We start from the raw sequence: 57,671 nt of genomic DNA, 5'->3' as shown, positions 1-57,671 counted from the left end.
CGGTGCTTCCCGAGAAGTCCACGGCAGCCCCGCTTTGCCAGAAGTCCTCCCAATGGCGGCGGCTTCCGGCTTCAATATCGGCAACGGGGGCCAGGTCCGGCTTAACAGGGCCGAAGGCCGCGGACAGCTCCAGCATCTCCCCGTCCCCTTCCGGCAAAAGCGTCACCTCATGAATCCCGGTCTGCTCCAGCCGGCCTGCATTCCACTCCAGCCTGACCTCGTAGCTGTCCTCATCCATAATCCGGCCGATGCGGGCTTCCGCAGCCCCTTTTTCCAGCAGCAGCGTCGTATGTCTGTCGTCATGCTCCCAATCCAGGTCCACAGCCTTGGCCCAGGCGGTATGGGTCATGTCCGGAGCCGGGAAACGCAGGAAAATATGGAGCCGTCCGGCGGCGACCAACGGCGAGCGTACACGGACCCCGATGTTATCCAACCGGGGATGACAGGCCGTATCCACACTCACCGGAACTCCCTGCACCTTAAACTCGCTATGGAGAATTCCCGTCCACAGGTCCATCCGCTGGCGGATATCCGAGATATCCCCGGGGCAGGCCTCCTCACCGGATTCCAGAAGCAGGCGGAAGGACAAACGGCCCAACTGCAGCCTGTGGGGGTTCTGGCGGAGCCAGTGATACGCCTCCGGCTTATTCCCCGGCTTCATGGGATACCCCACCATCCGTCCGTGGGTATCGAACAGCTGCAGCTCCGCATCCTCTCCCGTAAACCTGCTGCGGCCGCCGGTAAAATGCCAGCCCCAGTTGGATTGGGTGCCCAGCGGCACCTCATAGCTTTCCGGGAAGGTCTGCAGCCCGGTAATATCGGCACTGAAGGCAAATTCCCCATTGCCTACTGTGAACGGGGACAGCGGGTCCCAATTTTTCAATTCCGGCTGATGCCGTTCTACGATCTTGCGTCTGTCCATGGCTCCTCCTTGTGGCCGAAGCCGGAAACGCCCGACCGGAGCTCTACTCCAGCAAGGCGTCCGTCCGGATTCGCATCATATCCCGGTATTTGCCGGGGGTGATGTCTTTGTATTTGCGAAAGCTGCGGATAAAGCTGTTTTCATGCTGGTAGCCCACCTGCTGGGCGATATCGGAAATTTTGCAGTCCGTCTTGAGCAGAAGCTCCGCCGCCCGGTCCATGCGCAATTGGGTCAAATAATTGTAGATGGTTTCGCCGGTTTCCTGCTTGAATATCTGGCTGGCCAGGCTGCCGCTGATCTCGATGGATTCGGCAATCTCGGGAATGCCGATAGGCTCTCCCAGATGCTGCTTCATGTAATCGATCATCCGGTGGCAGAGGATAAAATCCTTGCTGGCAATCAGCCTCTGGAAGCCCTCCGCCATCAGCACGGCCCGGTTGGCCAGTTCACTCTGGATATCCTCCAGCCGCAGCGTATCGAAGCGCTCCAAGCCATGGCCGCCGGACGGGGAATCCTGGGATGCGGGACGCAGTTCCTCAATCCGTTCCGCAGCCTCCTGCAAAAGGGCAGCGGCAGCCGTCGGATACCCGTAGCGGGAACGGATGGAATCCGCCAGCCGGTCCACAGCCGCCGCCGAAGCCTCCGTCTCCCCGGCCTGGATGGCGCGGATCAGCTCCCCCAGAGTCTCCCCGTCGCAGAGGGGCTCCATCACTTCATGCCCGGATACCTCCCGGAAGGGGATAACCTGGCCATAGCCCTGGTACAGCCGGTAGGTCAGGGCGTTTTCGGCCTCCAGCATTCCCTGGCGCAGCCGGGTGACATCCGTCTGGGGGGTGCTGATTCCGGCGGATACGCTGAACTTCAGCAGCCGGGAGGTAACTTCGACCGCCTCCGCCAGAATGCTTTCCGGTTTTGTTTCCGCCTCGGGATGTTTGGGCTGAAGAAGGATGGCGGTTTTGTCAGTGCCGAAGTCGGCGCAGACGATCCGCCACTGGGGTTCGGACAGCTCGGCGGCAATATTGGCCAGGGCGAATTTCAGCAGCGACCGGTCCTCGGCAGGAAAGGTCCGCTCGAATTCCTCATACCGGTCAATGGAGAGGATGGCAACCGTCACCGGAGCCTCCGACCAGTCCTCAAAATAGCGCCCCCATTTTTCCCGGATATCCCGTTTGCCGGTCAAATTGCCCATATAAATGTCGTACAGCAGCTTGGAGGAGGCCTCCGACATGGTTTCCCGGATCAGCTGGGCCAGGTGGGCATGATTGCTCAGGAGCTCCCCGGCCAGCTTTTCCAAATCGATTCCATCGGGATTGCCGTTCCTGCGGCCTTGGCCGCCGTAAGTATTGAATAGTTGCTTGAGCCTGCGCACGGGACGGTAGGCAGCGGCATTGATGCTAAAGATCGTGGCCAGCCCGATGACAATCGCCGCCAGAGAAACCAGGAGCACGGCGTCCCGGACCTTCTTGGACTTGGCCAGCAGACTGTCCTGCTCAATGATGGAGACGAAGCGCCAGCCGGTTTCCGGGGACTCCAGCTGGTTCACCAGAAGCTTGCGCCCCTGGTAGGGCATTTCGTAGGTGCCGTCCACAGATATCTCCCGGATGCCCTCGCGGATGGCCTCCTGGTCCACCTGGTAGTTGGAGGCGGAATACAGCACTTCATCCTGCTGGTTCATAATGTAGCGCATCCGGTTGAGATTGTTCAGGACCGGAGGGGTCAGCCGGGCAAAAAGCTCGTCGCTTTTCAGATTGACGGCGACAATCCCCCTGAACTGCCCCTGGATCATAATCTTGCGGAACAGGGTCATTTCCGAACCCTTGCTCCCGGCCCCTTCGGGCACCTGGCGCTTCTTGATGAGGGTCAGGCGGTCGCCGAATTCATGCTGGACGCTGACCCATTCCGAGTCCACGAAGGTCAGCCTGCTGGAGCTGTAGCCCTGGGGCAGGGCAATGAAGCTCTCCCTGTTCAAATCATATACATAGATGCTTTTCACATACCTGGAATTGCTGATCAGGGTGGACAAAAGCTGGTACAGCTCGGAAATGTTGGTGAACGAATTCTGCACCTCTGCGGTCAAAAACTCATAAATCCGGCTGTTCACCGCCACCTGGACAGCCACCTTGTCGCTCTCCTTGATGGATTCGTCGATCACATTCATATTCATCTGCAGCATCTGCCGCTGGGGCTCGCTGAGCTCCTCCTGGAGCACCGATTTGGAGGTATAGTAGGAGGTAAGGCTGACTGCCAGAATGATGATGAAAACGATTGCGGTCTGCACCAGCACGAGCCGTGCCTGGGAATGGGCGAAGTTGCTTTTCAGCCAATTCGTGAAGGATTGTGTCACGGTTAAGCCCACCTTATATTCAGGATGCTCTTCTCATTATAACGCGGCCGCGCACCCGTGAACACGCTCCTTGGCCTTCGGCCCCCGCAAGGGGAGGCCGGACCGCCCGGCTCACACTGGGCAATCGCATCGGCAAGGCTCTTGCCCCGCCCCAGCCTCACCGGCGGGGAGGCCGGAGGGTGCCAGGGAAGCCTTACCCCCGGCGGCAGGCCTTACTCCCGGCTGCTGCGCAGATGCTCTCTCATCCGCTCCGTCTCGATGCCGGCCAAGAGCACAATGCCGATGCCGTGGGTGTCGTTGAGATTCCAGCCCAGCTCATGCTTGTAGTAAGCATGGGAATGGGACCAGCTGGAGCCCTTGCAAACCCCGTACAGATTGCCTTGCCTGTCGATGGCCCGGCTGCACAAGCCCTGCCAGCCCTTCAGCACCGCCCGGGCATAAGCCTCCGGCTCTGTCAGCCAGCCATGCCGGACACCCAGGGCAAAGCCGTACATGAACATGGAGGTGCAGGAGGATTCCTCGTAGGATTCGTGATCCACAAGCACCTGATGCCACAGCCCGTGACGGCCTTGGAGCCGGAGATACCCTTCCGCCAGCTCCCGGTAGAAGGCCATCACTGCCGGATAATCCCGGTGCCCCGCAGGCAGTACCGCCAGGAGCACCGCCAGGGAGAAGAACACCCAGCCGTTGCCCCTGCCCCACGCCGTACCGGATTGGCGGCCCTCGGACACATTGAACACATGGCTCATGATCTGCCGCTCCGGCATATACAGGTACTTCTTGTACAGCAGAAGCTGTCTGGCGGCTTCATCCACATAGGCCGGGTCGCCGGAAAGCTCCGCATAACGGCACAGGAAGGGAACGCTCATGTACATGTCGTCGCACCACATGGTGTTGCGCATGCTGACGGATACGCCGGCCTTGCGGTACAGCGCTCCGTCCGGCAGCCGGTCCTGCTCCTCCATGATGTAGCGGGCGATATCGTCCGCCGCCTGCTCCACCCCCTTGATCGGCCGGACCCGGGAGGCCAGAATGGACAGAGCTCCGAAGGAGCCGCAATCGTCCAGACTATCCACATGGGAGAGCTGGTTGTTCAATCCGGCAGCCCCGAACCGCTCCCTGTCCCAAAGGGAATAGGCATAGGTGGAGGCGGCAAATTCCACATGCCGGACCGCGTAATCCGCCAGGTCCGGGCGGCGCAGCTGCCTGGATGCCTCCAGAAGGCCAAACAGGGTCACGCCAAGGGGATAATTCCAGCGGCCGAACAGCTCATTCTCCAGGAACGGCCGCACATGGGCGCCGGGTTCGCCGGCCAGCCAGAAGCAAGGGCCGTCCGCGCCGGGAGCCACCGTATCCAGGCCTAGGTACGGGCTAACTCCGCCGGGAACCGCCTCCTGGGCAAACGGGCCCAGATAAAGCCATTGGCCCGCATAGCCGTGAACCCGGCAGGGCTGCGTAAGCTCCGCCTCCGGTGTCAGGAGCCGGAGCGTAAAGCCCCAGCCCTGCTCCCCGCATGTGCTGCGGGCCACCAAGTCTCCGCTGCCGGGAGCCGCCTCCAGCTCCAGGGAAAACCGGCCCGCCTCCCGGGATGTATATACCGCAGCGCCATTCCACTCCAGCTCCAGGGGGCCGCCGGAGGTTCCCGCAAGGGCAATCCGGGCAGGCTGAATCCCCGGATTCACCAGCCTGGTCCAGGCATACGCCGCCAATCCCGGACGCCGCCCGTACAGAAAGTCAAGGGGACAGGGGCTTGCGTCCTGTCCACCGCCAGCCTCCGCCACCCCTGGGGAATCCCGGAGAGCAGGAGCGGCGGCGCGCTGCGGCAGCCACTTCAAACCCGCTTCCGGCCCGGCGGCAGCCGGGATGCGGCTCGGAGGCCGGTCCAGAGGCTCCGTATAGATCCAGCCCTCTTCTCCCTCCCGCTCAAGGGAAGGAGCGAGGAAATGCAGGGGTTTGTTCTTGCGGTTGCCGGTGCCGAATTCGGCTCCTGCGCCTCCGGCGCTGTTTTTGCCCAGCTCCAGCACAAAATGGTTCCAGCCCTTCACCAGGTTCACCTTCAGCTTGAGCGGCTGCAGGCCGGCGGATTCCTCCTCGGACGAGGAGCCGAAGCGCCGCTCTGCGTTGTGGTACAACCGCACCGGGCCAAAGGGACGAAGGTGGAGGATAAACTCCTCGGGCTCTCCGCACCACAGTTTGGCCCAGGCATACACAAGCTGGCCCTCCCGCATGGAAGGGAACATCTCCTCCAGCGGAAATCCGTACATGTGATTGGGCAGCTTGCGGATGGGGGATTTCCGCGTCACACGATAGACGGGACCATGGGGCGGATTGGCCCCGATATAACGCTGGGCCATGGTCTCCAGCACATGGGGGATGTCGGTGCCTGCGCTTTGCGCCGCCATACTCTCCCGGGCATCGAAGTATGGGTTCATTTTCCGGCCGCTCCTTCCCCCGCCGCGCTTAACGCCGGTTCTGGAGATGAGCTGCCGCCCAGCACCTCTTCAATGGTAATGGGGCGGTGCTCCTTTACGGAACGCCATACGGCCTCCCCGGTGGCAACGGAATAAGCGCCGTCCTCCGCCCCGGACAAAATGCGGTACGGGCGGTTCAGATCCTCGCCCAGGAACAAATCCTCGATCAGGAGCGGGTCGCCGCCGCCGTGGCCGCCTTCCCGGTGCACCACATGGATGGTTTCCTTGGAGCCGAACAGCGGGAAATAATCGATGGTCTGCACCGGCGTCGGAAACGGCGTCCTGGCAGGCATATGGTATTCCACCGTTTCCAGGCGGCCCTTGGTGCCGTTGATGGCCAGCCGGTAGCCCTCATACGGCAGGGAGAAGTTGACGGAATAGCTGAGCAGGGCGCCTCCGTTATAACGGATAGCGGCTGTATAGGTGTCTTCAATCTGGATGTCCGAATCGAAGATGCAGCGGTCGGGACGGTATTCGGAAAAGGGGAAGACGTTTTTGACCGCTTCCAGGGAGCCGAGATGGTCGTCCGGGACGCGGATATTCTTGCTGCGGGAATTCCAGCGGGAGTAATAACCGCACTGGTCGGTATAGTCGCAGATGCCGCAGAACCGCCCATCCTCCTTCTTGGGATTGGCCTCCCCCTCCGCGCCGTAGTAGTTCAGCGCCCCGTACGCGAACACCTCCACCGGCTTCTGGCCCAACCACCAGTTCACCAGGTCAAAATGGTGGGTGCTCTTGTGCACGGACAGTCCGCCGGACAGCTCCCGCTGCCGGTTCCAGCGCTTGAAGTAGCTGGAGCCGTGGAAGGTGTCCAGATACCAGTTGAGGTCCACGGAGGTGATCCGGCCCAGCCTGCCGCCGGCCACAATCTCTTTAATCTTCGTATGGACAGGCCCGTAGCGGTAGTTGAAGGTTACCGTCACCTTGCCCTTGCTGGCCTTCTCCGCCTCCATCACCCGGCGGCAATCCTCGCCGGTGGTCACCATGGGCTTCTCTGTAATCACATCCAGATCCCGCTCCAGCGCGGCAATGATGTACCGGGCATGGGTATCGTCCCGGCCTGCGACAATGATGCAATCCGGGCGGGTTTCGTCCACCATCCTGTCGAATTCCGCTTCCCCGTAGGTATTGATATCCGCATGTTCGGGAAACCGGCTTCGGTAGGTCTCAAACCGCATGGGGTCCACATCCAAAAGCCCCACAATTTCGCAGGTTCCGGCGAAGGTGCTCCAGATAGGCTTGGCGAACATGCCCAAAGCCCGGCCGCTGACGCCGCAGATGGCGTATCTTTTTTTCATGACATTGCCCATTCCTTTCCTCATATTGGAAAATATGTGTTATTTCTTTACTTTGGCATACCATTCCTGAACCCGCTTGGTGACGGTGTCGCCGCCGGCCTTCTTCCACCGGTCCACAAATTCATCGAATTTCTCCATGGGCCATTCCCCGATGACAATCTTGGTGAGATATTCCTGGAACAGCTTGTGGGACTGAATGTCCGGGAAGCCTTCGTATACGGTATTGGGCAGTCCGTCTCCGGCAATGCGGCGGGCATCCGCGGTGCTCACCACAAAAACATCGGACACCATCTTCTGCATGCTTTCCGGAATGGTCTCCTTGATCCGGATGTCCATATCCTCCTTGGTGGTCAGGTTGCGCATGCCCAGAGCCAAGGGACGGCTGTCCTCTGCCGGGAGCAATACCTTCTTGCCGTCCACAACCTGATGCTGCAAGCCCTCTATGCCAAAACGGGTAAATTCGGCGTTATTGGTGTCATAGAAGAAGTCCAGCAGCTTCAGCGATGCCTCTGCCTTGTCTTTGGCCGAGGTGGGGATGATCCATTCCGGCTCCCCCATGCTCTTCTGGGTTACATACCCCTGGAAGCCTTCCGCCTTGGGCAAAGGCATACCCACCACATAGGCGTTGGGGGCCCCCTTCTGCATGGCGGTGTAGCGGTCGCGGAGGTTGGCGGGAAGATGGTACCAGCTGCCTACCAGATTGTTGTTGATTTTGGCCTGCCACACATCCCCCTTGTTCAGGAAGGTCTCGTTGTCCAGCAGCTTCTCCGCATACAGCTCGCGGATAAATCCGATGGCGGCCTTCATGTTGGACGTAACGCCGGCATACTGGATTTGGCCATTGTACTCATCCCACTCCGGGTTTCCTTCCCACATGGCCACGCCGTACATGGCGAACAGATGATCCATCCACTTGCCGTATTCCCTGCCCGAGGTAGGCAGCTCATCCTGCTTCCCGTTGCCGTTGGGGTCCTTGTCCCGGAAGGCCTTCAGCACTTCCTTGTATTCCGCTGTCGTCTTCGGCAGCGGCAGACCTACCTTGTCCAGCCAGTCCTTGCGGATCATCGGCGCCCGTTCGGGCACCAGGAATACCTTGGGCACATAATAAATTTTGCCGTCCGATGAAGCGGAGCGGACAACATCCCACGCCTCCTTGGGGATGTTCTTCCATACGTTGGGCGCATATTTGGGCAAAAGCTCATCCAGCGCAAGGGCGCCACCCTGCTTGATCAGAGTCTGCTCGATGCCTCCAATGGGGCGCAGAATATCCGGCATGTCCGCGGAAGCGATCATCAGGTTCAGATATTCCGTAGGTTCGGAGCCCGGCGGGGTGGTCATCAGCTGGTACTGCACCCCTGTTTTCTCCTCCACATATTTCACATGGGGATTGTTGGCGTCGGGGATGGTGCCTACGCCCATGTGGCTCTTAAAGACCTTGACCTGCACGCTTTTGCCGCTTTGGGCCGCCGCGCCCGCATCCTCGGACGCCTTTTCCTTGCCTGCGCATCCGGCCAGCGCCGTTACTGCCAAGAGCGAAGCCAAGCCGGTCAGCTGCACGGTTTTGCCAAACCAACATTTTGTCATGTATAAATCCTCCCTTTTTCAAATGAACCTGCTTTGGGGAATGTATATCAAGCCGTATCCGGCCTAATATCGGTGCTGCGGGCCGCCGCCGGGCAAACCCTACTCCTTCAGGGAACCCAGCATGGTGCCTTTGACGAAATATTTTTGCAAATACGGATACACCAGAATAATCGGTACGGTGGCGAATAAAATCGTAGCCGCTTTCAAGGTAGTGGTGTTGAAATCATAGTCGCCCGCCAGCAGGTTGGCGGAAGCCAGCTCCTCCGGCGAGGTCAGATAAGCCCGGAGCTTCATCTGGAGCGGCCATTTGTCCGGGTCCCGGATAAACAGCACCGCCCGCTGGAAGGTGTTCCAGTACCCCACCGCATAGAACAGGCTGACCGTAGCCAGCACCGGTTTGGACAACGGCAGATAGATGCGGAACAGGATGCCGGCGTCGGTGCAGCCGTCCATCCGCGCGGAATCGTCCAGCTCGCCGGGAATGCCCATGAAGAAGGTGCGGATAATGATCATGTTGAAGGTGCTGATGAGCCCCGGCAGGAGCAGGGCCCACAGGGAGTTCATCAAGCCCATTTCGCGGATCACCAGGAAAAAAGGGATCATCGGCGCATTGAAAATCATGGTGATGATGATGCCGAACATAATGTGCTTGCGGACCAGAAACTCCTTGCGGGAGAGAGGATACGCCATAATGACCGAAAACAGCATGCTCAGAAGGGTCCCCAGCACAGTAATATAAATGGTTACGCCGAAGGAGGTCCACAGTCCCCCGTTGTGGAGAATCCGCCCCCAGGATGCGGTGGTGAATTCCACCGGAAACAGGAACACCTTTTTGGAATCGGCGGCAATGGGAGAGCTGAAGGACACGGCCAGCAGGTTCAGCAGCGGGAACAGCATGGTGGCCGATGCCAAGGCCAGAAACAGATAGTTGAACGACTGAAAGATTTTTTCTCCGCTTGTTTGCTTCATCACCATAACCCCTGTTCTGTTTTTCGGGCCAGCCGGTTGAAGATCCACAGGAGGGCAAACCCGATGACCGATTGGAATAAGCCGATGGCTGTTGTAACGCTGTATTGGCCTTGCAGAACCCCTGCCCGGTACACGTAGGTTTCAATGATGTCGCCTACCGCATAGGTCATGGGCGTCAGCAGATTGTAGACTTGATCGAAGCCCAGCTCCAGGAAATTGCCGATATTCAGCAGGAACAGGGTCAATATGGTGGGGAACATGGTAGGCAGTGTAATATGAATCGTCTGCTTCCAGCGGTTGGCGCCGTCCATCACGGCTGCCTCATAGAGGTTCGGATTAATGCCGGTAATCGCCGCCAAATAGATAATGGTTCCCCAGCCTACCTCCTTCCAGATGCCGGACAGCACCACGATGGGGCGGAAGAAACGCTCCTGCTGCATGAAGAGAATCGAATCCAAGCCCATCCATCCCCGGAACATGTTGACCACGCCTTTGTTGGAAAGCAGTTCGAACACGATGCCCCCAACCACCACCCAGGACAGGAAATGGGGCAGGTAAAACAGGCTCTGCATCACCCGTTTGGCCAGCATGTGCCGGACTTCATTGAACAGCACCGCCAGAATAATGGGAGCGGGGAAGCCGAAGAGCAGCTTGTAGAAAGCGATTACAGCCGTGTTCCGCAGCACGTTGTAAAAATCCTGATACGTGAAGAGAAAGGTGAAGTTGTCGAAGCCGATCCACGGGCTGCCAAAAATCCCTTTCATAATCTGATAGTTCTGGAAGGCGATCATGCTGCCCCCCAGGGGCACATATTTGAAGATGATAAAATACAGCACGCCGGGCAGCGCCATCAAATAGAGCATCCAATGCTTCCGCATATTGGTGAAGTAGCGGTTTTCACGGGATTTGGTTTTGACGGCGGCTGATTGCGGGGCGTTCTGCTCCATTCCGCTGTAGACTTGTGCCACTGCCGCGAACCTCCTTTGCTTTATGTAGCGTCATCTTACCTGCTGCGGCATCCTGGGGACAATAGTGCATTCCTCGCCTGAATGAGCCAAAACGTGATTTGGCAGATAAGAGCGGAGGCAGCGGGATTGGTTGGTCGGGTACATGGGGGGAGACGGCTGGCTGGCGGGGCAGGTGCGGTATGCAGGGGCTGGAGCGGATGGCGGGGCAGGTGCGGTATGCGGGGGCTGGAGCGGATGGCGGGGCAGGTGCGGTATGCGGGGGCTGGAGCGGATGGCGGGCGGAACCGGTGGGGGAATGGGATTGGCGCATCTGTATGCCTCCGGCTTCGCAACAGCTTCCGCACGGACAGCGCCATGAGCAAATGGAGAATCAGTTGATGCGATGGAGGATCGGTTGATTCTATGGAGGGCGCGTCTCTTCGCGGGAAAAAGGAATCCGGCCGGGTTGGCTCCCGCGGACTCACGATCCGTTAAATCAGAAAAAGCGGGGGATTCCATGCCTTCTGAAGCCAAATAACGGATTCTCTGTCCGCCCAACTGTGTCGAGGATAATCGTCGGTCAGGCTCCTTTGCAACCAACCTGCGTTTGTCAGGAAGCCGGGTCGCTTCCCATCCGCTTCCCACAGTCGCAGGATAATTGCATTAGGCCAAGGCAGAGGGAGCGCAAAACCGGAGTCTCGTATCCGGGTTTTCGTATCCGGGGTCTCATCTCCAGATTTTGTGCGCGTCAGAAGGACAAAACCCGCCCGAGTGTCCGCTGGAAAGTGGACATTGCGGCTATAGAGGCCGCTCCGGAGTATATGTCCATATATAGGGGTTGAGCAGCGCCCGTTTCCCGTATATTGTGTTTGATGTGCAAAGTAGGGGAGGAGAGAGCTATTCTGCTCATGTCCACCTTATGAAAGACAAAATTCACAAAACGTCTACTGTGAAGAGACAAAACCGCAGCATAACCCCGTTAGAAACCTATAGGGGCATGTGTTGGACAACTATACGTATCGTAAACACTATATGCCGACCGACGGGTCACCGGAAAGGGCCTGGCTTTACACCGTACACCCGTTCCCCACCGTTGCCTGCTCCCCGCCGCTGCCTAATTTCCTCCCTATTTTCGCCGCATCAGGGAGATAACGGTTTCTTCGTTCCCTTCATTTCCCCAAACTCCCGTCCCCCCATAAGAGTCGCTCCGTTCCGCAACCGCAGCCTACCGCCTGTTCCCCCCGCCTGCAACCAGGACAATTCCCAAAGCGCCGACTTATGAAACGGCCCCTTTCCCCAGCGATTATATCCTTTCTGATCTGTAAAAAAAAACCGCGCGGCACTCCACCGCACGGCTTCTCTATAGCAGCGGATTATTCCGCCGCGCTGAACATGGACTCCTTCTCCTGGTGGAGCTTGACGCTCATGACCAGTCCAAGGGACAGCATGTTGATCAACAGGGATGTTCCCCCGTAGCTGACAAAAGGCAGCGTGATTCCCGTTAAAGGCATCAGTCCCAGGAACATGCCGATGTTCTGGAAAACCTGGAACACGTACATGGAGACGATGCCCACAATCATGTACGAGCCTGCCAGATTGGTAGACTGGATGGAGATCAGGATCATCCGGTAAATCAATATGAAATACAGCAGCAGGAGCGCCGAGGACCCGATAAATCCGAATTCCTCGGCCACCACCACGAAGATGCCATCGGTATACGCCACGGGCACAAAATTGTTGTGCACCGAATTGCCCTTTAAGTATCCGTCTCCCCGCAGACCGCCGGAGCCGATGGCAATCTTCGAGCGCAGATACTGGTAGCCGCTTTTGGCCGGGTCCACGTTGTCGGGATCGATAAAGGTATCGATCCGGTCCACCCAGTGGTCGTATTTGGTGCCCGCCATTTTGACAATATCCTCATGGTAGGTCTTGAAGGTATAAACAAAACCGCCCACCAAGGCCACCACCAAGGCGGTGCCGATGAGCACATGGGTATATTTAACGTTGCTGATCCAGTACATGCCCAGGAGAATCACCAGGAAAATCATGGCGTTGCCCAAGTCAGGCTGGACCAGCACCAGCATAAACGGCACAAACACAATAAGCCCGATGGGGACCACATCCCGGATAAATTCCAGGCGCTCTCCTTTTTTGCGGGCGGCATATGCGGCGATGGCGATAATCAGGAGCACCTTCATTAATTCCGCGGGCTGGAAGTCGCCGATGACCGGAAGGGTAAACCACCCTACTGCTCCCTCCCGTTCGGTTCCCCATACAAAAAGCGCAGCCAAGAGCAGCACGCCGGTAATATATCCGTAAGGCGCCGCTTTGATCAGCAGCCGGAAATCCACCAGCGATACGGTGAAGAATACCACAAAGCCGATGATGGCATTAACCGGGATTCTCTTCCAGAAATCTGGTCCGTACTTCGTGTCCACTGTAGCGCTGTATACGAGAAAGCAACTGATAACCACAAACAAAACCAGCAGAAATACAATAAACCAGTCATAACGCTTTAATTTGGACAGCATGCTCGGTCAACCCACTCCGAAGAATTTTTTCATCTTGCCGAAGAGGCCGGCCTTGTCGTCCAACTGCAGAAGCGGCACCGTATCGCCCAGAATGCGCCGGGCAATGTTCCGGTAGGCGATGGCCGCTTTGGAGGCAGGATTCATTACCGTCGGCTCTCCGACATTGGCGGCTTTGATCACATGCTCGTCGTCGGGGACGATGCCCAGAAGATCGATGGCCAGCACCTGGCACACCTCGTCAATGTCCAGCATGTCGCCCTTCTTCATCATGTTGGGGCGAATCCGGTTGATTACCAGCTTGGGCGAACGGATGCCGTCATGCTCCAGAAGCCCGATAATCCGGTCTGCATCCCGCACGGCCGCATTCTCCGGAGTGGTGACTACAATCGCCTTGTCGGCTCCGGCTACGGCATTCTTGTATCCCTGCTCGATGCCCGCGGGACAATCGATGATGACAAATTCAAATTCCTGCTTCAGCTCCAGAACAATCTTGCGGACAGCATCGGGCGTTACGGCATTCTTGTCCTTGGTCTGGGCGGCGGGAAGCAGATACAGCTCGGCAAACCGCTTGTCCTTGATCAGCGCCTGATTCAGCCTGCAGCGGCCGTCGGCCACATCCACCAGGTCATAGATGATGCGGTTCTCCAAACCCATTACCACATCCAGATTGCGAAGGCCGATATCCGTATCCACCATGCAGACTTTTTTGCCCTGCAGGGCAAGCGCGGTGCCGATGTTGGCGGAGGTGGTGGTTTTGCCGACGCCTCCCTTACCGGATGTAATCACGATTGCGTCCCCCATGTGAACACGCTCCTTTGGTCACATACCCCCTTAGCCTTTATGGGCGAATCCGGGACATATGCTGCACTTTATCGATTTCCATAACTCCGTTGTTGATATAAGCAAACTCCATATACGTGTCGCCGATGGCCCACTCGTCAGGCGGACGGCTAATAATCTGCGCAATGCGCAGTTGGGTCGGCTTCATGTGGGAGGCGGTAATGATCGCCTTTTCATTGCCTTGCGTGCCGGCGTGGGCCATTCCCCGCAGGGAGCCCATGACATAGATATCACCCGTGGCAGACACCGTTCCGCCGGGGTTCACATCGCCGATCAGAAGCAGGTTGCCTTCCATATGAAGTATCTGTCCGGAGCGGACGATGCTTTTGACCAGATGAATAGGCGCTTCCGCCTTCTCCTCGGGTTTGTCGTTCTCCGACTCGATGGACTGAATCAGGAGGTTGCCGCGGGTGCCGATAATCTCCCGGATCTTCTCCTTCTCCTCCTCCGAGACGGTTCGTTTGCCCAGCTTGACGAACACATGAATAAGCGGGCCGGTAAGGATATGTTGATGTGTTTTTTCCAGCTTGGTGGTCAAATCCCCGATTACCGATTCAAACGGACAACTGTCATCGAGGAGAAACAGCAAGCCGTCCTTGACGCCTTTGATCCTGACCGGATGTTTGACTGCCGCCATGCTTTTCCCTCCTGAACATACTCTTTCTGTCCGCACGCCCTGATTTCCTGCCGCCCTCAAGAATTTTAATCCTCTTTGGGCTTCTGGGAGACCATATCCTCCAGCCATTTGCGCAGGGGAACATAAATAAGCAGCGCAAACAAGAGATTAATCAGGACGCTGGGCAGCATGATGTGGAAGAACATCCACTGCGGCGTATCCTTGGTCACTTGGAACAACCGGTACAGACTATAGAGAATGCCTTCAAATAAAAAATTGCCCATGGTGATGATGAACATGCTGAACAGAATATTGGGCCGTGATCGGGAGGAGGCCAATCCGCAGACATAGCCGATAACCCCCATGGAAAAGGAATAGGCGCCGATCATGGTCGGGCCGTAATAGACAATGTCATGCAGGAGGCCGAAGCCAAGCCCGTAAAACAGGGAAAGATGCCGGTTATAATACAGCCCGATAAACATGATGACAACCAGTGTAAAATGGGTGGACACGGCAACATTGCCCTGCCACACGGAAGGAATGATCCACTTGAGCACAGTCCCTTCCAACAAGAACAATACCATCACCAGCGCAAACAGGAGTCCCTTGCTTCTCGACATCACTCTACCTCAGGCACTTTCACAACCAGAACCTCGCGCAGATGGCGGAAGTCCGTCGCCTTGGGCTTGACGGTGGCCACATAGTTGATGCCGAAATCGCCGACCCGCTTCTCGGAAACTTCCCCGATGACCAGTCCTTTGGGAAAAATCTGCCCCAGCCCGGAGGTAACCACAATGTCGCCAGGCTCCACATTCCTCTCGCTTCTCTGGTCAATCCGGCTCATAATCAGACCCTGCTCCTCGTTGCTGTAATAATCGATGGTGCCGAACACCTTGTCTTCCTTGCCCAGAACCGTCGCCGAAATTCCTTTCTCCAGCTGGCGTTCAGCCGAACCTACGGACTCCGTATTCATGTCCACCAGAAGCTGGACGCTGGAGGTGAAGTTGGAAACGCGGGAAACCCGCCCGATCAGCCCTTCAACGGACATCACCGCCATATTTTCCTTGATGCCGTCCAGGGAGCCCAAATTGATATTCACCGTATTGCTGTACGGATCGGGGCTTACGGAAACCACTTCCGCCACCATGTATTGGTAGTTATCGGCATTCTTCTGGCGTTCGGTGAACCCGAGAATCTCCTGAAGATGCTTGTTCTGCGCCTCCAGCATGTTCAGCCGCATGGTATCTTGGGCGTATTGGGCCAATTTTTTTTTCAGCTGCTTGTTCTCTTGGTAGGTATTCTTAAGGTCCTCTATATCCTGAAAGAAACCCGCTGCATAACGAGCGGGCTTGTAGAGCCAACCTTGGGTCCAGACAACCGTATCCTTAATTACCCGTTCCGGCCAGGTCAATTCCGAGCGTCTGCTCAAGGTGAGCCCCATCAGCGCGATAAAGACCATCAAAGCCAGGAGCAGCGTGAGCAGCTTTTTGTTCCCCAGCAATCGAAACACTTGTTACACCCTCATTCTGAAAATTCCCCGCAAAGTGCAGCTTGGACTTCTGCTTCTAAGCCGATGCCGATTGCTTTGCGGGGACCCCATAAAATCAAAATCTACTTCCCTTTGTGATAACGGGCAAAATGGGTTCATGGACGGCGATCCGCAACATCGACGTTCCGGCGGCGTATTTTATCGTCTGCCCCTGTAGGCCGGACCGGATTTGGACTTGAACAAATGGATGTTATCCAACGCCCGTCCGGTTCCGATGGCCACACAATCCAGCGGATTATCCGCCACCAGCACCGGCATGCCGGTTTCCCGGGCCAGCAGCTTATCCAGGTTGCGCAGCAGACCGCCGCCTCCGGTGAGCACAATCCCCCGGTCCATAATATCCGCCGCCAGCTCAGGCGGGCATTTCTCCAGAGTCACCTTGACGGCCTCGACAATGCTGTTCACCGTATCGGACAACGCATCGGCTATTTCCAGAGAGGTGACGGCAATGGTCTTGGGCAAGCCGCTGACCAAATCCCGGCCGCGGATCTCCAGAGATTCCGCCTGGTCTCCCGGCAGGGCCGAGCCGATATCCAGCTTCATCTGCTCCGCGGTCCGCTCGCCGATGGCCAGATTGTAGGTGCGTTTGATGTACTGGATAATGGCATCATCCATCTCATCGCCGGCAATCCGGATGGAACGGGAGGTAACAATCCCGCCCAAGGAAATAACCGCTACCTCTGTAGTGCCGCCGCCGATGTCCACCACCATGCTGCCGGTGGGCTCCCATACGGGAAGGTCGGCTCCGATGGCCGCGGCGAAGGGCTCCTCAATGGTGTACGCCTCCCGGGCCCCGGCCTGCTTGGTGGCATCCTCTACGGCGCGCTTCTCCACGGCGGTAATGCCCGAGGGCACACAAACCATTACATTGGGGTGGCGTTGAAACAGCACCCGCTGCTTCTGGGCCTGACGGATGAAATATTTGATCATGGTGGACGTGGTTTCAAAATCGGCAATGACCCCGTCCTTCATGGGACGCATTGCCCGGATATTGCCGGGGGTACGGCCGATCATCATTTTGGCGGAGTTGCCCACCGCCACAATAGCCTTATTGTTTGTATCGGTACGCTGGGCCACAACGGAGGGCTCCCGGACGACGATTCCTTTTCCTTTCACATACACAAGGGTGTTGGCTGTTCCCAAATCAATTCCCAAATCTCTTGTAAAGCCGCCAAACATGGCACGCTCTCCCTTCACTGGCCTTTATTAGGTTTCATCCATGCCGTTCTTTGCTGATGTGCTTCTGCGTTTTCCGAGGCTGGCGTATGAATCAAACCGCGCCCGTCTTGCAGTGGTACATAAAAAAGACGGGCAAAACGCTTCTCCGGTTGACCATAAGCCGCCGGCCTCTCATGAAACCTTTCGTATCCACCCGACCGTTAGGGTCCGTGCGGAGGTGAAAACCGTCCAACCGCCAAGCGCGAATGGCTTCTATATCTGCTCCCCGGCAAGCCCGCTTCTTCATTTCCAGCGGTCCCCCGGTTCAGGAAAATTTGATATTCAAATTTTATTATATAAAAAAGTCAATGACCGATGCAATTCGGTGATGCGGGTTCGTCCTTAGAGGTAGACTTTTATGCCGAATCAGGCAGTAGCTCGTGAAGCCCATTCACCCTGATTGCGGTAAAAAAGTCAACGCCGATGCAATTCGACGATGCGGGTTCGTCCCTAGAGGTAGACTTTTATGCCGAATCAAGCAGTAGACGATAACGGAACTCAGCGACGCCTATTGGCTTAAAACCGGCTTATTTCTGCATTAGCGGAACTCAAAAGCTCTTAGTGGGGCGTTTGGTCGCTATTCGTGGCCATTCGTGAGGAAATTCAGGCTTTAACAGCCTCTCTGTTCCGTTAATTTGGAAAACATCCAAAATTCCGCTTATAAGCGTCATTTAGTTCCGTTAGCCAACCGGTGACGTACGGGTAAAGCGCCTAGCACGCATCATTACGCAGGGAGTGAGGTGGTCCACCCCATGCTGCGGCGGACTTCGACTCGATCACATCAATCCCCGCTCCCTCATGCTGATAAAAGTTCCGTCGCCGATAACCAGATGATCCAGCACATCAATCCCGATAATCTCCCCGGCCTCCATCAGCCGCTGGGTGAGCTCAATATCCTCATGGCTCGGCGTAGGGTCGCCGCTGGGATGGTTGTGGGCGCACAGAATGGAAGCGCTGCTCCGCTGAATGGCAGAGCGAAACACCTCCCGGGGATGAACCACCGTCGCATTCAGGCTCCCCATCGAAATAGTCTCGCGGCCGATCACATGATTCTTCGTGTTCAGGAACAAGCATACAAAATGCTCCTTGTCCAAATACCGCAAATCCTCCATCAAGAGCTCCGCGGCATCGCCTGGGCTGCGGATGGTACAACGCTCCTCCGGCGCCGAGCGGGACAATCTTCTGCCCAGCTCCACTCCCGCCTGAATCTGCATAGCCTTGGCAGGGCCGACGCCCTTCAGAGCCGTCAGCTGCTCAATGCGCATTTCGTTGAGTCCCTTCAGGCTTCCCGCTTCCCGGAGCACCCGTTCGGCCAGCCGGACCACCGACTCCGCCACCGTTCCTGTCCGCAGCAAGATTGCCAACAGCTCCGCATTGCTTAACGCATGTGCCCCATGATGAAGCATCCGCTCCCGCGGCCGTTCGCCCGCAGGCGTATCGCGCAGAATCATATCAAAAGAACCCATTGTCCCACTCCTCCAATACAAAATAGGGACACGGGTTCTTCCCGATGCCGCATGACATACACATGCAGAATTATTATAGCATGTTTTTGGCAGCAAAAACCGCGTCTTCCAAAAAAGAAGGGAACCTTTGGCAAACTCCCTAACCCGAGGATGCTTCCCGTCCTCTCCCCCGCACCTTCTACTTGCCGCCCACCCGCTGCATGATGCTGGACAACAAATGATCCATCGCCGCCACCGGATGATACAGCATAATACGCGGGCCGGAATAGCGCATGACCGTCCTGATCCGCACCCGCATTTCCTTATTATAGCAATGAATAGGGCAATGCTTGCAGAATTTTTTGTCCTCCCCAAACCGGCAATGATCCAGCCGCTTGCAGGCATATTCCAGCAACTCCGCACATTCGGTACAAAGCTGTTCCCGGCCATGGCCGCTGCCCCGGCAGTAGATGGCAATCATTTTATGTACAATCTCTTTTTCCTTGGCAATTTTGGTTTTGGGCATGTGAAATAAACCTTTCCTACACTATGATAGATTACAGCCGGTGAACTACAGCCATTTTATCACCTCTCGGTGCAGTACAAAATACGGAACCGTAAATCCGGCTTCAAATTCTTTTTATTCTCCGCACATCCAGCCGCCCCCAACCGTTAAGCATTGTGAAAGGAGGGTATCCGGTGCCGGCCGACATCAGGGAACAGTATGACAAAATTTATCGCTATTGCTATTACAAGGTCGGCAACGCCGCTTTGGCGGAGGATCTGACCCAGGACACCTTTCTCAAGTATTTCGCCCACAACGCTTACTTGGAACGCGGCAAGCAGATGGCCTATCTATATACCATCGCGCGGAATGTATGCATAGATGCCTTCCGGCGCAGGAAGCCGGAGCCATTGACGGAAGAGCTGCCCGATGCCCGTTCCATGGATCAGCTGGAGCTGAAAATCACAGTCCGCCAGGCCTTGGACGCGCTGCCGGAGCAGGAGCGGGAGCTGATGTTTTTACGGTATGCAAACGGGCTGTCCGTAGGAGAAACCGCGTCTGTCCTGGGCATGTCCCGTTTTGCCGTATACCGCAGGACCAGTGCCGCCCTGGCTGCTCTGAAAAACTTGCTCCACGAGGAGGATTTTTATGAATAGGCAATGGAAAAAGGTGCTGCGGGATGCTTTTGAAGCGCCGGAGCCTGCAGATAAAGAGCGATTTCTGCGGACTCTCCGTTATCCCAAAATCACCTTCCGGGCATTTTTCCTCAGCCAGCTGGGCTATATCCGCAAGCAGGTTTGGGCGTTTGCCCTTCTGACCGTTCTATTGGGCTGGTTTGTTTCCTTTTCCGCCCCTGCCGCCAGTCATTGGAGGACAGAGGCGGAGGCGCTCTGGATTATTTCCGCCGTTCTGCCGCTGATGGCGCTCTTAACCACCACGGAGCTATTCCGCTCGGCCTTTCACCGGATGGCAGAAGTGGAAATGGGCTGCCGCTTCAGCCTGCCGCAGATTATCCTGGCCCGGGCGGCGATTCTGGGCGTTGCCAACTTTGTACTATTGACATTACTCCTTGCCTTTGTGAATCATGTGACGCCCATTGGCTTGGTGCGAACGGCTCTGTATCTGCTGGTACCCTACCTTATGACCTGCGGAATTTGCTTCTGGATATTAAACCGGTGGCATGGCCGGGATAGCATCCCGGCCTGTGCGGCAGCCGCCTGCATCATCAGCCTGGCGGATGCCATCTTCAGCAATACAGTGCAGTTGCTTTATGCAGAGACCAATCTTATTTACTGGGCAGGGTTGTTCGCTGCCAGTATCCTTTTGGTCACCCGTCAACTCACGCATGTGCTTAAACAAACGGAGGAGAGAACATGGAGCTCATTCTTGACCGAATAACCAGACACTATGGCAGCAAAATCGCCTGCGACCGCATTTCCCTTGCGCTCAAGCCCGGCGTATACGGTTTATTAGGCGCCAACGGTGCAGGCAAAACCACATTGATGCGCATGATGTGCGGCGTCCTGTCTCCCACCTCGGGCACCATCACCTATGGCGGAACCGATGTCAGCCATGAGGATTACCGCGATGCGCTGGGGTATCTGCCCCAGGACTTCGGGTATTACCCGGAGTTCACTGCTCTGGATTTCCTGCTCTACATTGCAACCCTGAAGGGCTTGCCGAAAACACGGGCTAAGGAAAAAGCGCGGGAGCTGCTGAAACTGGTTGCCTTGGAGCAGGAGGCTAAAAAGAAAATCAAAACCTTTTCCGGCGGTATGAAGCAGCGGTTAGGGATTGCCCAGGCGTTGTTAAACGATCCGCGCATTCTGGTTCTCGACGAGCCTACGGCCGGTCTTGATCCCAAGGAGCGGGTGCGTTTCCGCAATCTGATTTCCCGGCTGGGCAAAGACCGGATTGTGCTGCTGTCCACTCATATTGTTTCCGACGTGGAGCATATTGCAGATACCATCCTCCTGATGAAAAACGGCCAGATCATCCATCAAGGCGGATTGGCGGAGATCGTCCTGCCCATACAGGGCAAGGTGTGGGAATGCGTCGTTTCTCAAGAAGAGGCGGATGCGCTGTGCAGCAAACATCCTGTCATTAATCTGCGCCAGGAAACCAACGGCATCCTGCTGCGGCTGGTCTGTGAAGTCAAACCTTGGGCTTCAGCTATGCCCGCCCAGGCGGCGCTGGAGGATCTGTATCTTTATTATTTCAGTGAGGTGACGGCGGAATGAACCCCTTTTGGCGGATAGTCGGTTTTGAATACAGGAAAATGTTCCATAAAAAAAGCATGATCCTCGGCCTCGTATTGGCCTTCATTTTATCCCTGATTAACGGCTGGGGTATCCTTATCGGCAATTATTACATAAACGGGGAGGTGTTTGAATCCCACTATGATGCCATGATCAAGGACCGGGCCTATGCCCGCTCTCTGGCGGGACGCCCTGTCAACACGGAGCTGATCCTCGCCGCCTCCCAAGCCTACGCGCAAATTCCCGGGAGCGCCCAGTACCAAAATACCGAAGCTTACCAGACTTTCGCGCGTCCCTACAGCGAAATCTACTCGCTTACCCGCACTATTTACAATACCGAGTCCCGGCGCTTTAATATGGAGGACTTTCAGAAGCTGACCGATAAGCAAGCCGGGGATTTCTACTCTATCCGCGAAGAAAGAATGGTTCAGGTGGTGGAGCAAACCCGGATGAGTGAAAAAGCCAAAAAAGAGGTGCTGGCCCTGGACAACCGGGTGCAGACCCCCTTCATCTATTCCTACATCGACGGGTACACCCGGTTTTTCACGATGATGTACATCACCGGTCTGATTGCCGCCTTCTTCACTGCCGTTTGCATGGCGCCGTTATTCTCCGGAGAATATGCCTGCAGAGCCGACCAGCTGATCTTGACCTCCAAACACGGGAAAGGACAGCTCATCGGGGCCAAGCTGTTTACAGGCTTTACTGCGGCAAGCGGCCTGGCCATAACATTCACCCTGATCTCCTATCTGCAATGTATGCTCACCTTTGGCTTTGACGGAGGGAACACTCCCTTGCAGCTTTATATGCCCATGTGCTCTTACCCGCTGACCATGGGACAAACGGCCGTGCTGCTGTCTGCCAGCGTCCTCTGCGCCTGCCTGTTCACCGCTGCGGTCACCATGCTGTTATCTGCCCGGTTCAGAAGCCCCTTCGCTGTTATTGTTCTGGCCGGTTTACTGCTCTTGGCGCCCATGTTTGTCACTGTCTCCGAAGCCAACACCCTGCTGTACAATCTGGTCCGTCTGCTGCCCACAAACATGATGGTCTTCAAGAATGTCACCTCCATGATCCAATACGAGCTGCCGGGACTGGTTCTGCGTCCCTATGTATTCTTGCCCCTGTTCGGGGTACTCGCCAGTGTCCTGCTGATACCGCGGACGTTCCGCTCCTTCCGGAACCATCAGATCACATAGACGCGTTGTGACAAAAATTCCCTAAAAAACTGATTATTCCGTGCGCTTTCAGCCAAGTATGTCACCATCATTTCAATCTACGCACTCCATATGGAGTGCGACAGCAAAAACAGCTACAATCAATTCAAAATGAAGATAGTTTGCACGAAGATATCTATAACGCATACAAAAAAAGATAGCATAGATATTGACATCTTTTAGAGTTAATCTTTTTCATTTAATTCGACAACATCTGGGGTGCGAAGGAGCCGAGGTTTTTATGGGAACTTGGCATCCGCACCTGTCGCCATTCTTTTGAATTTTGAAATCCATTGTGAACTCTTGGGGCCAAATTTCAACCAGGAAAAGGCCTTCCCTAAGAACTGCGGAAGCCCTTCTCAATACATGCTCCAGACGATATGGTACCCGCTACTCATAGGTTTAGATTTTTTCAAATCAATATTCGTTCTTGTATGGCATTTTAATGCCCGCATCCGCCGCGGCTCTTTCCGTTATACTTGATTTCAATCCATGCATTCCATATGTGCGACAGCAAAATAGATATGATTCATCGATATAATTCAATACCTGTATGTTATTAACTCAACTTTCGCAGCTTAAATTACCGAACAAACCTTTGATGTACAAGGGTAAATCAGCCATCCACTGCTGAAGTTGACACAACGGCTTCTGCTTGCCAGCCTTGCTCGTTGTTCCAACCAAGTTTAAGAATAATGCCATCAGTTATTGAAGTGCAGTCTGGTAGTCTACATCACGGACTTCATCCGCATACAAGAAAAACAGCCCGCCAAGCGAACGTGTATCTCCGGCTTGTCTCCGGTTTTGAACACATCCCGCATGAAGACTGGACTATAACGGAGCTCCATATGGACGTTTACTTGTTCTTTGGCAGGCTTCTGTATAGTTCACTTAGCGTCAGCCGTCTTCCTTCATACAAGTAACGCTGCTTCATTTCCTTGACCATGCCAATCGTGGCTAGTCCTTCATCTGCCAGTCCTCGAATGAGTGGCATCTGAGTAAACCAACTATCCATCAGGACGTAATCCGCGCGAAAACCAGCCTTCAGCGCATGGCCAATTAAGTCAAGGGCAGCATCAGGCTTACGCGTAAGCGCCTCAACACAGCGCTTGTACCCCTGACAGCGTTTCGTGATCGTGGTCGTCATCTCCGTTAGACGATTCATAAGTTTGGCAGATGTGAGCATGACAAAGTCAATGGGAGCAAAGCTGAAGCCATCCGACCAGCCAAGCGTGAGCAAGGTGTATCCTTTAGTAAACCGGCCTGTTGTATGATATGGTCGAACACGCGGGCAAGCAATTCCGCCTTCTGACTGCGATTGCGCGAAAGAGTAGAGTCGTCCAAAATGAACACTTTTACACGCTTGGCTGACGTAAGGGAGCAAACTGCCGGATCACCGTCAAGCTGAGCGAATGAAGAAACGTGCGCCATGCAAAGCTGGAGTGATTCAAAAAACGGTAGACTGCATCTTTGTCTGGCAACGAAGCGCCACGGCTGCTCTCTAGAAGCCGAAACCAACTCTTCCCTTCAAACACAAGCGAGAAAAGCAATTGAAAGACAGCAAGCGCAAAAAGACCAAATGACTTACGAATACCAGCCTGACGAAGCAGATTCCCGATTCGCAACGTATGAAAAACAGACGAAAACCGAGACGGGTCAGACAGGGAACAGTGTACCATAGAGTTAAACACCTTTCTTTGTCTGCATGGTTGCTAGTCACTTCCATGATGCCAAACGGAGAAGGTGTTTTTTGTCAAGAGAAGGAAAAAAGGTGCATAGCCCTTACAGCTGCAGGGTGTTCAGCTTATTTTGCAAGGGAGCTTCCAGTCCCTTCCCCATTCCATTCAAACAGCCTCAATGCAAATTCCCTGGCTGCGGGATTGGTGCTGCAGCGGCCTGCCAATTCAACCTGGGAGACGATCAGATGCCCCATGCCGATTTTCCGTTCGCCTGCTGCCAATGCAGGCTCCCATTCACCGGAATCATTCGTATTGCCGCTAAGCAAAACCGGCGTTAAGCCCGTGGAAGTCATGGTATGATATAACAGAGGCGCAAGCCGGTCATCCTTGGGACTGTACCAAAGCCTGAAATCCCCAGGGCGGAAACCCTCAACCAGGGGATGCCCGGTTTTCCGCGAAACGAAATACAGAGGCTGCATGCTGCTGGGCTTCACCTGAATTCCGCATCCCCATAAATCATAATTTCCGGGCTCCAATTCCAGTACAATCACCTTGGTGTCCTCTTCCAGCATGGCTGATACCGGCTCCTCCGCCTGAGCCAGCATAGCCGAATTATCCGCCACAAGCACATCCGGCCTCACCGCAGGGTCAAAAGCCGCCGCCTCCACCCCCAGCTCCTCAACAAGCCGGAAGGCTTTGCCGTCCGGCGCTCCCAGCACTGCCACAGCGGGCCGGCGACTCCATTCTCTCTTCCCGTGAACCTCAAGCTCCACCGAATTTTGGCTCAGCACTCTGCCTTGGCTGTCGCAGAGCCCCAGCCAAACCGTTACTGACGACCTGTCGTTGGTCCGGGGAGCAGTAAAGCGGATAATCCCCTGGCAGGCACTGCTGCAAGCCGGCACCTGAGCCATCCTTAGACTGGCCGCAAGAAGCTTGCCCTCCTGGACAACCATAACCTGCAACCGGGCCGATTCCGGGGTCTCCCACCGGTCATTGCAAATCCATGCCTCCAGGGATATCTCTTCCCCCTCATAAAAGGCCAAACGGTCCGTCCGCAGGCTGGCCAGAAGAGGTTCCAGGGCGTTTCTGTAAGCAAAGTAGGCCGGCTTCGGACGGCGTTCCACATCCATAATGGTTTTCATCCAACCGGAAGGAAACGCATCGATAAACAGATGGATAGCGAAGGAGGTCATCCGCCAATCCCGGCGAAAGGCCTCGGTCATCATACGGGCAGCCCACGCTTGATGGCGGTGGCTTTGGTCCACCCATTCCTCCAGACTCTCCGGCGTTTCATAGAAGAAATAATGAAACCTCCCCGTCTGGGCCCCAATAATGGAATTGGGAGACCAGCTCCTTTCCTCAGAGGAACTGGAGGGAAGCCATTCCGGCGGATAATAGCGGCGCATGACGGCAACCGGATCAAGCCCCTCCGCTCCGAATTCGCCGCAGCCGTAGTACCAGTCCGGCTTAACCGGAAGCCAATGGCCTTTGTTCAGTCGTCCGAAATCAATGCCATGACCGTTATACCATAAGGGATAACAATGATTGTCCGGCAGTGTCCCGGAGGGAGGATCATAGTCCCCGTCCACATGCTTGGTAACCCGGTCCGGGTTGTTCAGCCGGACGGCAAGGTCAGCCGCCTGGAAGAATCCTTCCAGCTCCTTCCGGGTCAAATGCCGGTGAGGCCTGTTCTGGGCATTGGGAAATGGCTCGTTGATATAGGTGGACAGGATGCAGCAGGGATGAGGCCGGATCAGCCGCTCCATTTCCTCCGCCTGGCGCACTGCCTCGCAGAACTGGCTGCGGCTTAATACCCCGAACAAGGGCAGATCCGTCTGGACCATCAGCCCCAGCATATCGCAATAATCGTACACCTCTGTCTCCACCGGCCTTTGGGTGATGCGAAGAAAATTCATATTGCACAGCTTGGCCAGCAGTATATCGTCCCTTAACTGGTCCCAATCCCGCTTGGCTACGCACTGCTGCTCATGCCCCATGGTATTGGCTCCGCGAAGCCGGATGGGCCTGTCATTGAGGTACATGGCGCCTTTGGGCGAGCCAGCCGTATCTATCCGAAAGGTGCGCATGCCAAAATGGGAGCCGCGCGCATCCAACGTCCTGCCCTGCGCCATCACCTCCACATGAAGCTGGTACAGCCAAGGAGCCTCCGGCTCCCATCTGCGGGCAAACGGAATATGGATGGGAACAATATACCGGTTCCTGCCACGTTCGGCCAACAGGGGAAGCAAATTATGCAATTTCCCTTCCGCATGAAGCTTGGCCTGGGTGAAGGAGTCTCCCAGACCAACAGCCACCCCCGTCTGCGGCCTCCATTCCAGTCCTTCCCATACCGTTTGTGGGAAATTTTTCCCGTATACCGACAGCTTCAGAGTAATCTCCTGGGGCTCCGCCAGAAGGCTGTTCACTTCAATCCAGACCTCTGCTTGCTCCAGATCGGCCAAGGGTCGGACATACACACTTCCGATATGAAGGGATGTCCTGGCCTCTACAGCTACCCCCTGGTAAATGCCCATCCCCGCCGGACAATGATGCCAACCGCGGACCGGGTCATCATATCCCACCCCCGTTGCCGCATAAATTTTATCGCCGCCTTTTTCGTCCAACCCGGTATTGTCATTCTCCACTCGGATTACAAGGGTATTGCTGCCCTCCACCACATTATCCGTGCAGTTCATCTCGAAAGGGCTGAAAAATCCTTCATGTGCCCCCACGCAGGCTCCATTCACAAAAATACGGGCCTTGTAATCCACACCCTTGCATACAATAAAGATCTGGCCCAAATCCAGCATCGCCCGGGTCACGGTAAAATCAGTGCGATAAAGCGTGAATGCCGGCCCCAGCGGCTCCCCGTAATGGGGCAGCTCCACCCGTTCCCACTGCCCGTGGCCCGCCAGCACGCCTTGAAAGTTCCGCTCATCCTCCTTGGTTCCGATTCTCCAGTCAAAAGCCTGGAGCTCCTGACGGATTCTTCCAGACTCCAATGGCGGAGAATGTGCAGCCATAAACGGGGCATAACGCTCTCTGGCTTCAGCCAGCTCCTCCAAAAGCTCCTCCTGACGATCCACCTTATGAACCGGTTCAAATACCGCAGCAGGATCAATACCTGCCAGTTCCATTACAACCTCCGGACAATGCGGCAAGGAAGGCTCCTGCAAGCCTTTGCCTTCTAAATCCATCCCCCCTGCGGCAATATCGGCAAAGGTGTCCTTGGTCTGCTTCTCGTTCATTATCCGTTCTCTCCTCACTTGCACCCTTTATTCCGGACTCCGGAAGCTGCCCGGTGTTCTGCCCGTTACCCTGCGAAAAGCCTTATAAAAATTAGAATTATTATTGAAACCGCATAAAAGGGCTATCTCTATCACCGTCTTATCCGTTTCCCGCAAATACCTCACCGCCCGTTTGATCCTCAACTTGGCTATATAATCACTCAATCCTAGCCCGCTGTACCTCTTGAAAAGACGGGAAACAGATGAAGGGTGCAAACGCCCCAGCTCTGACAGCTGCTCCAAGGAAATGGAATCACAGAAGTGCTCGTGGATAAAATGGAAGACTGCCTGCATGCTCCCGGGAACCCATTCCCTGCCTGCAGGCTGTTCCTCTCCTTCTTGCCCAGGATAATAGGCACGATGGAGCAGCACCAGCATATTCAGTAGCTTCACAATAGACATATGCATGGAGTATGCGTTGGCGCCTAGCAATTCTGCCGCCAATTGATCAAACACCGTATGAATTTCCGCAGAAGCAGGGCTGGTGCGAGGCAATCTGTTGCCATACGGACTGTTGTCCCTTTGAAAAAATACGCGGAGCAGGCGTTCATCAAAAAGTTGCCCATTATTAAGCCATGCCAGTTGCGGTTCAAAATCGACAATTTCCATCACCAACGGTTCCGGCGGAAAGACTGTACGGATGGCACGGTGCTCGGAATTGTTCAACAGAAAAATATCCCCGCGCAGCATGGGATATTCCTTTGCGCGTATGGTCCACACTCCTCTGCCCTCCATAATCCGGCATAGCCGGAGGGTATGATAGCAGCTTAGCGGATAATGTGTCTCTCTTTATGTTTCCTGATTGTCAATGGATTCATCATCATCTCTCACATATTGGAGCCTGCCCGATAGAGTCCGGTTGACCAATCTTTCTTCACCGGACTGTATCGGACAGGCCCGCTTCGTCAATGGGCGCCCTGTTCAACCTGCTCGATCAGCCTTTTCAGCATCATGGCCGCCTGCGCCCGGGTGGTGGCCAGCTCCGGACCGAAAGTCTCTTCCCCAATTCCCTCAAGCAGCTTCATCCCGATGGCTTGAGCCAGATATACGCGGCTCCAGTCCGGCGCATCGGCCAGATCCTGATAAGTCCGGAGAAGCTCCTCTCCGTCTCCTTCATTAAGCGCCAGGCCCTTGCCCAAGGCAGCTGCGGACCGGGTCAGAATCGCCGACATTTCCATGCGGGTCACGATGGCATCGGGCCGGAAGCTGCCGTCCGGGTAACCCTCAATCAGGCCGTTGGCAGCAGCAGTCTCCACATAAGCGGCATACCAGTCATTCTTTTTCACATCCTGATACCTGACTTGAGACGCAGCTTCTTCCGCAACAGGCCCGAATTCCCATGCTTTCACCAGCATCGTCACCAGTTGTGCCCGGGTTAAACCTTCCTCAGGCCGGAAGCTGCCATCGGCAAAGCCATCCATAAGCGTTCTGACCGCCATGAACCCGATGGCCCCGGATGCCCAATGTCCGCTGATATCGGCAAAAACCGGAGAAGCCACCATCAGGCTGTAATAGCCTTGCGAATCTGCATTGAATGAAATTGCTTCGGCCTGAGTGGCCGATCTGCCGGATACATAGCGCCAGCCCCCGCTGTTTGCGGCAAGGGTATACACTGCCGCCAAGGAATCCGGCGCGACTGCAAGCTGCTGCAGCCCGGCTGCCGTATAACGCCAGACGCCCTGAATGGCAAATTCCCGCCCGGACAGAAGCCGTTGGCTGCCGTTTTCGGCTATACTCCAGGACAGGTAAACAGCAGAGCCTACAGGCTGAAGGCTTAAGCCGGAACCGGGAGGGGCCAGACTCCCCTGCTTTTCCCCGGCCAGCTCCACCTTCAATTCCACCCAGCCTTCTCCGGTATTGGATGCAGCTTCAGAACGGCGGACTTGTTCAAACCATGAATCAGGAAAGTCCAGCCTCAGATGGGAGAAATCCACTTCCAGCTTAAGCTTGTGTGTACGCATCAATTCCACTGCGGATAATGGAATGTGAACAGTGTTGACAGACGCCGGTTCCCCAAAGCTCACAGTGACTGTCTGCAAAGGAGAGCCCGCTGCTGCGGCCTTTTGGATGGAGGCCTGGGTAATCGCCACTTCCGCCACCTGGCTCTCTTGGCCTAACCGGGTGATCCGCACGCCAGTACCGGCGGCATCGGCATCTCCGGCAGAATAGGCAGAGCTGTCCCCACTGCCGTCAGCGCTGCTCCCGTTACCGTTGCCGTTCCCGCTATCTTCGCCTCCACTGTTGCCGTCTCCACCTCCACCTGTGGCCGGGGAGGCAAGTATTAGTGCCGCCTGCACAGTCGTTGTCCGGTATTGATCCGCGTACAGCCCCATTTTGTCAACAGGCAGCGGCTCAAAACCGGGAATTTCCGCATAAACGGCTGAATCTGGACGCAAATTGAAATTCAAGCTGCCCTCATCCAGGAAGCCCACGTCCTGCTGGGTTTCATAGGTATTGCTGACGACACCCCCATAACCGGGATGATAACGCCCAATGGACTTATGCTGAATAATGGCGTTGCTGTCAAACCAATTATTCCGCGGAACACTGGGATTGCTTGCAATAAAAGCTGCCAGATGCGGATACTTGGCTTGCCAAATGGCGCTTTGATAAGGCACACGGGCCAAATTGTCGGCAAGCACCCCCGTGGCAAAATTGGCATTGGAGCTGTTATTGTTCACATCCGCATACCAGCCCGAATTGGGCGTAGCCTTATAGATGATATTGTTGAAGGTTTTATGCCCGCTTCCGCCGTTATACTTAATGGGATTTTGCACCTTGTACATCAGGTTGCCGTAGACTTCCCCGTAGCTGGTGAAGTCATCAAAGTATATGGCATGGACACCCAAGCCGGAATGGCCGGGCCCTGTAATATTATGGAACAAATTATACCTGACCACATTGCCTTGGTAGGTTAAATCGCGGCCCATGTAAACGGCGCCCATATCATCCACGGAATACAACACATCATAGATTTCATTGTATTCCACCACCATATCATTCCCGCCGAATTGGACCGCCTTCTTGGGAGCATCATGAATTTTGTTGTGGGAGATGGTATTGCCAACCCCGTACATCTTGATGCCGTCTTCCATCCGCAGCCTTGCGTAATTCCAGATATGGTTGTTCTCCACCAGCATACTGCCCGGAGCAAGCGTTTGCCTGTCGCCTCCGGAGATGTGGATAGCGCCCTTGCCGATATTGAAAATATCATTGCTCCGGATGGTATAATCCCTGCCGCCTCTGTCTGTGCTGTTGACATCATACTCGTCAGCAACAGGGTAATTGCCTGCCATAATCGCCTTTTCCCCCGTATTGTATATCCGGTTTCCCTCCAGGCGAATATGATGGCCCCCTGTCATATTCACCGCATTCTTGCGGGTGTAGGCCAGGTCGAAGTTTTCCCAAATCACATGGGACACATTGCGGAAATCCACCAATTCCTTGTCTGTCAGCGTAATGGCCGTCTCCACGCTGTCCAGATTCTCTTCCGCATAGACATAAGCCTTCAGATTCTGCTTGTCCAAATACCACTCGCCGGGCTGATCCAGCTCCTCCAGCACGTTGAAGAAATAGAAGCCCTGTCCGATTCCCACTCCATAGTAGCTTGGCTGTGCAAGCTCCATGGTCAGGGTTGCCGGATCAATAGAATGAACGCCTATGGTATTATCCGCCCATTGATACTTGGGGAAGCCGTAAATCCAGCTATCAGAGACGCCGGACCAGGACTGGACCCGGCTGCCGGGGTCCTTGAATTTGAATATGGGGGGTATTCCGCCCATATCCCCAGCCCGGGGAACGGAGCCTTCCCGGATCACTTCGGTAATCTTCAGATAACCCTGATTGGGATAGCGGGCCCGGATCATCGGCTTGTTATCCACGAACAGCTCGCTTTCAGACGGCTGAATGACGATGCCGTGGCCCTGATAGGCGATATCCCCAATTTGACCCGCCGTTACCCCCAGAGCGGCCAGATCCGCCACCTTGATATGCTCTACTGCCTCCGGCAAAAATCTGTCCCGAATTTCCTGCTCCGCAACAGCCCCAAAAGCGCCCGGTGGAATAATAACCCCCCCGTGTATGCGGGCCTTCTCGCCAAAGTATCCTGCATACCGGACAGGCGCCGCTTCCGTCCCTGAATCCTGCTCCTCCAGCATAAAGGGCTCAGCACGGGAATAGTCGCCGCCCCGCACATATACGGTTACGCCCCCCTCAGGCAACCCTTCAGCTGCCTTCATGCTCCTGATCCTGTCTCTCGCCGCCTCCAGAGTCCGGTAAGGGGCCTCCAATGTTCCCGCACCGGCGTCATTGCCATCCGTGGAGACGAACAATATCCGGCCGGGGCGATTAAAATGCTGCAGAATTTGTTCCTCCTGAGCCGCCGTCACTTCCACCGCAGCCGCATCGACAATCATAAGTCCGGATTCCTTCACCGCAACCTGAAGGTTAAGAAGGGCTTCCGCCACTTCCTTAAGCGGGATGAAGAGTCTTCCATCCCGAATGGCGGCAGGCTGGGCCAGTGAAACAGGTTGGCCATCCACCTGCATGAGACTGGCTCCCGGCTGGAGAACTCCGGTATGCCCCTCATATCCGATGGCAAGAGTCCGCCCGGCATCGTCCCAGGCAAGCTGCGCCCCGTAATTGTCGGCCAGCAGCTCTGCAGGCACCAGAGCCCCGCCCGACTCCAGAACCGGGACAATGAGGGGATTGGTGCGGTCCAACATATCCTTCGTATCGTTGGCAATTACATCCGGGCTTCCGGCGGTCAGCAGAAGGGAATGGGCGATAGCGGAAATTCCCGTTTCCGCCTTGTAGCCCAAACCGGATTTGCCAGTCACAGGCTCGCGGACAGGAGCTTCTTCCTCCGGCGCTTCGCCCCCGTCCATATGGATGGCCACATCATACAGTGCAAAGTCATCCCAATACCTTGTGGTGGAGGTATTCCGGTCACTCCAGAAATTGCCCATGGTAACCGTTCTCATTTTGAAGGCAGTGCCTGTCATGGAAAGGACATCATCCACATAAACCTTTAATTCCATCTCGCCGGTAAAATCATTGACAACCGTGAACTTATGCCAGCCTTGACTCCGTGCCGCTGTGGTAGGAGTATGGGTGTTGCCGAAGCGGGTGGAGTAATTGGATTCGCCCTGATTAGTAACATTGTAACCCACCCAAAAATTTACATTTCTAGTGGAAGTGTCCGTTTCCTGAAAATGGAGCACGTTAATCGCTTCCGACATATCATCATATACCCAAGCGGTAACCGTCCAATCCTCCAGCAAGCGGTCATGCTTGTACCAGATCCCCTGGGCGGAGGCATTAAAGCCTACCTGTACCCCGTATTGGCCGCTGTGCTTTTCATTGGCGCTGATTTGCATCGTGCCGAAACGGCTGGTGAACAAGCCGAAGCCATTCTCAAAATCCTCCGCATATACGGGTACCGCCTCTTCGCCTGCCCCCGTTTCCTGCCCTTCGGCCGCATATGTCGCCGGGGCCAGCCCGAAAAGGGAACCCGCCAGCAGCACCCAAACCATCAGAATGCTCCATACCCTCTTGTACATCCCATCAACCCTCCCGAGATTATTTGAGCAAGCCCTGTTCCTTCAGCTGCTTTTCGGCTAATTGCTGCATCTTGGAAAATCCGAACTTAGTGCCCAATTCCTGCAGGAATTTCTCATAATCCGTGGTCAGATTGCTTTTGCTATAGAAAAATTTCAGCATTTCCTCTTGCATATATCGCTCCGCATCCGTAGCGGAATAATTCTCCGGCTTATCCAGCAGCTGGTTTACCGTTTTCAGCTCCGGCATGGCCAAAGACTGGTTGATATAAGAGGCTTGCTTGGGAAATTTGGTGTTGAGGTATTCCTTTTCATTACGGCCAATTAACTGGTACAGGGTTGTGAAGCCCGCTTCGGTGGCCTTATCGGTCATCACGATTTGCCCGCCCTCCAGCTTGTAATGAACATCCTTCAGGCCGTACTGGGCCAGCAGCAGCCCGTCGCCGTCGGAGATATAGTTCAGCATACTCAAGATCCGGTCCAGCTTCTCCGGCTCCTTCTCCAGCCGTTTGGGCAGCATAATAAAGCCGCCGTTGGCCCCCTGATCAATGGAACGTGCATAGTTAAAGGGGGTGCCTTTGAATTCGGGAATAATGACCCATTCGGCATTGGGATTGGCTGCCTTGATCACCTGCACGCTTTCATCCCGAACAAGAGAAGGCCAAGCATCATAGAGGATTCCCGCCTGCCCTTTATGTGCCTTGTCTTTGGCTGCAGCAGGCTTATTGCTGGTAAACTCCGGATCTACCACACCCTCCGAGACGAATTGGCGGATTTTCTCCAGCGCCGTTTTCATATTGGGATCATACAGGGAATTGTACACCTTGTTATCCCGGATATAGAAGGCATTGTAAAAGGGACTGACTCCATAGGACAGCAGGATGGGCGCAAAAATACTGGCGTTTCCCCCCTCCACGCTGCCGGTAATGCCGAAGGTATCCTTCTTGCCGTTGCCGTCCGGGTCCTTCTCGGTGAAGGCCTTCGCCACCTGAAGCAGCTCATCGGGATTGGTGGGCATGGCCATCCCCAATTTGTCCAGCCAATCCTTGCGAATCCAGCCATTGGATGGCTGGCCGGAGGTAGGTCTGGTAATGCCGTAAAGCTTGCCGTTGATTCTGGCGCTATCCAATCCGGCTCCCACCAGCTTCTTGATTCCCGCCATCTTGCTCTCATAAGGGGTCAGGTCCAGCAGAAGACCGTTCTTAACCAGCTGCTGATACACATTCCGGTTGCGGGTTTCGATTAAATCAGGCAAATCATTGGAGGCGGCCAGCACATTGATCTTGTTGTCCAAATCCGTTCCGGTTGCGATCAAATTCAGCGTTAAATCCACACCGGTGGCCTTCAGTATTCCGTCATGCAAAAAATCGGGGGTAGGAATGGGAGTGGAGGCGGATGTACCCAGCTTCAGAATCTCCACCTTTACCGGGGCCACATTGGCGGCCGGACTGACACTGCCCGACACCACCGGGGCCTGGGAGGGGGAGGCGCCATTCTCCTTCCCGTCTTCTTTGCCGCAACCGGGCAACACCGATGCCGCCAGGAGTGCAATAGACATTCCGGCCAGCCACATTTTTGCGCCTTGCTTCTTTTTCATTGGACGTCCCTCTTTTCTTCAATATGTGCTTGCTATATGTTGCAGTCCCCCTGCCACACTCTCCAGGGAAACAATCAACCTTTTACAGCGCCGATAAGCATACCCTTGGTAAAATATTTCTGGATAAACGGGTAGACGGCAATAATCGGAAGAGACGCCGTAACTACAGCAGCCATCTGCATGGTCATCGTCGGCAATGGCTTATCCGTTACATCCACCTCGGACTGACCGGCCATCAATATCTCTCTGACCACCACCTGAAGCGGCTGCAGATCCTTGTTTCGCACATAGAGAACGGCCTGAAAAAACTCATTCCAGTGACTCACCATATAGAACAAACCTACCGTTAAGAGTGAGGGTACAGCCAGCGGCACAGCAATCTGGAACAGCACCCGCCATTCTCCGGCCCCGTCCATGCGCGCCGACTCGAACAGCTCGTTGGGCAGTCCCTCCAGGAAGGTTTTAATAATCAGCATATTGAAGGTGGCGATTGCCGTCGGCAGAATCATCGCCCAAACCGTATTCAACAGCCCGGTCCACTGCACCACCAGGTAGGTGGGAATCATCCCCCCGTTGAACAGCATGGTCAGGACGATGAAGAACAGGAACATACTCCGCCCCTTTAAGGCTTTTCGGCTCAAGGGATAGGCCAATAGAACCGTTAGCAGAATGTTCACAAGAGTCCCCACTGCCGTAATGAAAATATTGACATAGAAGGCCTTTGGAATTGCAGGCGTATGAATCAAGTGCTTGTATGCGGATAGCGTTATTTCCTTGGGCAAGAGGATAAAGCCGCCATGCTTGACCACAACCTCATAGGGAGTCAAGGAAACAGAGACCACAAACAACAGGGGAAAGATTGCCATAAATCCAACGATGGCCAAAAGCGCAACTACAAGAGCATCAAATATCCGGTCTTTTCCCGATCTTACCATATTCCTTCCCCCCAGCGTTTGGCCAGACGGTTGGAGCTTACAACCAGCACCAGCCCGATTAAGGATTTGAACAAGCCTACCGCACCCGCCAGGCCGAAGTTCATCTGCTCCAAGCCGGTCCGGAATACCCAGGTGTCGATAATATCCGCCACGGCGTATACATTCACATTATACATGATAAAAATCTGCTCGAAGCCGGCGTCCATAATATGCCCCAGCTTCAAAATCAGCAGCATGATAATGACACTGCGGATGCCTGGAAGGGTAATGTACCAGATCATGCGGAACCGGCCGGCCCCATCCACTCTGGCTGCTTCGTACAGGGTAGGATCAATGGCCCCCATAGCCGCCATGTAGACAATGGCTCCCCAGCCCAGATCTCTCCAGATATCCGTACTGATGAGCACAGATCGGAACCACTCGCTTGAATTGAGAAAAGGTATGGCCTGATAACCGGCGTCCACAATCCAGCGGTTAATAATGCCCTGGGTCTGGGACAGGAAAGCTACCGACATACCAAACACGATGACCCAGGAGAGAAAATGCGGCATATAGCTTAAGGTCTGAATTATACTGCGGAACCACCTGAGCCTGCATTCGTTGAACAGCAGAGCCAGAATAATGGGGGGCAGCATGCCGAACACGATTTTGTAAACACTGATGATCAAAGTATTGCCGATGATTTGCGTAAAGTAGGGGGATTCCATAAACTGCTGAAAATATTTGTACCAAGGGTCAGCCCAGGGACTGGCAAGCAGTCCTAACCCAAAATTGTACTCCTTGAAGCTGATAATCACGCCGTACATGGGCATGTACTTGAATATAAAATAATACAGCAGCCCCGGAAGAATCATGATGTACAACGTGCGGCTTTTCCACAATTCCTTCATCCAGCCCGGAAGAGCCGCCCCTTTCCTGACCCAAGCCGCCTCCTGTTCTCTCGTCTCTGCGTTTGCGCCCATTTTTTGCACCACCTTGGTATGTTTTCTCTCCGACAACCAAAGTGTATCATCCTCCAGGACGGAACATAATGAAGGATTTTCACAACATGAACTGCACACTTTTCACAACATGGCTGCCATCGACAACCGCCGGCAGCAAAAAACCGGCTCCTGCGGATAAGCCGCATTAGCCGGTTTCAGTCACTTCTTGCTTCTACGGTATTGGGCGGGTGTCTCTCCTGTCCGGCGCTTGAAGATGCGGAAGAAATAGTTCTCATTGGCAAACCCCGCCTGCTCCCCGATTTCGCGGATGGTCATATCCGTCTCCAGAAGCAGGGCGATCGCCTTGTCCACTCTGGCCTGCTGCAAATAGTTGATGAAGGTCTCGCCGGTCTGCCTGCTGAACAGGGTGCTGAGATACCGTTCATCCAGATTCACGTAATGGGCCATGGAGCGCAAGGAAATATCCTCCTTCAGATGAAGCTGCACATATTCCATCACCCGGTTGATTTCCTCACGCCCCGTATCCGTCAGCTTCTCCTGATGCAGGTCCCCGAGAAAGCTGTCCAGCCGGCGCTCCAGCTTCCGCTTCAAGTCCTTATGGTCTTCCGCCCCGCTATAGTCCTCCTCCGCAGAAGAGGAGGCAGTCCTGGCCCATACATGGACAGCCAGAGCCAGCAGCCGGTCCGCTGTGGTCTTGGCTTGGAAAAACCAGACGGAATCCTCCATCATCTTCGCCCAGATTTCGTCCATAAGCCGCCATAAGCCCTCCTTGTCCTTGGCATCCAGGCAGCGGACCCATAGCTTTTCCTGGCTCCAGGGCAGGCTCCAGGCAGAGGGTGGGACGGCGGAGGCCTCATGCCTGTGGCCACGCTCCTCTGTGCAGCTTCCGCCGTACCATCGGCTGTTCCACTCCAGGAGGATTCGGCGCCACATGCGCATCAGCTCTTGGTAAGAGCTGCCGCCTTGTTCGGCAATGGACATGCTGACTCCAGACTCCGATTCCTGCTGCAGAGCCGAAGCTCCTGCCGGTGAAGCGGTCCACAGGAAAAACGTTCTGACTCCCTGTAACTCCACATGGTGAATGAGGGAATGGGAAGGCATCAGCCGCGTCCACTTCTCCTCCAGCTTCTCCATGTTTTCCCGGCATGAAGGCGCAAGAACCCGCACTTCCACATGAGGATACAGTTCATGGAGCCGATGAAGATACACCGGTTCAGCCCGGCAGCTTTCCGCATCACCGGTGCTGATGAGATGATCCCATAACGCTTTGTATTCCTGTTGAAAACGAAAGGGCTCCCCGCTTCCTTTGTGGAGAAACCGTTCCTTCAGCTCCTTGTCAAGCTTGCGGAGCATCTCCCGCAGCGCCTTCTCATCAGCCGACAGCTTAAGCAAATAGCCGGAAGCGCCGTTCTCCAGCGCCAAACGGACATAATCAAAGTCATTCATGCAAGTCAGCATGACGAATCTGGCATCAGAGATCATTCTGGCTTTCTGGAGCAGCTCAATCCCATCCATTTCCGGCATCACAATATCTGTGATCACCAGATCCGGCTGCAGTTGGCAAATCAGCTCCAACGCCTCGCTGCCGTTATCCGCTTGGGCAATCAGCGAAAACCCGAACTCTTCCCAGGGAATCTGTTCGACCAGAGCCTCCCGGACAACGGGCTCATCCTCGCAAAGCAATACCTTCCACATCTTCAGCTTCACTCCCCTTCATAAGGCTTGGCCAGCAAATACGGGATCTTCATCCGGGCCAGCGTCCCCCGCTCCAAAGCCAGCAGTTCAAGCGTTCCCTCCCCGCGATACATGAGCGCGAGCCGCTCCCGCAAATTGCTTAACCCAATGCCCCTGCGCCCGCCAACGGGCCTTTTTGGGCCTGCTTCCGCAAGCCCTATGCCGTTATCCTCCACCTCCACCGAAAGATACTCCGCTTCCCGGCAAACCCGGATGGTGATGACGCCGCCTTCTTTCATCCGGGAGAAACCATGTTTAATGGCATTCTCCACCAAAGGCTGGAGACTCAGCTTCGGAATCAATGCGTAATGGTAACCCTCATCGATCTCATACTCCATATGAAACCTTTTCCCGTACCGGAAATTCTGAATATGCAAAAACGCATCCACAAGGGCGGTTTCCTCCTTGAGATGGATCAAATCCCTGTCCACATTCAGGCTTGTTTCCAGGAGCAGGCCCAGAGCCACGCAAATATCCGCCGTCTCCCGGTCCTTCTTTTTGGCAGCGTTCCACTTCAGGGTATTCAGGGTATTCAGCAGAAAATGGGGATTCATCTGGCTCATCAGCATTTGAAACCGGCTCGCTTCCTTTTGCCGCTCCTCCTGCTTCAGCTTTTGCACCGATACCTGCAGATCATGCACCATCTGGTTAAAGCTTTTAGCTACCTCCTCAATCTCTCCGCGGAACCGGTGAACCGGCAGACTGACACTGAATCTGCTGTCCACTACTTGCCGCATCCGGCTTTGGAGCAGCTGCAGCGGACGGCTTAAGGTAGAGGTGATGAGATAGGTAATGACGGCAAACATCAGCGTGAACACCATGTAAACACTATAAGACTGATGCTTAAGCGTATCCATATCGCCAAAATATTGCTCCAGGGGAAGCCTGCTGGCCAGGGTCAAATCCGCCGCAAGGAGGCTGACCTCATTGCTGAGATATGTATCCGAACGGCTCAGAGCATCCATCCGTCCTGTTTTGGCCACCAGTTCTCCCGACTGATCCAGAAGATAGTAAAACTGATGCACAACAAATCCCCGGGACAATTCATACAGACAAGCCTCGTAATCCAATTTCTGAGAAAGATACCCCACAACCTGATCATTGCGGTTCGTCAGCACGCCGATGAACTCCTGCTGATCTTCACTCCACTCCATTGTCCGGCCGGCAGCCAGTTGCTCCGGCAGCCATTGGCCCGACAGTGCTCCCCGGGAAATGCGGGCTTCACCGGAGGAATCATACACCTTCCCGTCCCCGTCCTCCAGCGCCAGCGAGATGAACTTGCTGTAGGAGCTGACCTGCTGACGGGACCGCAGCCAGTCGGTGATGGCCTTGGTTTTATCATCGCCGGATGACGGCTCCACCGCCAGAGCCGGAAGAGATTCCGCCAGATAATAGGAATCGATGACCTCCTTGCGCAAATTCAACAGCACCTCCTTGACAAACTCGGTCTGCTGAAGACTCTTTTCCTTCATCTCTCCCATCATCATTTGCTGGATTTCATTGAACTGGTACACCTGGTAGCCCATGACCGGAACCAGAATAAAGGTAATGAAGGCAAGAAACAACCGGTTGCTCAGCTTCGCAGGCACCAGCCGCCTTAAAAACCTGCTCATTTACTCGCGTCCCTCCCCTCGGGAACAGCCCTAACCGCTGGCATATTGGACAGCAACAGAATGTAAACGCTATCAGTCAAACCGCCGTTTATGCATCCGCGGCAACCGCCCAGACTCCATTCTACCGCCGCAATCATTCCCAGTATAGCACCAATCCCGGCTCCTCTCCACTGGAAGACCGAGAGAATAGGCTGGCCAAACAGGGCATCCAAGCAGGCCTTCAAGACAACCAGACAAGGAAGAGGAAGTGAGTCGTTCAGCACAGCAGCGGAAAAAGGAGGGGCAAGTGAGGGAGAAGAATCATTCCCGGTTCATGCTCCGGAATGGAGGGCAACGAGGGCCAGGAGATTGGCCAAGGCCATAATCAAGAATTTCATTCCATGCGCTCACATGAGTGCGACCAATATGAAAATCTGCGCCGCGGGTACCTTCCAATTTCAATCCACGCTCACATGGAGTGCAACGCCCATCAACCTGGGACTGATTCCGGCATAGCCATTTCAATCCACGCACTCCATACGAAGTGCGACTGCATTGACGATGACGGAGCAAACCTGACAGTTGATTTCAATCCACGCACTCCATACGAAGTGCGACCTGGGTGGAAAAACGTCTTCGGAATTAGGATTGAATTTCAATCCGCGCACTCCATACGAAGTGCGACATTGAGGATATGATACTCCACACGATACAAGAGATTTCAATCCGCGCACTCCATACGAAGTGCGACCAAAGCTGGCAGAGGAACACCGAAAATCCGTAGATATTTCAATCCGCGCACTCCATACGAAGTGCGACATCCAAATTTTCCGTGAAGTCCGCTTTGATGAGATTTCAATCCGCGCACTCCATACGAAGTGCGACTTACCTTCTTGCAGCTGGCGTGGGAGTGGTTAAAGAATTTCAATCCGCGCACTCCATACGAAGTGCGACGCGTATTTTGACGCTGGCCGACCAGCTGGGGGAATTTCAATCCGCGCACTCCATACGAAGTGCGACGTAAATGTAAACAAAAATTCAAAATCTGATTGATTTCAATCCGCGCACTCCATACGAAGTGCGACTGCGTCCGGTGTTGGCTGGCCGTGTAGGTTTTGAATTTCAATCCGCGCACTCCATACGAAGTGCGACACGAGATTGCCGCTAAGGAAGCAGAGGCAAAGGCCATTTCAATCCGCGCACTCCATACGAAGTGCGACCTGTAATCTTTCGATTCGTTTCGCCATATCTAGTTATTTCAATCCGCGCACTCCATACGAAGTGCGACTTGAATTGCTTGCGAAGTTCCACCAGTTGAGCGAATTTCAATCCGCGCACTCCATACGAAGTGCGACAATCGCGTAGCCGAACGATTGGAGGCGGACGACATTTCAATCCGCGCACTCCATACGAAGTGCGACCCAAACAAAACGGACGACCGAAAAACCATAGGCAATTTCAATCCGCGCACTCCATACGAAGTGCGACCCCACGGCCACGTGGGACGAACTCTCCCAGCACAATTTCAATCCGCGCACTCCATACGAAGTGCGACGCGCCGAAATAGGTGAGTGGATGCAGCACGGCGGATTTCAATCCGCGCACTCCATACGAAGTGCGACATGTTCGGGCTGTTTACGGCCTGCTATGACACTATATTTCAATCCGCGCACTCCATACGAAGTGCGACGTCTGTGCAAAAAGACCAAGAGGATTATGAGCGCTGGATTTCAATCCGCGCACTCCATACGAAGTGCGACGCAACAGATTCAGCAGGCGCAGCAAAATGATATATTTCAATCCGCGCACTCCATACGAAGTGCGACTCTTCGGGGGTTGGATTTCTTTCCAATACCGTTTATTTCAATCCGCGCACTCCATACGAAGTGCGACTTAACGGATGCACGTGCGGAGACGGCGACATTACGATTTCAATCCGCGCACTCCATACGAAGTGCGACCGCAAAAAAAGGTGTGATCAATCCAAAATCAACATAGATAGTGTGATAATGTCTATGATGTATACAAAGAAAGTATAGCATAGATATTGACATTTTTGAGAGTTAATCTTTTTCGTTTTAATTCGACAACATTTGAGGTGCGAAGGAGCCGGAGTTTTTATGGGAGCTTGACATTCGCACCGGTCGCTATTCTTTTGAATTTCGAAATCCATTATGAACTCTTGAGGCCAGATTTCAACCAGGAAAAAGGATCTTCCCTAAAAACTGCGGCAGCCCTCCTCAGTACATTCTCCAGACTATGTTAGCACCCGTTACTCATAGGTTTAGATCCTTTAAATCAATATTCGTTCTTGTACTGCACTATAATTCCCCCCATACGGAGTGCGACGATCAGCAACAATCCCCTTATTGTCCTTGGTGTCATTTCAATCCACGCACTCCATATGAAGTGCAACATCCGCAGCGTGGTAGAAGCCGTATACGACAAGGAATTTCAATCCACGCCCTCCTCGCGGAGAGCGACGTACACCCGCGGGTCCAGCGTGATATTGTGCCGCATTTCAATTCACGCCCTCCTCGCGGAGAGCGACCAGAAAGGACGAAAGAATCTTATGACTCAATTATTTCAATCCACGCCCTCCTCGCGGAGAGCGACAAGCCGTTGTGCGTATCTCGCTTACGGTTATCTGGATTTCAATCCACGCCCTCCTCGCGGAGAGCGACCACTTCGCTGTGGTAGATGAACCCGGCATCCTGATTTCAATCCACGCCCTCCTCGCGGAGAGCGACTCCGGAGTCTGCGGAGAACGGCGCAAACCCTGTATTTCAATCCACGCCCTCCTCGCGGAGAGCGACTACGATAAGGAGGGTTTTGGATGCCTGCAGGGAATTTCAATCCACGCCCTCCTCGCGGAGAGCGACTTGGAGTGTGATTTGTCCGATTTACTGGAATACAAATTTCAATCCACGCCCTCCTCGCGGAGAGCGACATTCCGTCCGGAACACGCGTAACCCCGGACGGGATTTCAATCCACGCCCTCCTCGCGGAGAGCGACTTTGGGGGGGCTGACACCTCCATCACATCTACTGATTTCAATCCACGCCCTCCTCGCGGAGAGAGACTTTCGCACCCACGCATAGACCTTGCGAATAATCAATTTCAATCCACGCCCTCCTCGCGGAGAGCGACGTGAGCGCCATATGCGCTGCCTCAAACTTCGTAAAATTTCAATCCACGCCCTCCTCGCGGAGAGCGACCCATCCGGTCGGCCGCGGTAATCTTCCGTTTAATATTTCAATCCACGCCCTCCTCGCGGAGAGCGACCCATCCGGTCGGCCGCGGTAATCTTCCGTTTAATATTTCAATCCACGCCCTCCTCGCGGAGAGCGACGGTATATATGTGGCTCAGGTTCGTACGCAGTTGATTTCAATCCACGCCCTCCTCGCGGAGAGCGACTGCATCCCGGTTCCTTTTGTGATGGTAAACAGGGATTTCAATCCACGCCCTCCTCGCGGAGAGCGACCTCCATGAACAAGAACAGATACTCCTCGTACAGGCTATTTCAATCCACGCCCTCCTCGCGGAGAGCGACCTCCATGAACAAGAACAGATACTCCTCGTACAGGCTATTTCAATCCACGCCCTCCTCGCGGAGAGCGACACAGCGGCAAGCAAAAATACCGGCACCGCTGCGGATTTCAATCCACGCCCTCCTCGCGGAGAGCGACGGCTTTACGATAGTCCATAGCGGCCTCCTTTGGAATTTCAATCCACGCCCTCCTCGCGGAGAGCGACCACCGCTTTGCCGACAATGACCTTCTTCACATCATTTCAATCCACGCCCTCCTCGCGGAGAGCGACGGAGTTGCTGCCCCGGGACCCGTCGGCCAAGCTATTTCAATCCACGCCCTCCTCGCGGAGAGCGACTTGGTCTTTCATGACTGTTTGCTCCTTTCGTTTATTTCAATCCACGCCCTCCTCGCGGAGAGCGACTCTTTATTTACCGTATATCGACCATTTTCTATGATATTTCAATCCACGCCCTCCTCGCGGAGAGCGACTCAACATCAAATGCCTGCTTTCGTCCGATTCTTATTTCAATCCACGCCCTCCTCGCGGAGAGCGACACACCAGCAACCCCACAGGGGCGGATACCGGAACGATTTCAATCCACGCCCTCCTCGCGGAGAGCGACTCGTTGATGTGATTGAACCACCAAAAACAACAGTATTTCAATCCACGCCCTCCTCGCGGAGAGCGACCGAGCTGGTGTACCAGTCGGTAGCCAGTGAAAATATTTCAATCCACGCCCTCCTCGCGGAGAGCGACATATCTTGGGACAGCCCCATCAGCATGGACCGGATTTCAATCCACGCCCTCCTCGCGGAGAGCGACCAATGGCTTATACAACGCCAAAGGCGACGCGGATATTTCAATCCACGCCCTCCTCGCGGAGAGCGACCACCGCATGGAGTTTGTTCCCCTTCGGCAATTTATTTCAATCCACGCCCTCCTCGCGGAGAGCGACTCCGGCGTATCTTTGCGGGAAGAGGATTCAAGCAATTTCAATCCACGCCCTCCTCGCGGAGAGCGACACACAGGAGGATAATCCTTCCAAAGCAAGGAGGTATTTCAATCCACGCCCTCCTCGCGGAGAGCGACACACAGGAGGATAATCCTTCCAAAGCAAGGAGGTATTTCAATCCACGCCCTCCTCGCGGAGAGCGACAACAAAACACCCTAGAAACGGCTTTCTTCGCTGCGATTTCAATCCACGCCCTCCTCGCGGAGAGCGACCGCTGACGGAGCAGGAGCATGAAGACCTGTCCAAATTTCAATCCACGCCCTCCTCGCGGAGAGCGACCCAAGTGGAGCTGGATGAACTTTGGAGTGTATCTATTTCAATCCACGCCCTCCTCGCGGAGAGCGACACCGGGTCCGAGGGTATGGAGCAGCGATGACCACATTTCAATCCACGCCCTCCTCGCGGAGAGCGACCACCCAATTACCACAAGCAGGGGTACGAGTATTTATTTCAATCCACGCCCTCCTCGCGGAGAGCGACCAAAAATACTTTGCATGAGGAGGTTAACGGCGTATTTCAATCCACGCCCTCCTCGCGGAGAGCGACGAGGATAGCGCCATATTATGCAGCTCATTGTCGATTTCAATCCACGCCCTCCTCGCGGAGAGCGACCAGATGGGGCTGCTGAATATATCCCTACTTGTTTGATTTCAATCCACGCCCTCCTCGCGGAGAGCGACTTCAGGGTTGTCATGTATGTTTCCCAACAGTTTAATTTCAATCCACGCCCTCCTCGCGGAGAGCGACTAACACGGTTATACCAAGAGCGGCGGCGCTTGCTATTTCAATCCACGCCCTCCTCGCGGAGAGCGACACACCGGACTTCGAGCCTACGGAGCCGGGAGACATTTCAATCCACGCCCTCCTCGCGGAGAGCGACAAATTGAGCTTTATTGATCAATTTTTCATCTTGATTTCAATCCACGCCCTCCTCGCGGAGAGCGACGATATTTAACCCGGCGTGGAACCAGATATCTTGATTTCAATCCACGCCCTCCTCGCGGAGAGCGACTGCGAAAATTCACTTGATTGATCGCGGGCTGCGATCAATTGTTGCTTTTTCAAATGGACATATATGAGATTGATAGGCTTGCGCTCTTGACATTTTATACTACAGCTCGTTTTCGATCAACTTCGACAATATTTGAGGTGCGAAGGAGCCGGGATTTTTATGGGAGCTTGATATTCGCACCACTTAAAGTATGTCCGCAAATGAGTGCCTATGCCTCCAGATATTACCGAACCCTATGCCTAGACAATCAACGGCCCATCCATGTCAAAAGAGGCTTTGGCTCCCATATGCTCGACTCTGGATTTATACTTGTCTCCCAGGTTATAAAAACGAAGGCTATCGGTTTGTTTGTCGATCAGCTCCTCCAGTTCAAATTTCAGCTTGCGAAGTTGAGTCGCATCCAGCAGGCATTCAAACACGGAGTTCTGCACCCGTTGCCCATAATCCTGGCATTTGCGCGCCACCTGGCTGAGCCTTCTGCGGCCTTCGCTTGTGGTGGTGCTCACATCATAGGTAATCAATACCAGCACAGCCTCATCTGTCCCCTTTCAATCCGCATACTCCGCGGGAGGGCAATCATCATTTCCATAAAAAGGGCGGATACTCATCCAGATCGCCGCGGATATACCGGGCCAGCAGCAGTGCCTGGACATAAGGAACCAATCCCCAGGAAATTTTCTCATTCAAATACGGATGGGTAATGGTTTCCTGCTTCCGTTCATGCCAAGCCTGGAGCACCTGCTTTCGGGTATCGTCATCCATGATGATCGCGCCGTTTTCTTTTTGACAGAAGCCCCCGCCATTGATCAGCTTCTTATTGATAAGCGACAACGCCAGACGATCCGCCATCACAGCCCGCAATTCCTCCATAACATCCAGTGCCAAAGAGGCGCGGCCCGGCCTGTCCCGATGCATAAAGCCAACATACGCGTCCAGCCCCACTGCCTCCAGGGCTGCCTTCATATCATTGGAGAGCATCGTGTACAAGAAAGACAAGAGCGCATTCACCGCATCCAACGGAGGCCTCCGGCTGCGCCCGTGGAAGTGGAAACTTTCCTTCTGCTGCAAAATCAGATCATCGAAGACACTGTAATATTGCACAGCCGCGGCGCCCTCCAATCCCCGCAGCACCTCCAAATCTTCCACGCTCCGTACAAACTTCATAGTTTCACTCAAAGATAGAGAGACTCGCTTCAGTCGTTCCGCATCCAGCCTCAGGCTGTAATCCCGGATAGCTCTCTCTACGATCCACTTGCTGTTGTAGATTTTGCCCAGAATAAAGTTTCGCGCCACTGCTGCGCTTCTCCGGTCATCGTCGGATATCCGGTACTGCTCCTTGCGCAGCACCACATTGCCGCGGTCCTCGCCAATTACCCGCGCCAGAAAACGCCCGTTTTTCGTCATGAAGGTAATGGCCACATTCCGATCCGCACAGGCTCCCATTAATGCCGGACTTACGCCTGTATAACCAAAGGCGCACACCGATTCAAGATTATGCAGCGGCACCCTCTTCAAAACCTTGTCCTCTTGCTTTACTACCACATTCTCCCCATCCAGGGAAAGATACACATCCGGCGTTGTCACAAATAACGTATTCAGCAGCTTCTTCATTCCGCCAACCTGCTTTCGATATAGCTTGCCACAGAGACCCTGCCCCCAAGCTCCGGCAGACAAATATCATGAAGCGAGCAACTCCTGCAATGGGGCCCGAGCTTGCCCTTGGGCGTATGCCTGCGCCGGAAGTAATGATGCATTTCCTCCAGAGCCGCTGTAACCCGCTCCCTGTCCCCGGAGTCAACCGGAACCTCCACACGATGCTTGATCTCGTCGTAATAGAGATAGCCCATGGACAGCTCGCAGGCCAGCATCTCCTCCAGGCACATCAACTGGGCCACAAGCTGGGAGCGGTCGGAGTCATCCCTTTTGGGCTTGCCCCGTTTGTATTCCACCGGATAGGGAAGATAGCATCCTTCCTCCCCAGCCAACGGCACCCCCTGGGGATCGCGCACAAATTCTACCACATCACAAACTCCCGTTATTCCTAACGTCCTGGAATGCACCGGCATAGCCCGTACAACCAGCTTGCCGCCGCGCTTTTCCCGGAGAAAAGGCTGGTCCGCCACCCGGTGCACATGCGATCCTTCAATCGTACGCACATTCTCCGCCCACTGCTGCTCAATATGGATCAGTGCCCACTGCCGCCGGCAAAAGTTAAAATGCTGAATGCCCGACAGCAGCAAATAATCCTCCTCACTATATTCCGGCATATTCTTGGCAAGCCAGCCCATCCAGGGACTCCACCGTAATCTCGTACCAGTCCTCTACGGATTTTTCCGCACCGGACGTTTTCTTACGGTTGACCTTCAGCGAACGGTGCACCTTGGCAGAGGAATATTGTCCCAGCTTGGAGCTATGCTCCCACCAGTAGACCCGATGCACCTCCATGCTGCCGTCAGGGCGGGCGGAGGATGTATCATTTTCAAACAGAGTAATCAATGCCTGCCGAATTTTGTCTGCATCTTCATTGGTAAACCCTGTTCTTTCTGCCAATTGAGTATTGATGCTGCCGTAGAATACGTATACGCCAAAGTCCACCCGATGCTTCATCCCCATGGTGTCGGAGCCCTTTTTGCCGGAGGTTTCCGAGTTTACACTCTTCGTAATTTGGGTGCTGGTAATATCGATTGGATCAACGCTGAATGCAGTATGGATGGAAACAGGGCCACGAACGCCTACAGAGACGCCTTTTGCTTCCTTATCCTTGGCGCTGAATGCGAATACCTGGCCAAAGCTCCGCACATCAATCCAGGCCTCGCATGCTGCGCGGGCAAACAATTCACTGTTTTGCTTTTTGCCGGAAGCAAACTCCTGCACCTCCTTGTTGGCATCCACCCGGTCCTTAATACTGAGATACGCATCGTTGCGGCGGTCATCGGATTGAACCAGAATGGATTCCCCCATGTCCTGGAGGCGGTTGCGGATTTTGCGCTTCAAGCATACATCGGAAACCTCTCCCCTGCCTTCGTAATTTTCACGCGGCCGGTTTCCATTCAACGGATCTCCATTGGGGTTGGCATTTTTGACCGAAAAAACAACTGCAAAGTCAATCTTATGATCCAAAGTACCCATCTCTTATTCCTCCTCGTTATCCTGTTCTTCATCGGACAAAATTTCTGCCGCTTCCGGAGCATCCTTGTCGGAACGTTTCTTGTAAAGCTCGGTGCGCTGGCCTGCCAGACCGATCAGATAGACATTGGTTAAAGGCTCATCCGAAAACTCTTCCAATCGAAACATGGATAGAACCTCGTCCAGCAACTTGTTATAATAATTCGCCTTTGTTCCCATTCGCGCCTGGTAAGGCTGGAGACAGCGCTGAATGATTCCCCATGTCCTAAGCGGATGCCTTGCGAAAACCCCCATATACCGGACTGCGTTTGTCGCCCGCCTTTCCTCCTTGCCAAGGGCTGAGCGTTCCAGCACATCGGCGATAGCCAGGAGCCGTCCGAACAGATAATTACGGTCCCTATTACTGGTATCCAGATTCACCTCATACTCCTCCTTGTGCTTATCCTTTTCAGATTTGCGGACGAGCGCGCAGGTTATTCCCAGCGTTCTCTCCCATTCCCATGCCTCCATCCCTGCCGGGTTGGAAGCCCTGCGAACAGCATTATCCACAATATCGGCAGGTATAGGCTTCCCGTCTACAATGCAGGGGAGCAACCGTTCCCGGGCCGCCTTCTCAAGCTTATCATCCACCCGTGAGCCATACGCCGCAAACACAACCTCCGAGGTACTGGGAGAGGCCATAAAAAAGGATGTCCTGCCCCCTTTATTCTTGCCGGGCAACGGCCAGGAGCAGTTGGTAAACCATTCCGCAAGCCGATCGAGGAATATATTTTTATCCATATCCCGGTAATAGACCACTGACATTCTGCCTGTTGTAGCCGCATCCAGAATCATAATGACCACATCAGCCCTGTATTCGGCCTTGTATCGGAATCCATCCAGCGCTTTACGGATTCGTTCGGCAAATTCCTTATGGGTACTATCTCCGCTTTCCGCTACTTCATCTTCATCCTCATCGCCCAACAAGGGATTGGAGCCTCTGTGGGGATCAGGAACCGCTCCGGGATCATCCGTCCCCCAGATCAGGAAGATTCGTCCGCCTTTGTTAATGCCCTGACGCTCCACAAGCCATTTCAATGCATTGTGAGCCTTCTGGGAAGCCTCAAAGCTGATTGTCGCTGCCTCCCGGCTGGTGCTGAAGCGTCCCCGAAATGTAAATCCGGTAGAATCATTGGCCGAAATCAGCTTGGATTTATCACCGGAACCGCGGATGCGGGAGGCATGTTTGTCCACACAGGGAAGCCGCTCTCCCGTAATGAAGCATAAATCCTTCTCTGCCTGCTGCCTCTCCATATAGCGCACATAGGCATTCTGCACAGAAGTATCCCGCCACAGTCGGTCCTCCGAAACGCCAGGTTCCTCCACAATGAACCGGACAAATGCAGCATGCTGGTCGCCGGCCAGCACCGAGAAAATCTGTTTTTTGTCCCCATACAATTCCTTTGCTTCCGGAGTCCACTTAGCGAGCAGGCTGCCTTCCTTATCCAGCCATAGAACCCCTTGCTGCACAAGATCGCGGATTAGCGTTCCCTTGCTGACATAGGCATACACACTTTTCACCTTTGGGTGGGAGTCCGGGGAGTCGCACCAATCCTTCAGTTGCTTCAGATAATTGGCATGAGGCTCCGCACTCTTGGCCTCTTTGCAATAAGTAGTGTAATCCCCTGCAACATATTGAAGCTTATCGAACAATGGATACGGCACAGGAGCGCTGGTCCGGCTGGCAGAATCCTCCGTACAGGGAATAATGGTATTGGAATCGTCTTTATCAACTACGGAAGCCTTAATCAATTCGCCTGCCATATTAAGCCGGATTTCAACATGCGCCCCTTGGGTTGTGTGGGAAACGGGAATAAGAGCATATTCCTGACCAAACCGGTTTTTCTCAAATTGCCCTACGAGACGGAAATTGGCGTCATATGTATCCATCAGCTTCTTTAACCAAGTCATCGCTTCGCATCCCCCTTACGAAAAATACTCCTCATACAGTTCGTCCACTCCTTGCATGTTCCCAGGGCCAAACGGCTTGATTGCTCCTGTTCCCATGCTGCGGGTTATGGTGCATTGCTCGGGAGGGATAAAGCTGATAATCCCCTTCTTCATCGTAACAGGCCATAAGCGGGTTAGCTGCTCTCCGGTAGGCGTTTCATCCGGGTAGCTGATGCCGTGCAGCATCATGCCAAAATGCACCTCTGGAACATCATCGTAGAAACCTTTGTCCTCATAGAAGGAACAAGGCTCCACATACCCCTGGCATTCTCTGACTCCCAGAAAAATATCCCGCCGCCCTCCTGCCGCCAACGCCCGCTTGCTAATGTTGTGATGCTTATGTTCATTACGGTCATGAGCCAGATCCTCACGGTGCGGGTTAAATTCAAAATGGGCCAATACTCTGTACCGGACATCCTTCAAATACGTGTAATATGCCAGTGTATTACCGCCATTATATTCAATGGGCCGCATCCCCTTGGACTCCGTCTGAATGACATTCATCACCCTCACTTTATCGATGTACCAGGTGAGCGTAGGCTTCCAGTAGATGCTTTCGACGATTCCCTTCAATGCTTGGTAGGTGGGGACCTGGTAGCTGAGCTTCTCTCCCCCGAGCTTCGTCAAAGGATCAGTAAAGAGGGCATATTTCCCGTATAACTCAAATTCAATTTGGTTCCGCATTGTTCTCACCTCCTTTTACAAACAGTCGATTTCAAAATATTATTCGTAATTAGGACCAGTTTCCTTCTGGAGCTGGACCTTTACGCTACTGAAAACAGTGCTGGCCGAGTAACAGATAGATCAACGCCCGTCTTTAGTGAAGAAGTGAGTGGCTCTTTTTAGGATATCGTTCTCCTCCTCCAAATCGCGGATTCGTTTGATCATATGCCGGAATGTCACTTGATCCGGCTTCTGTTGTCCGCTTCTGAAATTGGATTTTGCTCTTTCCTGCTTGAACTCCGCCACCCATCGATAGATAGTGCTGTTGTGCAGACTTAATTCCCGCGCAACCAAAGAAACAGCTTTTCCTTGGTTTTGTATCATGTAGATGACTTGCTGTTTAAACTCGTTATCGTGGCTTTTCCTTTTCATTAGGTCACCTCAAAAGGAGAGCGATGATCGCTCCTACTCTCATTTCTTGATGTTAAGCTTTCAGACTAACAAAAGCCTGAGCAGCACCACCACTTTTCTTATGTATTGCATTGCAATGATATGTTATGGAATTTTCAATATATCCCTAGATTTAGGATATATCATTTGCTTGGATTTTACAATGCATTTTTAAAAAAAAGGTCATGTTGGATATTTGTCCTTATAAATCGTTCTATGCTACACTGTATGTTGTATTTGTCGCTGAAAAGCGGGGATTGAAAATTATGAATTGCTTGGCAATTATGTTATGGTGAGAAAACCTGCCTTTGGCGGGTTTTTCTTCTTATACATCTTCAAATCCCATAGAGCTTCCGCCTTCCCCGTCCGGGTCCAGCCCGAACTCCAGGGAGTAAGCTTGTTTTTGAAGTGCGAATATCTGCCCGTGTAGCAGACTGAAAATATGCCCCTCCCGCTCCAATGCCTTGCGCTCCGGATCGTATACATTCACCACGTATTGCTGAGCTTTGCGCAGCAATTCACCCAACCTCTCCGGCGCCGCCGCACCGTTCAGATCCAGCAGGATATTATTGGCCTCCTCATTGAAAGGAACCAGTACAGCCACAGTAGCCTGGGAAATGACCTCAAAGTGCTGCTCGGCAGTAGCAAATGCAGCGTAGCTGTAAAGCTCAGGAGGATTGCCGTATGTGCGACAATAAGATTCATAATATGCCTGGTTTTTGTTCAGGAGATCGAACATATTTTTCTCCAGACGGGGAATCGGGTAATCCAACTCCTCTTTAATCCGGTCGTAATATAACCGGAAATACTCCTCTATCACCTTGGGAGAAAGCAGGCTTCCCCCGTACTTTCCAGGATTGCTCTCATAATCCCGCATCACCCGCTCGGTGGTTTCCGCTCCGATTTTGATGTGAGGCAGCTTGGACAACTTTTCTTCCGCTGAACGGATCATATACACCTCCCGCGAAAGAACTTCGCCATGCCGGTTGCAACGCCCTGCCGCCTGGGCAATGGAATCCAGTCCCGCCAAGGAGCGAATGACACATTGGAAGCTTACATTTACCCCTGCTTCGATTAATTGTGTGCTGATACAAATAATGCGTTTGGGATTTTTTGGGTCCAATGCTTTGTTGACCTTCTCCAACACCTCACGGCGGTGGGCCGGGCACATATTGGTACTCAAATGAACAATCAACAATTCCTCTTCGTCTGCACCCGACTCCTTTGTCAGATGGGTGTAAAGCTTCCGCACGGCTGATTTAGTATTCAAGACAACAAGAGTGCTTCTAACCTCCATCATCCGCTCCTGAATGAATTGTGTCAGTTCCTCTGTATCCCAGCCGGCAGATGTTACCCGGTTTATAAGCTCCACTCTTTTAAACTGATCGCTGACCTCCTCCCGATTCTGAATGATCTCGGCCTGCTCCGGCATCTGGAGACGATTCTTCACAAAATGAAGGGCCGGTTGAGTGGCTGTGCACAACAAAATCGAGGAATTCCCCAGCACATGCAAAAAGTTCAGCGCGGCGTTAAACAAAGAAATGCACTTGGGAGGAACGGCCTGCACCTCGTCAAAAATAATAACCGCATTACAAAGCCGATGCAGCCTTCGGGTATTCCGCGTTCCCTTGGCGTAAATTGTATTCAAGAACTGAACCATTGTTGTAAAAATAATGGGGCTATCCCAATTGTCCCGGATCAGGCTCAATCTTTCTTTACGAACCAGATAATCACTTTTGTTCGTATCCGTATCTTGGTCATCCAAAATATTGGAGTGATGCTCCAGAATATGCTCCTCATCCTGCAAAATGTCACGGACTTCCTTGGCATTCTGCTCAATGATGGTTGTATACGGCACAATGTAAATGATCCTCTCTCTGCCATGTGCCAGTGCATGCTTTAAAGCATAACGCAAGCTTGCCAGCGTCTTTCCGCCACCGGTTGGAATGGACAAGGTGTAGATGCCGGAGGGGTGAACGGCAAATTCTTCACATTGCTGAGACATCTGGCTTCGCAAGCGGTTGATCGGTTTGTCCGCTGCCTCGCCTCCGTTCATCTCATTCAGCCTTTGCAGCACTCGCTCATAGCTCTGGGCAAAAAACCAGCGATTATCCTTTTCCCAAGGCTCTTTCTTTCCCTCTTCAAACTGGCGGGTATCTGAACGGTCTGCATCAAGCAGGCAACTAAACAGGTACTTATTGAGCAGCGAGTAGATGATGGGCTTCAGCCTATTGGCTTTGACCTTCCGTATAATCTCCTCCAGTTCGGCAACAGCCAGTGCAAAGTATTGATCCAGTTTCTCCAGATCATATCTCGACACAAAAGCAGCAACCGCCTGCTCATATTCCTCCATCCCGTCTTTTTTCTCCAGAACCCGGTCCAGAAAAGGGGAGCTTGCCTCCGGTCCCAAGTAGTCCCTTAACCCCTGGTGATGGGAGATCACGCAATTGGCAATCCATTCCGCCGCTATCCTGCTTACCGGTGAAGCCGCGTCGTGGCAGTATCGTTGGTATACCCACCTTCCTCCTGCAGTGGAATGGTCTACAGAGCCTCTTCTAGGCGGATGATCAGGGTCCGCGGTTGCCAACTGAATATATCGTTTGAAGGATGGGGTATTTTTCCCCATATCATGCAAAAGCCCGGCCATTCCGGCCAGATAGGATACCCCTGCCTTCTTCCCGAAAGTCTCGCAGCCTTCCTTAACAGCCTCCAAATGCTCAGGCACGGTCTGAACACGCTTTTCTTTATCACTGATGTGGGCTATGTACACGTCTGGGTCCTGTATGTTTATATCGTAATTGCGAGAGCCGTAGTAGTCCTGCAGGGCGCTGCTAAGCATCAATTCGACCTTATCCTGAAGAGAAACTGGAATCGCATGATCCTTATCATTTCGGGCTTCTGTCATAAACGGATTCCTCCCTTTTTTGTATTCAGCTTCATTTTGGCAAGAGCACGGCTTTTGCTGGATTTTACAGTTCCTAGGGGAAGGTTCAACTTGCTGGCGATTTCCTGATTGGTCAGATCCGATGAATAGGATTCAATAATAATTTGACGTTCTAGCGGGTTGAGGCAATCGGTATAGGAGGAAAGATCGATAGAGAACGCAGAAAGAGCATCCGGGAGTCGAGGGGACATTTTATTTATTCTTTTGCAAAGATTAATTTGTGCACGGTTTTTGTTATGTATTTTAAAACACTCGTTTCGAACAACCTTGCGGAACCAGCTCAAGTAATTCTTAACATGTTTACCCTTCTTCACGGATTGCAAGCCTTTGGTTATCGTATTGCTGACAGCATCAGATTGGTCCAGCTCATTTTTTAAAATAGAAGCTGCAATTTGACAGAGTATCGGTAAACTTGAAACAACAATCCTAACAAAAGCTTCCATATCGCCTTTTTGGGCTTTGATATTGTCTTCGTCCCCCATGCCTGACCCTCCCTTGGAGTTGTCCCTATATAAATATAGATCCCAAATAGAGGGTAAAAGGTTCCACACACTTCAAAAAAATCTGGACATTGAAAGTGAGTAATTCGACCTATACTTCACTTCTACATAATTTTACAAATTCCTTCGTTGTGTCCTTAGCTTTTCCAACCTTTTCCTCTCTTTGCCGGGGCAAAACAACAAAAAACCTTCTATCGAGAGAAGGGTTGGGGTTGGGCTGACTAAGAAGCAAGCTCCCTTGGTTTATTCGACCGTAAAATTCGACTTCTCATTCCTATTCCGTTCCGCGAGGCCCAAGCTCGAAATCAATGCCATGGATCGCATGCTCATACAAAAAACCTTTGATCTGATCCATATCGTTGGTGCTATAGTACACAGAAAGCAGTTCATTAAATCGCCCCATATTTTTTTCCGTAACCTTGAGCATGCCATGCCCTTGCTCGACTAGAAACTTATTGGCGAGTAATAGAGAAGTCCGCTTATTGCCTTCCCAAAACATTTGCCGTCTTGCTCCCCACAAAAATGCCGTGATCGCACGTTCAGTTGTGCTCATGTCGGCAGCCAGCAAATCGGCTAGCTCTTGCTCAACTTCGCTTGGTACCGGAATTGGAAGCACATCATCTGTGAACATTCATGAGATAACGCCAAGCGTCTCGCATATTGAGAACAGCCTGAAGGTCATCCAATGTAACACCAGGTACGTTAACTCCGTTTAAAATCGTTTGTGTTTGCGGAAACGTGATATTGCGATTCTCCATTTTCATTCCGCAGTATATATTTTCATCCCATTTCTTTTGGCCAGAAACAAATTCTGTTGTTTCGTCAGTGTATATTTATCCAAGAATGGTTTCATAAATAGTCCGCCATTTTCACATTACAACTGACATAAGAGGCAAAATCATACGGTAACTGCTGCTGGCAGTCACAACTGCTCATAACCGTATCCCCTTCCCTCTATTCCTTCTCCAGCATGACAGAGTATAACATGAGAGTACCCAGGTATAACCAACCCCCTGCGTTCTATCTGAAATGCAATCCTCTAAGATATACTCACAGTGCCGCGGCACATTGGGGCTAATTTCAATCCACGCACTCCATACGAAGTGCGACCGGATATTGCTAACTTCACGGATATCACGGAGGAGATTTCAATCCATGCACTCCATACGAAGTGCGACGCGGGGTGGGCTATCCCGGTGATAATCTACGCGATTTCAATCCACGCACTCCATACGAAGTGCGACTATGTGCCGGTATTGCCCGGACCGGCGGCCGGTATTTCAATCCACGCACTCCATACGAAGTGCGGCATAATCCGTAAAGGAGGATAAAGATGGTACACGGATTTCAATCCACGCACTCCATACGAAGTGCGGCTTTTAATTTCCATACATCCAAACCCACGATTGTGTATTTCAATCCACGCACTCCATACGAAGTGCGGCGAGTCATTGTCCCAATAGGCAAGTTCGATGACTATTTCAATCCACGCACTCCATACGAAGTGCGGCTTGCTGGTTTTATTCCAATCCTGTACCCCGTAGATTTCAATCCACGCACTCCATACGAAGTGCGGCCAGCACGGCGCTGCCGCTAGTCCGCTTAAACGGATTTCAATCCACGCACTCCATACGAAGTGCGACGCGTGCGGATACGCTACTGATCCGGCGTACGCGTCATTTCAATCCACGCACTCCATACGAAGTGCGACCATCATTTAGCCTTCACGAAGCGTTCCTCAACAGATTTCAATCCACGCACTCCATACGAAGTGCGACATTCCGCTTCCCCCTCCGCCCCCTCACGGAGGATATTTCAATCCACGCACTCCATACGAAGTGCGACATGGCGGAAATGGCTTTTTCCACCTCAATCAATTATTTCAATCCACGCACTCCATACGAAGTGCGACCCAAATTATCATCCCTTTTTGCGGCAGCGGCACAATTTCAATCCACGCACTCCATACGAAGTGCGACGACTTCCTTCGCCAGAGTCCGCAAGCCAGCTTAATTTCAATCCACGCACTCCATACGAAGTGCGACTTTAGGAAACCTGATTATGAACAAAATTTGAATGTATTTCAATCCACGCACTCCATACGAAGTGCGACGTTGCTCATTTCTGTTTTCGCCTCCTTGGTTTGATTTCAATCCACGCACTCCATACGAAGTGCGACACGTTAGTGGATTCTCCGCAAATAACGCAGGGCTATTTCAATCCACGCACTCCATACGAAGTGCGACGCGGACCAAGAAGTGTTGATCTCTGTGGGATTTATTTCAATCCACGCACTCCATACGAAGTGCGACTTTCGGCCAGGTGGCGAATATCTCCGTAAGCGTCAAACTGAGACCACCTTCAAAAGAGTAGAACACCATGAGATACTGAGTGTACTATTCT

The 57,671-nt window shown here is 53.7% G+C and carries 38 protein-coding genes, 1 pseudogene and 2 CRISPR repeat arrays (1 of these 41 running past the window's edge); of the genes and pseudogenes, 5 read left to right on the top strand and 34 right to left on the bottom strand.

All coding sequences use genetic code 11. From position 1 onward, the window contains the following. From DQG13_RS12615 to DQG13_RS12585, 7 genes are all read right to left on the bottom strand, one after another. Positions 1–922 carry the start of a glycoside hydrolase family 65 gene (locus DQG13_RS12615; protein WP_113020123.1) on the bottom strand. The gene continues 1,127 nt to the left of window position 1, outside the view, so the window shows 922 of its 2,049 coding nt (coding positions 1–922); it begins with the start codon at positions 920–922; its stop codon lies off the left edge, out of view. Positions 923–965: 43 nt separating this feature from the next. Then, a complete protein-coding gene (locus DQG13_RS12610; RefSeq protein ID WP_113020122.1) occupies positions 966–3,266 on the bottom strand; it encodes a helix-turn-helix domain-containing protein in 2,301 nt (766 codons plus the stop codon). Positions 3,267–3,478: 212 nt separating this feature from the next. Continuing rightward, positions 3,479–5,698, bottom strand: a complete 2,220-nt coding sequence (locus tag DQG13_RS12605; protein ID WP_113020121.1) for a glycoside hydrolase family 88/105 protein — start codon at positions 5,696–5,698, stop codon at positions 3,479–3,481. Next, positions 5,695–7,035 (bottom strand): Gfo/Idh/MocA family protein, encoded by a 1,341-nt coding sequence (locus DQG13_RS12600; protein WP_113020202.1) that lies wholly within the window; start codon positions 7,033–7,035, stop codon positions 5,695–5,697. The genes DQG13_RS12605 and DQG13_RS12600 overlap by 4 nt, the downstream gene beginning before the upstream one ends. Positions 7,036–7,074: 39 nt before the next feature. After that, complete coding sequence (locus DQG13_RS12595) at positions 7,075–8,619, bottom strand: extracellular solute-binding protein (RefSeq protein ID WP_113020120.1); 1,545 nt, start codon at positions 8,617–8,619, stop codon at positions 7,075–7,077. A gap of 99 nt (positions 8,620–8,718) precedes the next feature. Further along, positions 8,719–9,588 (bottom strand): carbohydrate ABC transporter permease, encoded by an 870-nt coding sequence (locus DQG13_RS12590; protein WP_113020119.1) that lies wholly within the window; start codon positions 9,586–9,588, stop codon positions 8,719–8,721. After that, on the bottom strand, positions 9,588–10,466 hold the full coding sequence (locus tag DQG13_RS12585; RefSeq protein ID WP_258525660.1) for an ABC transporter permease: 879 nt from the start codon (positions 10,464–10,466) through the stop codon (positions 9,588–9,590). The genes DQG13_RS12590 and DQG13_RS12585 overlap by 1 nt, the downstream gene beginning before the upstream one ends. Positions 10,467–10,686: 220 nt before the next feature. Here DQG13_RS12585 and DQG13_RS12580 point away from each other — a divergent pair, with 220 nt between their 5' ends. Next, positions 10,687–10,914 carry a hypothetical protein gene (locus tag DQG13_RS12580; protein ID WP_146767146.1) on the top strand — a complete coding sequence of 76 codons (228 nt, stop codon included), beginning with the start codon at positions 10,687–10,689 and terminating at the stop codon, positions 10,912–10,914. 994 nt (positions 10,915–11,908) lie between these two features. On the opposite strand, the gene DQG13_RS12575 is transcribed toward DQG13_RS12580, so the two are convergent. The 8 genes from DQG13_RS12575 to DQG13_RS12535 form a co-directional block, all read right to left on the bottom strand. Beyond that, a complete protein-coding gene (locus tag DQG13_RS12575) occupies positions 11,909–13,066 on the bottom strand; it encodes an FtsW/RodA/SpoVE family cell cycle protein (protein WP_113020117.1) in 1,158 nt (385 codons plus the stop codon). 6 nt (positions 13,067–13,072) lie between these two features. After that, positions 13,073–13,867 carry a septum site-determining protein MinD gene (gene minD, locus DQG13_RS12570; protein ID WP_113020116.1) on the bottom strand — a complete coding sequence of 265 codons (795 nt, stop codon included), beginning with the start codon at positions 13,865–13,867 and terminating at the stop codon, positions 13,073–13,075. A gap of 37 nt (positions 13,868–13,904) precedes the next feature. Continuing rightward, entirely contained in the window at positions 13,905–14,543 is a 639-nt protein-coding gene (minC, locus tag DQG13_RS12565; RefSeq protein WP_113020115.1) for a septum site-determining protein MinC, read from the bottom strand. A gap of 65 nt (positions 14,544–14,608) precedes the next feature. Next, entirely contained in the window at positions 14,609–15,142 is a 534-nt protein-coding gene (gene mreD / locus DQG13_RS12560; RefSeq protein ID WP_113020114.1) for a rod shape-determining protein MreD, read from the bottom strand. Next, positions 15,142–16,032 (bottom strand): rod shape-determining protein MreC, encoded by an 891-nt coding sequence (mreC, locus tag DQG13_RS12555; RefSeq protein WP_113020113.1) that lies wholly within the window; start codon positions 16,030–16,032, stop codon positions 15,142–15,144. Before mreC ends, mreD begins: the two co-directional genes overlap by 1 nt. A gap of 177 nt (positions 16,033–16,209) precedes the next feature. Then, positions 16,210–17,250, bottom strand: a complete 1,041-nt coding sequence (locus DQG13_RS12550) for a rod shape-determining protein (RefSeq protein WP_113020112.1) — start codon at positions 17,248–17,250, stop codon at positions 16,210–16,212. An 815-nt stretch (positions 17,251–18,065) separates the two neighbouring features. Beyond that, entirely contained in the window at positions 18,066–18,755 is a 690-nt protein-coding gene (radC, locus tag DQG13_RS12540) for a RadC family protein (RefSeq protein WP_113020110.1), read from the bottom strand. 178 nt (positions 18,756–18,933) lie between these two features. Then, positions 18,934–19,260 (bottom strand): nitrous oxide-stimulated promoter family protein, encoded by a 327-nt coding sequence (locus tag DQG13_RS12535; protein ID WP_113020109.1) that lies wholly within the window; start codon positions 19,258–19,260, stop codon positions 18,934–18,936. Positions 19,261–19,433: 173 nt separating this feature from the next. Here DQG13_RS12535 and DQG13_RS12530 point away from each other — a divergent pair, with 173 nt between their 5' ends. Genes DQG13_RS12530 through DQG13_RS12515 form a run of 4 tightly spaced genes read left to right on the top strand, consistent with a single transcriptional unit; the run spans position 19,434 to position 22,693 of the window. Beyond that, entirely contained in the window at positions 19,434–19,895 is a 462-nt protein-coding gene (locus DQG13_RS12530) for an RNA polymerase sigma factor (protein ID WP_113020108.1), read from the top strand. Then, positions 19,888–20,637, top strand: coding sequence for a hypothetical protein (locus tag DQG13_RS12525; protein ID WP_113020107.1), 750 nt, complete (start codon positions 19,888–19,890; stop codon positions 20,635–20,637). The genes DQG13_RS12530 and DQG13_RS12525 overlap by 8 nt, the downstream gene beginning before the upstream one ends. Continuing rightward, entirely contained in the window at positions 20,613–21,479 is an 867-nt protein-coding gene (locus DQG13_RS12520; RefSeq protein ID WP_113020106.1) for an ABC transporter ATP-binding protein, read from the top strand. Before DQG13_RS12525 ends, DQG13_RS12520 begins: the two co-directional genes overlap by 25 nt. Next, a complete protein-coding gene (locus DQG13_RS12515) occupies positions 21,476–22,693 on the top strand; it encodes an ABC transporter permease (RefSeq protein WP_113020105.1) in 1,218 nt (405 codons plus the stop codon). The genes DQG13_RS12520 and DQG13_RS12515 overlap by 4 nt, the downstream gene beginning before the upstream one ends. 582 nt (positions 22,694–23,275) lie before the next feature. Here DQG13_RS12515 and DQG13_RS12510 read toward each other — a convergent pair. From DQG13_RS12510 to DQG13_RS12415, 19 genes and pseudogenes are all read right to left on the bottom strand, one after another. Then, positions 23,276–24,390: pseudogene (locus DQG13_RS12510) on the bottom strand (IS4 family transposase). Positions 24,391–24,515: 125 nt separating this feature from the next. Then, the gene (locus DQG13_RS12505; protein ID WP_113020104.1) at positions 24,516–27,638 is read right to left on the bottom strand and encodes a glycosyl hydrolase 2 galactose-binding domain-containing protein; all 3,123 of its coding nucleotides are present in this window, start codon (positions 27,636–27,638) and stop codon (positions 24,516–24,518) included. Between the two features lie 27 nt (positions 27,639–27,665). Next, on the bottom strand, positions 27,666–28,397 hold the full coding sequence (locus DQG13_RS12500; protein ID WP_181592728.1) for a helix-turn-helix transcriptional regulator: 732 nt from the start codon (positions 28,395–28,397) through the stop codon (positions 27,666–27,668). A gap of 185 nt (positions 28,398–28,582) precedes the next feature. Then, the gene (locus DQG13_RS12495) at positions 28,583–33,238 is read right to left on the bottom strand and encodes an S-layer homology domain-containing protein (RefSeq protein WP_113020102.1); all 4,656 of its coding nucleotides are present in this window, start codon (positions 33,236–33,238) and stop codon (positions 28,583–28,585) included. A 19-nt stretch (positions 33,239–33,257) separates the two neighbouring features. Beyond that, positions 33,258–34,832: a type 2 periplasmic-binding domain-containing protein gene (locus DQG13_RS12490; protein ID WP_113020101.1), complete on the bottom strand. Its 1,575-nt coding sequence runs from the start codon at positions 34,830–34,832 to the stop codon at positions 33,258–33,260. A gap of 74 nt (positions 34,833–34,906) precedes the next feature. Beyond that, a complete protein-coding gene (locus DQG13_RS12485; protein ID WP_113020100.1) occupies positions 34,907–35,767 on the bottom strand; it encodes a carbohydrate ABC transporter permease in 861 nt (286 codons plus the stop codon). Beyond that, positions 35,761–36,657, bottom strand: coding sequence for an ABC transporter permease (locus DQG13_RS12480; protein WP_258525659.1), 897 nt, complete (start codon positions 36,655–36,657; stop codon positions 35,761–35,763). The genes DQG13_RS12485 and DQG13_RS12480 overlap by 7 nt, the downstream gene beginning before the upstream one ends. A 252-nt stretch (positions 36,658–36,909) precedes the next feature. Then, positions 36,910–38,406, bottom strand: coding sequence for a helix-turn-helix domain-containing protein (locus DQG13_RS12475; protein ID WP_113020098.1), 1,497 nt, complete (start codon positions 38,404–38,406; stop codon positions 36,910–36,912). 8 nt (positions 38,407–38,414) lie between these two features. Continuing rightward, positions 38,415–40,058 carry a sensor histidine kinase gene (locus DQG13_RS12470; protein ID WP_113020097.1) on the bottom strand — a complete coding sequence of 548 codons (1,644 nt, stop codon included), beginning with the start codon at positions 40,056–40,058 and terminating at the stop codon, positions 38,415–38,417. 2,429 nt (positions 40,059–42,487) lie between these two features. Further along, a CRISPR array of direct repeats spans positions 42,488–45,596; the repeat unit is 33 nt; unit sequence ATTTCAATCCACGCCCTCCTCGCGGAGAGCGAC. Positions 45,597–45,835: 239 nt separating this feature from the next. Beyond that, positions 45,836–46,126, bottom strand: coding sequence for a CRISPR-associated endonuclease Cas2 (cas2, locus tag DQG13_RS12460; protein ID WP_113020095.1), 291 nt, complete (start codon positions 46,124–46,126; stop codon positions 45,836–45,838). Positions 46,127–46,175: 49 nt separating this feature from the next. Next, positions 46,176–47,207 (bottom strand): type I-C CRISPR-associated endonuclease Cas1c, encoded by a 1,032-nt coding sequence (gene cas1c / locus DQG13_RS12455; protein ID WP_113020094.1) that lies wholly within the window; start codon positions 47,205–47,207, stop codon positions 46,176–46,178. Further along, positions 47,204–47,863, bottom strand: coding sequence for a CRISPR-associated protein Cas4 (cas4, locus tag DQG13_RS12450; RefSeq protein WP_113020200.1), 660 nt, complete (start codon positions 47,861–47,863; stop codon positions 47,204–47,206). Before cas4 ends, cas1c begins: the two co-directional genes overlap by 4 nt. Continuing rightward, on the bottom strand, positions 47,850–48,725 hold the full coding sequence (gene cas7c / locus DQG13_RS12445; protein WP_113020093.1) for a type I-C CRISPR-associated protein Cas7/Csd2: 876 nt from the start codon (positions 48,723–48,725) through the stop codon (positions 47,850–47,852). The genes cas4 and cas7c overlap by 14 nt, the downstream gene beginning before the upstream one ends. A 3-nt stretch (positions 48,726–48,728) precedes the next feature. After that, positions 48,729–50,672, bottom strand: coding sequence for a type I-C CRISPR-associated protein Cas8c/Csd1 (cas8c, locus tag DQG13_RS12440; RefSeq protein WP_113020092.1), 1,944 nt, complete (start codon positions 50,670–50,672; stop codon positions 48,729–48,731). Positions 50,673–50,687: 15 nt separating this feature from the next. Beyond that, positions 50,688–51,395, bottom strand: a complete 708-nt coding sequence (gene cas5c / locus DQG13_RS12435; RefSeq protein ID WP_113020091.1) for a type I-C CRISPR-associated protein Cas5c — start codon at positions 51,393–51,395, stop codon at positions 50,688–50,690. 120 nt (positions 51,396–51,515) lie between these two features. Next, positions 51,516–51,806: a transposase gene (locus DQG13_RS12430; RefSeq protein ID WP_113020090.1), complete on the bottom strand. Its 291-nt coding sequence runs from the start codon at positions 51,804–51,806 to the stop codon at positions 51,516–51,518. A 343-nt stretch (positions 51,807–52,149) separates the two neighbouring features. Continuing rightward, the gene (gene cas3 / locus DQG13_RS12425) at positions 52,150–54,729 is read right to left on the bottom strand and encodes a CRISPR-associated helicase Cas3' (RefSeq protein ID WP_258525646.1); all 2,580 of its coding nucleotides are present in this window, start codon (positions 54,727–54,729) and stop codon (positions 52,150–52,152) included. After that, positions 54,726–55,250 carry an RNA polymerase sigma factor gene (locus DQG13_RS12420; RefSeq protein WP_113020089.1) on the bottom strand — a complete coding sequence of 175 codons (525 nt, stop codon included), beginning with the start codon at positions 55,248–55,250 and terminating at the stop codon, positions 54,726–54,728. The genes cas3 and DQG13_RS12420 overlap by 4 nt, the downstream gene beginning before the upstream one ends. A 292-nt stretch (positions 55,251–55,542) precedes the next feature. After that, positions 55,543–55,899, bottom strand: coding sequence for a Fic family protein (locus DQG13_RS12415; protein ID WP_113020088.1), 357 nt, complete (start codon positions 55,897–55,899; stop codon positions 55,543–55,545). Between the two features lie 446 nt (positions 55,900–56,345). Further along, positions 56,346–57,580: a CRISPR direct-repeat array (repeat unit 33 nt; unit sequence ATTTCAATCCACGCACTCCATACGAAGTGCGAC). Positions 57,581–57,671 lie beyond the last annotated feature (91 nt).

It is taken from the genome of Paenibacillus sp. YN15, from assembly GCF_003285005.1.
Classification (GTDB): Bacteria; Bacillota; Bacilli; order Paenibacillales; family NBRC-103111; genus Paenibacillus_AR.
This window is presented reverse-complemented; position numbering and strand designations above follow the sequence as displayed.

What these genes read in the sequence shown, in the direction of transcription:
- DQG13_RS12550 (WP_113020112.1), bottom strand. Translation starts at nt 17,250, where the DNA reads ATGTTTGGCGGCTTTACAAGAGATTTGGGAATTGATTTGGGAACAGCC.
- minC (WP_113020115.1), bottom strand. Translation starts at nt 14,543, where the DNA reads ATGGCGGCAGTCAAACATCCGGTCAGGATCAAAGGCGTCAAGGACGGC.
- DQG13_RS12605 (WP_113020121.1), bottom strand. Translation starts at nt 5,698, where the DNA reads ATGAACCCATACTTCGATGCCCGGGAGAGTATGGCGGCGCAAAGCGCA.
- DQG13_RS12495 (WP_113020102.1), bottom strand. Translation starts at nt 33,238, where the DNA reads ATGTACAAGAGGGTATGGAGCATTCTGATGGTTTGGGTGCTGCTGGCG.
- DQG13_RS12430 (WP_113020090.1), bottom strand. Translation starts at nt 51,806, where the DNA reads ATGAAAAGGAAAAGCCACGATAACGAGTTTAAACAGCAAGTCATCTAC.
- DQG13_RS12485 (WP_113020100.1), bottom strand. Translation starts at nt 35,767, where the DNA reads ATGGTAAGATCGGGAAAAGACCGGATATTTGATGCTCTTGTAGTTGCG.
- cas8c (WP_113020092.1), bottom strand. Translation starts at nt 50,672, where the DNA reads ATGACTTGGTTAAAGAAGCTGATGGATACATATGACGCCAATTTCCGT.
- DQG13_RS12585 (WP_258525660.1), bottom strand. Translation starts at nt 10,466, where the DNA reads ATGCGGAAGCATTGGATGCTCTATTTGATGGCGCTGCCCGGCGTGCTG.
- DQG13_RS12505 (WP_113020104.1), bottom strand. Translation starts at nt 27,638, where the DNA reads ATGAACGAGAAGCAGACCAAGGACACCTTTGCCGATATTGCCGCAGGG.
- radC (WP_113020110.1), bottom strand. Translation starts at nt 18,755, where the DNA reads ATGGGTTCTTTTGATATGATTCTGCGCGATACGCCTGCGGGCGAACGG.
- DQG13_RS12520 (WP_113020106.1), top strand. Translation starts at nt 20,613, where the DNA reads ATGGAGCTCATTCTTGACCGAATAACCAGACACTATGGCAGCAAAATC.
- cas7c (WP_113020093.1), bottom strand. Translation starts at nt 48,725, where the DNA reads ATGGGTACTTTGGATCATAAGATTGACTTTGCAGTTGTTTTTTCGGTC.
- DQG13_RS12420 (WP_113020089.1), bottom strand. Translation starts at nt 55,250, where the DNA reads ATGGGGGACGAAGACAATATCAAAGCCCAAAAAGGCGATATGGAAGCT.
- DQG13_RS12470 (WP_113020097.1), bottom strand. Translation starts at nt 40,058, where the DNA reads ATGAGCAGGTTTTTAAGGCGGCTGGTGCCTGCGAAGCTGAGCAACCGG.
- cas1c (WP_113020094.1), bottom strand. Translation starts at nt 47,207, where the DNA reads ATGAAGAAGCTGCTGAATACGTTATTTGTGACAACGCCGGATGTGTAT.
- cas5c (WP_113020091.1), bottom strand. Translation starts at nt 51,395, where the DNA reads ATGCGGAACCAAATTGAATTTGAGTTATACGGGAAATATGCCCTCTTT.
- DQG13_RS12515 (WP_113020105.1), top strand. Translation starts at nt 21,476, where the DNA reads ATGAACCCCTTTTGGCGGATAGTCGGTTTTGAATACAGGAAAATGTTC.
- DQG13_RS12535 (WP_113020109.1), bottom strand. Translation starts at nt 19,260, where the DNA reads ATGCCCAAAACCAAAATTGCCAAGGAAAAAGAGATTGTACATAAAATG.
- minD (WP_113020116.1), bottom strand. Translation starts at nt 13,867, where the DNA reads ATGGGGGACGCAATCGTGATTACATCCGGTAAGGGAGGCGTCGGCAAA.
- DQG13_RS12590 (WP_113020119.1), bottom strand. Translation starts at nt 9,588, where the DNA reads ATGAAGCAAACAAGCGGAGAAAAAATCTTTCAGTCGTTCAACTATCTG.
- cas4 (WP_113020200.1), bottom strand. Translation starts at nt 47,863, where the DNA reads ATGCCGGAATATAGTGAGGAGGATTATTTGCTGCTGTCGGGCATTCAG.
- DQG13_RS12475 (WP_113020098.1), bottom strand. Translation starts at nt 38,406, where the DNA reads ATGTGGAAGGTATTGCTTTGCGAGGATGAGCCCGTTGTCCGGGAGGCT.
- DQG13_RS12575 (WP_113020117.1), bottom strand. Translation starts at nt 13,066, where the DNA reads ATGCTGTCCAAATTAAAGCGTTATGACTGGTTTATTGTATTTCTGCTG.
- DQG13_RS12415 (WP_113020088.1), bottom strand. Translation starts at nt 55,899, where the DNA reads ATGTTCACAGATGATGTGCTTCCAATTCCGGTACCAAGCGAAGTTGAG.
- mreD (WP_113020114.1), bottom strand. Translation starts at nt 15,142, where the DNA reads ATGTCGAGAAGCAAGGGACTCCTGTTTGCGCTGGTGATGGTATTGTTC.
- DQG13_RS12525 (WP_113020107.1), top strand. Translation starts at nt 19,888, where the DNA reads ATGAATAGGCAATGGAAAAAGGTGCTGCGGGATGCTTTTGAAGCGCCG.
- DQG13_RS12490 (WP_113020101.1), bottom strand. Translation starts at nt 34,832, where the DNA reads ATGAAAAAGAAGCAAGGCGCAAAAATGTGGCTGGCCGGAATGTCTATT.
- DQG13_RS12480 (WP_258525659.1), bottom strand. Translation starts at nt 36,657, where the DNA reads ATGAAGGAATTGTGGAAAAGCCGCACGTTGTACATCATGATTCTTCCG.
- DQG13_RS12595 (WP_113020120.1), bottom strand. Translation starts at nt 8,619, where the DNA reads ATGACAAAATGTTGGTTTGGCAAAACCGTGCAGCTGACCGGCTTGGCT.
- DQG13_RS12600 (WP_113020202.1), bottom strand. Translation starts at nt 7,035, where the DNA reads ATGAAAAAAAGATACGCCATCTGCGGCGTCAGCGGCCGGGCTTTGGGC.
- cas3 (WP_258525646.1), bottom strand. Translation starts at nt 54,729, where the DNA reads ATGACAGAAGCCCGAAATGATAAGGATCATGCGATTCCAGTTTCTCTT.